Genomic DNA, 57671 nt, shown 5'->3' on the forward strand with positions numbered 1-57671 from the left:
AACGGACATGACGCGTGCGCTGACTGATGAGCAGCGTGCGGGTACTCTGGCGGCTGTGCCTGCGGGGCGCCTCGGCTCTCCGAATGAAATCGCTAACGCGGTTGCATTTTTGGCCTCCGATGAAGCAAGTTACATCACTGGTGAAACGTTGCACGTGAACGGCGGGATGTATATGGTCTGACCGTGTTTTGCACAAAGTGCTCAGACAACGGGCAATCTACGTATGTCTGAGTATGATTAGTGCAAAATGATTTGCGTTATGAGGGCAAAAACCCGCAAAATAGCGTAAAATCGTGGTATGACCTGCCGGGATTTAGTTGCAAATTTTTCAACATTTTATACACTACGAAAACCATCGCGAAAGCGAGTTTTGATAGGAAATTTAAGAGTATGAGCACTATCGAAGAACGCGTTAAGAAAATCATCGGCGAACAGCTGGGCGTTAAGCAGGAAGAAGTGACCAACAATGCTTCCTTCGTTGAAGACCTGGGCGCAGATTCTCTTGACACCGTTGAGCTGGTAATGGCTCTGGAAGAAGAGTTTGATACTGAGATTCCGGACGAAGAAGCTGAGAAAATTACTACTGTTCAGGCTGCCATTGATTACATCAACGGTCACCAGGCGTAAGTGAACATCTCCAGGCGGTCATTCGACCGCCTGAGTTTTATCTTTTTGTCCCACAAGTATCTATTTTATCCCTCCCTGGAGGACAAACGTGTCTAAGCGTCGTGTAGTTGTGACCGGACTGGGCATGTTGTCTCCTGTCGGCAATACCGTAGAGTCTACCTGGAAAGCTCTCCTTGCCGGTCAGAGTGGCATCAGCCTGATCGACCATTTCGATACTAGCGCCTATGCAACCAAATTTGCTGGCTTAGTAAAGGATTTTAACTGTGATGACATTATCTCGCGCAAAGAACAGCGCAAGATGGATGCCTTCATTCAATATGGAATTGTTGCAGGCTGGCAGGCCATGCAGGATTCTGGCCTCGAGATTACGGAAGAGAACGCTCACCGTATTGGCGCCGCTATCGGCTCCGGTATTGGCGGTCTCGGTCTTATCGAAGAAAACCATACCTCTTTGGTAAACGGTGGCCCGCGTAAGATTAGCCCGTTCTTCGTTCCATCAACGATTGTTAACATGGTGGCAGGTCACTTGACCATCATGTTCGGTTTGCGTGGTCCAAGCATCTCTATCGCAACCGCATGTACTTCCGGTGTGCACAACATCGGACAGGCTGCGCGTATTATCGCTTATGGTGATGCGGATGCCATGGTTGCCGGTGGTGCAGAAAAAGCCAGTACCCCGCTGGGCGTGGGTGGCTTTGGTGCCGCACGTGCGCTGTCTACGCGTAACGATAATCCTCAGGCGGCAAGCCGTCCGTGGGATAAAGAGCGTGATGGCTTCGTACTGGGCGACGGTGCAGGCATGGTTGTACTGGAAGAGTACGAACACGCGAAAAAACGCGGCGCGAAAATTTATGCAGAAGTCGTTGGCTTCGGCATGAGTAGCGATGCGTACCACATGACCTCACCACCGGAAAACGGTGCGGGTGCTGCGCTGGCGATGGTTAATGCCATTCGCGATGCTGGTATTGAAGCGGGCCAGATTGGCTACGTGAATGCCCACGGCACCTCAACGCCTGCTGGCGACAAAGCAGAAACACAGGCCGTTAAGTCTGTTTTCGGCGACGCCGCAAGCCGCGTGATGGTCAGTTCCACCAAGTCAATGACCGGCCACCTGCTGGGTGCTGCGGGTGCAGTAGAATCTATCTACTCTATCCTGGCCCTGCGCGATCAGGTCGTCCCGCCAACCATCAACCTGGATAACCCGGATGAAGGTTGTGATCTGGACTTTGTACCTCATGAAGCGCGTCAGGTTAGCGGCCTGGAGTACACCCTGTGTAACTCCTTCGGCTTTGGTGGTACCAACGGTTCACTGATCTTTAAAAAGATCTGAGCCTGATTATCTGGTCGCCTTGATGTGGTCAGATAACGAAAAGATTAAGGCCCGCTTGTCGGGCCTTTTTTTATTCGGCTTTCTCTGCTTGTTCAACGGGTTCCATCTTGCGAAACTACCCGACCATCGATAAGGAGCCGCTATGTTCTTAATTAATGGCCTTGAACAAAATACCCTCGCGGTCACTGACCGTGCAACGCAGTTTGGCGACGGCAGTTTTACCACCGCTCGCATTGTCGAGGGGAGGGTACAGCAACTGGCCGCGCATATCGGCCGTCTACAGCTGGCCTGCGAGCGCCTCTCTATTGCTTTTAGCGACTGGCAGATTCTGGCCCAGGAGATGTCTGCGCTGGCAAGTGAACAGCGCGACGGCGTGCTTAAAGTGATTATCAGCCGTGGACCCGGCGGGCGCGGCTATAGCGGCAGCGCCTGTGCTTCACCCACGCGAATTCTCTCTACCTCGGCGACACCAGCCCACTATACTCACTGGAAGGCTACCGGGGTTACGCTCGCGCTCAGCCCGGTAACGCTGGGGCGTAATCCGTACCTCGCAGGAATTAAGCATCTCAATCGCCTTGAACAGGTGCTAATTCGTACTCATCTTGAGCAGACGGATGCCGATGAGGCCCTTGTTCTTGACAGCGACGGGTGGCTTACGGAATGCTGTGCCGCTAATTTATTCTGGCGCTGTGGACAAGAAGTGTACACGCCGCGCCTCGATAGCGCCGGAGTGAACGGCATTATGCGCCAGTTTATTATGGCGACGCTGGCACGCTCGCCGTATCGCGTTGTCGAAGTCAACGCACCGCTGGCGGCGATAAGCCAGGCGGATGAAGTTCTGATGTGTAACGCGCTGATGCCGGTTATTCCAGTGCAGCGCTATGCGGAGCAGCAGTGGCCTGCCCGCGAACTCTACCAATTTTTAGCCCCACTTTGTGAGTCGTCTGATTAGCATGAAGAAAATGTTACGCTTTGTCCTGTTAGTGTTGGTTGTCCTCGGCGTTGCCGCCGGTGTGGGCATGTGGAAGGTTCGACAGCTGGCGGACAGTGCGCTGCTGATTAAAGACGAAACCATCTTTACGCTGAAGCCTGGCACCGGACGTCTGGCGCTAGGCGACCAGCTCTACGCGGAGAAGGTGCTGAACCGCCCGCGTGTTTTCCAGTGGTTACTGCGCCTTGAGCCTGAGCTTTCGCACTTTAAGGCCGGGACCTACCGTATCACGCCGCAAATGACCGTCCGCGAAATGCTACAACTGATGGCCAGCGGTAAAGAAGCACAGTTCCCGCTGCGTTTTGTCGAAGGGATGCGCTTGAGCGACTATCTCAAACAGCTGCGCGAATCACCGTACATTAAACACACACTGAGCGACGATACCTACGCCACGGTGGCGCAGGCGCTGAAGCTGGACAACCCTGAATGGGTAGAAGGCTGGTTCTGGCCTGACACCTGGATGTATACCGCGAACACCAGCGATGTGGCTATTCTCAAGCGTGCGCACCAGAAAATGGTCGCCCAGGTCGATAAAATCTGGGACGGGCGAGCAGATAATCTGCCGTACCACGATAAAAACCAGCTCGTTACCATGGCGTCGATTATCGAAAAAGAGACGGCGGTAGCCGAAGAGCGTGACCGTGTTGCCTCGGTATTTATCAACCGTCTGCGGATTGGCATGCGCCTGCAAACCGACCCGACCGTCATCTACGGGATGGGCGAAAGCTACAATGGCAAACTCTCGCGTAAAGACCTTGAGACGCCAACCGCGTATAATACCTACACTATTGCCGGCATGCCGCCGGGTGCCATTGCCAATCCGGGTGAAGCGTCGCTGAATGCTGCCGCGCATCCGGCGAAAACGCCGTATCTCTATTTTGTGGCGGACGGCAAAGGTGGACATACATTTAATACCAATCTTGCGAGCCATAACCGGTCGGTGCAGGATTACCTGAAAGTGCTAAAGGATAAAAATGCGCAGTAATTACATCGTCATTGAAGGACTGGAAGGAGCGGGTAAAACCACCGCGCGGGATGTTGTCGTCGAAACGCTGCGTGAGCTGGGCATCAACGACCTGCTGTTTACCCGTGAACCGGGCGGCACCGTGTTGGCTGAGAAGCTGCGTAGCCTGGTGCTGGATATTAAGTCGGTTGGCGATGAAGTGATTACCGATAAAGCGGAAGTCCTGATGTTTTACGCCGCACGCGTGCAGTTGGTGGATAGCGTTATCAAACCGGCGCTGGCCAAAGGCCAATGGGTTATCGGCGATCGCCACGATCTGTCGACTCAGGCGTATCAGGGCGGTGGACGTGGTATTGACCGCCAGATGCTGGCTACACTGCGTGATGCGGTGCTGGGTAATTTCCGTCCCAACCTGACGATTTATCTCGACGTGACGCCGGAAGTCGGTCTGAAACGCGCCCGTGCGCGCGGCGACCTGGACCGCATTGAACAAGAATCGCTGAACTTCTTCAATCGTACCCGTGCGCGTTATCTCGAACTGGCAGCGGCCGATGACAGCATTATCACCATCGATGCCACCCAGTCGCTGGAGAAAGTGATGAGCGATATCCGCGCGGCGGTGACTGCGTGGGTTGCGGAGCAGCAGGCATGAAATGGTATCCGTGGTTACGCCCACCGTTTGAACAGCTTACCGCAAGCTATCAGGCCGGACGGGGTCACCACGCGCTGCTGATTCAGGCGCGTGCGGGTATGGGCGCAGATTCGCTCGCTTACGCCATTACCCGCCTGTTGATGTGTCATTCCCCTGACGGTCAGAAAAGCTGCGGCAAGTGCCATAGCTGCCAACTAATGCAGGCGGGGACGCACCCCGATTACTACGCGCTGCAGCCGGAAAAAGGCAAAAGTACTCTGGGTATTGATGCGGTGCGCAGCGTCAGTGAAAAGCTGTACGAGCACGCCCGCCTGGGCGGCGCGAAGGTTGTATGGATTGCCGACGCGACGCAGCTCACCGAGGCCGCCGCGAATGCGTTATTAAAAACGCTGGAAGAGCCGCCAAAAAATACCTGGTTCATACTCGCCTGCGAAGAGCCTGCTCGTTTGCTGGCGACTATGCGCAGCCGCTGCCGTCTTTATCATCTGGCCCCGCCGAGCGAGCAGTATGCGCTGGCGTGGCTGGAGCGAGAAATCTCCGCTTCACGCGATACGCTGCTGACCGCGCTGCGCCTTTGCGATCATGCACCCGCGGCGGCGCTGGAACTGCTGGCGCAGGAGACCTGGTCTGCCCGCGACAAATTGTGCCAGGCCCTGAGCGGCAGCGTAAACAGCGGTGACTGGCTGGCGCTTTTACCAGCGTTGAACCATGATTCCGTGGTGCAACGCCTGCACTGGTTATCCTCGCTCCTGCTTGATGCCTTGAAACAGCAACAGCGCATTAGCCAACTGACCAATGCCGACAATCTGGCGCTGGTCAATCAACTGGCCCATTCGCTGTCGGCCTCGCGTCTACAGGCTATCGTCGCTGATGCTTGCGTCTGCCGCGAACAGTTGTTAAGCGTCACCGGGCTGAACCGCGAATTAATCCTCACCGAGCGCCTGCTGCGCTGGGAACAGTATTTGCAACCTGGCGCAATATTGCCAGTATCTCACTTCTAAGAGAGACACCATGTTTTTAGTCGACTCCCACTGCCATCTCGATGGCCTTGATTATCAATCCCTGCATAAAGACGTAGACGACGTGATGGCGAAAGCCGCCGCGCGCGACGTTCGTTTCGCGCTGGCGGTTGCCACCACTTTACCCGGCTATCGCCAGATGCGTGAGCTGGTAGGGGAGCGCCCGGAAGTGGTGTTCTCCTGCGGTGTTCATCCGCTCAATCAGGATGAAGCGTACGATGTGGAAGATCTGCGTCGTATGGCGGCGGAAGAGGGCGTCGTCGCGATGGGTGAGACCGGGCTGGATTACTTCTACACACCGGAAACCAAAACCCAGCAGCAGCTGTCGTTCCGTCAGCATATCCAGATTGGCCGCGAGCTGAATAAGCCGGTGATTGTGCATACTCGCGATGCGCGCGCCGATACGCTGGATATCCTGCGTGAAGAAGGAGTGATGGATTGCGGCGGTGTACTACACTGTTTCACTGAAGACACGGAGACTGCGGGTAAGCTGCTGGATATGGGCTTTTATATCTCATTTTCCGGGATTGTGACCTTCCGCAATGCGGAGCAACTGCGTGAGGCCGCGCGGTATGTCCCATTGGACAGACTGTTGGTTGAAACCGATTCTCCTTATCTGGCACCGGTGCCACATCGCGGCAAAGAGAACCAGCCGGCGATGGTGCGCGACGTTGCTGAATATATGGCGGTACTCAAGGGTGTGAGCGTTGAACAGCTGGCGCAGCAGACAACGGATAACTTCGCCAGACTCTTCCATATCGATCCCGCCCGCCTGCAATCTTGCTGATTTTATAGCTTATTTTAATGCTCGTAATTAATGGTTAAAGCGAGTACAGTTCACCGCCGTAAAAGTGGCGGTGAATGTTAATCCTGCAACATGAAGACATGCTTTATGTAAAGAAGATTAAATTTTTCAGCCATAGCTCTTTGAAACGTGATAGCCGTCAAACAAAAACGGAGTGAATTATTTTACTCTGTGTAATAAATAAAGGGCGCTTTAGATGCCCTGACCCCTGGTGAGTCTCTCCCCACTCACTAATGCGTGAAAACGTAGATAAAAGTACAAATACTCAGGAGCACTCCTAATTATGTTTAAGAATGCATTTGCTAACCTGCAGAAGGTCGGTAAATCGCTGATGCTGCCGGTTTCCGTGCTGCCTATCGCAGGTATCCTGCTGGGCGTCGGTTCCGCAAACTTCAGCTGGCTGCCAGCCGTCGTCTCTCATGTTATGGCTGAAGCAGGTGGTTCTGTTTTTGCTAACATGCCACTTATCTTCGCTATCGGTGTTGCATTAGGTTTCACCAATAACGACGGTGTATCCGCACTGGCTTCGGTCGTGGCTTACGGCATCATGGTGAAAACCATGGCTGTGGTTGCGCCGCTGGTACTGCATTTACCGGCTGAAGAGATCGCCGCAAAACACCTGGCTGATACCGGTGTTCTGGGTGGTATCATCGCGGGTGCGATTGCAGCGTACATGTTCAACCGTTTCTACCGCATCAAGCTGCCAGAATACCTAGGCTTCTTTGCCGGTAAACGTTTCGTTCCGATCATTTCTGGTCTGACTGCAATCTTCATGGGTATCGTGCTGTCCTTTATCTGGCCGCCAATCGGTACTGCTATTCAGACCTTCTCTCAGTGGGCCGCGTACCAGAACCCAGTTGTGGCGTTCGGTATCTACGGTTTCATTGAACGTTGCCTGGTACCATTTGGTCTGCACCACATCTGGAACGTTCCTTTCCAGATGCAGATCGGGGAATACACCAACGCAGCGGGTCAGGTCTTCCATGGCGACATCCCTCGCTACATGGCAGGCGACCCAACCGCGGGCAAACTGTCCGGCGGCTTCCTGTTCAAAATGTACGGTCTGCCAGCCGCAGCTATCGCTATCTGGCATTCTGCTAAACCAGAAAACCGCGCGAAAGTGGGCGGTATCATGATCTCCGCAGCGTTGACCTCGTTCCTGACCGGTATTACCGAGCCAATCGAGTTCTCCTTCATGTTCGTTGCGCCGATCCTGTACATCATCCACGCGATTCTGGCAGGTCTGGCATTCCCAATCTGTATTCTGTTGGGTATGCGTGACGGTACTTCGTTCTCTCACGGTCTGATCGACTTTATCGTTCTGTCCGGTAACAGCAGCAAACTGTGGCTGTTCCCGATTGTCGGTATCTGCTATGCGATCGTTTACTACGTTGTTTTCCGCGTGCTGATTAAAGCACTGGATCTGAAAACTCCGGGTCGTGAAGACAACACTGAAGATGCTAAAGCAACTGCAACCAGTGAAATGGCTCCGGCGCTGATTGCAGCCTTCGGTGGTAAAGAAAACATCACTAACCTCGACGCATGTATCACCCGTCTGCGCGTTAGCGTAGCCGATGTAGCGAAAGTGGATCAGGCTGGCCTGAAGAAACTGGGCGCTGCGGGTGTTGTGGTTGCAGGTTCCGGCGTTCAGGCAATTTTCGGTACCAAATCCGATAACCTGAAAACCGAGATGGACGACTATATTCGTAATAACTAAGTTATTCGAAGTCGTAGTATTGGGGAGACTAAGGCAGCCGAAAGGCTGCCTTTTTTATGCGAGGTACCGGGTCTATGCCTTCACTTTCTTCGACACCGAACTGCCGGCATCTCGCGTCAGGTGCAGCGTATCAAACATGCCGATAAGGCAAATCAGCGCGATAAACAGAAAAGCAAGACGGAAGCTGATACCCGGCATAGCGCTTAAATCAAATACTGAACTTATCTTCTCGCCGATACGAATCCCAATTGCTCCCAGCGTAATACCCAACCCGATAGCTAACTGGCTAGCGGTACTGAACAACGTGTTGGCGTAACTCATCTGCGGGGAAGGGACGTCGGCAAAGGCCAGCGTGCTCACCCCGGTAAACTGGATAGAGCGGAATACGCCGCCCAGATACAATATCAGCATAATGGCCCACACCGGCGTCTGTGGCGTCAGGAAGGCACAGGCAACAAGTGCCAGCACATTGAGTGCACCGTTAAGCAACAGCAGACGACGAAAACCGAGCCAACGTATCAGCGGCGTGGTGGCGGGTTTTATCGTCAAATTGCCGACGAAGACCGCCAGTACCAGCAGCCCGGAATGGAATGGGTCCATGCCAAACCCAATCTGGAAGAGCAGCGGTAGCAGGAAGGGGACGGCACTGATCGATGCACGGAAGAGTGAACCGCCGTACATTGTCACCCGGAAGGTAGGGACCTGCAGGGCGTCCATGCGGATCATTGGTGACGGACTACGGCGGAAATGGCGTAGCGCATAATAGAAGGTCGCACCGCCAAGCAACAGCAGCGCAACAACCAGACCTGCCTGCATTTTCTCAGCGCCAAGCAGTTCCATGGCGTAGACCAGACTGACCATCGAAACCGAGGTGGCCAAAAAGCCGGGCAGATCGAAAGGACGACGTTCGTCTTCGCGGATATTTGGAATAATTCGCAGCGCCAGAATGATGGCAATAATTCCCAGCGGGACGTTAATAAAGAAGATCCAACGCCAGTCGGCCACGCTGGTGATAAATCCCCCCAGCGGTGGCCCAATAATCGGGGCGATGAGCGCCGGCCAGGTAAGCGTGGCAATGGCGGTAATTAGCAGATGCTTAGGCGTGGTTCGCAGTACGGCGAGGCGACCAACTGGCACCATAAGTGCACCGCCAACGCCCTGAAGGATACGCATGGCGACAAAGCTGTCGGCGCTGGTGGCGAGCCCGCAAAACACCGAAGAGAGCGTAAAAATAGCCAGCGCGAGGCTGAAGATGGTGCGGGCGCCGAAGCGGTCGGCTATCCAGCCGCTGGCAGGGATCAATACTGCGAGGGTGATCAGGTAGGCGCTGATGCCGATATTCAGATCGACAGCTTCGACGCCGAAGGTCTTCGCCATGTCTGGCAAGGCGGTGGCAATCACCGTCCCATCAAGGAACTCCATAAAGAATGCACCGGCCACAAGCAGCGCCGCAGGGGATACCCCGCGACTCGCCTGGGCCTGGAGAGGCTCACTCATTTTTCTTACCCTATCAAAAAAATACGTAATATTTATAAGTTTTGTAGAGGCTGTAAGTGGTAGATTTCTATAGCAAAATTATCATAAATATAACAATCGCAAAGAAATCGATGTGATTTTCATCACAAATAGGTTGATTTATGTGATGTGTGTCATATTATGTGCCCATAGACAGTAACACCTGCATAACAAAAAACTGGAGTGTCACTATGAAACAGCGCATGCGTAAAATCCTCAAAAGCATGTTTGAAAACTACTGCAAAACTTTCAAAGACGTACCGCCTGGCGCTATGTTCTGATAAAAAAAACCTGCCACGGCAGGTTTTTTTATCTTCTGCAAAAGTAGGTTACTATTACGCTCCGCAAAATAGGAGCAAAAAATGTCCCAGAACCTCACCCCTGACGATGAACTGGTTTCCGATGTGGTTGCCTGTCAGCTCGTTATCAAGCAGATCCTCGACGTTATTGACGTGATCGCTCCGGTTGAAGTGCGCGATAAGATGGCATCACAACTGAAATCGATTAATTTCGCCACCCATCCGGCTGGTGCCGATCCGGTGACGCAGCGGGCGATTCAAAAAGCGATTGCTCTGATTGAGCTGAAGTTTACGCCGCAGGAAGCCGCGCACTAGTCGGTAGGCAGTCTTCAGTATCCTGAAGACTGAACGGTAAGGGCGCTCAAAACGCCCTTGCTGGGTAAATTAATGCTGCTGGTGGGTCATCACGTTCAGCAGGTGCTGGTCAGTTTGCTGGATACACAGACCGGCTTTACGCGCGCTACGGACTTCATCCAGAATCGTCTTCAGTAAGATACCATCCTGTTCCTGCTCTTCTTCCAGCGCGTTCAGGAAGCTCAGGGTACTATCGTCTTGAAGCACTTTCGCTTCCTGGGCGAGTTCCGACAGCGTTGATGTGCGTTGTTCATGATCTTCGATGGTTTTGATGAAAAGATCTTCAAGGGTTGCGCATTTATCTTCGCGGGCAACAAAGGCTTTTACCACCGGATAGGCGCCGGATTTCTTCATGTAATCGAACACACGCATCATTTGCGTTACGCTGGACTGTGCTTGAGCACGTAGAAACGTCGCCGTTCCGTTCAGCCGATGTTCTGAGCACCACTCGCTCAAACGCAAATAATGATTAGATGCATAAAACTCAAGATTCATCTGAGCATTAAGCTTTTGAACCATTCCCAAAACTGCCATATAAATGTCCTTATTACTGGGTAGGAACGATACGCGTGATATCGCATAGTTCTTAATAGCCGCTAACCATGCGCTATTTCCGCGTTTGAGTGTGACTACATATTATCTGCAGTCCTCATGCATGACCGAAATATAGAGTAACTCCGGCTCTAAAAAGAATACTCTTTGAGCGAATGTAAGAAAACTCTTATAGGCCGCTTTTTACGTTTCGTTACAACAGATATTGAAATTGGCTTATTATTCAGTATTTAATATTAATATCGACATAAATAATAGCAATTATAACTGTTCATTATCGCATCCATAAATTTTGTTAATGTATTGGATTGATATTACATCATGTGCACTGAAAAATGTGATCTGTGTCGATAATAATCATTCGACAAACCTATTTGATAGATGTGTTTAGTAATGTTTGATATGAATGATACATTAACAATAATAATTTTAATTTATGTATCGTGTTTTTTTATGAATCAGTAAAATATTGCAGTGACGTTAAATTTGTTTTAGATCATTTTTGATTGCGGCAGGCAAGAGGATTATGTTCACGCTATTTTAGCATGTGCAAAGTTCCCTCCGTTTTGTCATCCTGGGGGGACTATATTGATATGAATTTACAGGAGTTAAAATGAAACAGGTTGCAGTATTGCTAGCCCCTGGTTTTGAGGAAGGGGAAGCGATTGTCACTATCGATATTCTGCGCCGTCTGCATATCGGTGTCGAACTGGTTTCGTGCGCGGAATCTCGTGCGGTTGTGAGCTATCACGACATTCCGATGGTGGCGGACGCAACGCTGGCAGAACGTCTCGATACTCTGTACGACGCGATTGTGCTGCCGGGTGGCCCACAGGGAAGCGTCAATCTGGCGGCAAATCCTGATGTTATTAAATTTGTTGCGGCGCATGATGCGGCCAATAAACTTATTTGCCCAATCTGCTCTGCTGCCGCGCGCGTGTTGGCGGGGAATGATTTGCTTAAAGATCGCCGCTACGTCTGCTCAGGTGATTTATGGCAGGATGTGAAAAATGGCGAATACGTTGATGCACCGGTTGTTGAAGACGGCAATCTGATTAGCGGCAAAGGTTTTGGTCATGTTTTTGATTTTGCATTTACCATTGCGGCACGTTTGTTAGGTAACGAAGACCCGGTACGCGAACACGCCGATCATATTTATTACCGCTGGTAGTCCCTCGTTTGACCTGACGTCCAGGATATTTCAGCGATGAGTGGATATATCCTGGCAACACATTAGCGCGAATTGTCAGACAATTCGCGCTTCTCGATATGTAATTATCTGCTGAATCTATGTATCACTTTACTGTAATTCTGCGGTGTGATGCCGCTCTCTAATGGAAAATCAATTCCGGGCTATTAATGTTTCAACAACGTTAACGCTGTAAGTAAAACAGCTAATACTTTGTTTTATGTCTAATTAAATCGATTGTCTGATTTTCCCTACATAAAAGAACATTAAGGCTGGAGTTAACCATGCACAAATTTACCAAAGCGTTGGCGGCCATCGGGCTGGCGGCGGTTATGTCACAATCAGCTATGGCTGAAAATCTGAAACTAGGCTTTTTAGTGAAACAACCGGAAGAACCCTGGTTCCAGACAGAATGGAAATTTGCCGATAAGGCGGGGAAAGATCTCGGCTTTGATGTGGTTAAAATTGCCGTTCCCGATGGTGAAAAAACGCTGAATGCCATTGATAGCCTGGCAGCAAGCGGGGCGAAAGGTTTTGTTATCTGTACGCCTGACCCGAAACTGGGGCCGGCAATCGTGGCGAAGGCGCGTAGCTATGACATGAAGGTCATCACCGTCGATGATCAGTTCGTCAATGCCAAAGGCAAACCGATGGATACCGTGCCGCTGGTGATGATGGCGGCAAGTGAAATTGGGGCTCGTCAGGGACAGGAACTCTATAAAGAGATGCAAAAACGCGGCTGGGATGTGAAAACCACCGGCGTGATGGCGATTACCGCAGACGAACTGGATACCGCACGTCGTCGCACTACGGGCTCGATGGATGCGATTAAAGCCGCAGGCTTCCCGGAAAAACAAATCTACAAGATCCCGACCAAATCTAATGATATCCCCGGCGCATTCGATGCCGGTAACTCGCTGCTGGTTCAGCACCCTGAAGTGAAGCAGTGGCTGATTATCGGTATGAACGATAACACCGTCCTGGGTGGCGTGCGTGCTACGGAAGGTCAGGGCTTTAAAGCGGCCAACGTGATTGGTATTGGTATCAACGGCGTGGATGCAGTCAACGAACTGTCAAAAGCACAGGCGACCGGGTTCTTTGGCTCTCTGCTGCCAAGCCCGGATATTCACGGCTATAAAACCAGCGAACTGCTGTACAACTGGGTGCAAAAAGGCGTAGAACCGCCAAAATTCACCGCAGTCACTGACGTTGTGCTGATCACCCGTGACAACTTCAAAGAAGAACTGGCGAAAAAAGGCCTCTGAGTCCTGATGGTTCTCCTCCCGCCAGGCGGGGGGAGAAGGATAGTTGATTGTGGAGGTTGCCATGCAACAGTCTGCCCCTTATCTCTCTTTTCACGGTATTTGCAAAACGTTCCCCGGCGTCAAAGCGCTGTCCGATATTAGCTTCGATTGCTATAGCGGCCAGGTGCATGCGTTGATGGGCGAAAACGGTGCCGGTAAGTCGACGCTGCTGAAAATACTCAGCGGCAATTATTCCCCGACCTCGGGTACCCTCGCACTGCGTGGAGAAGAGATTTCTTTTGCTGATACCACCGCGGCGTTGAACGCGGGTGTCGCCATTATTTACCAGGAACTGCATCTTATTCCGGAGATGACCGTCGCCGAAAATATCTACCTCGGGCAGTTACCGAGCCGCGGCGGGATCGTTAACCGGTCACTATTGAACTATGAAGCACGCCTGCAGCTTGAACATCTGGGATTGGATATTGACCCAGATACCCCGCTGAAATATCTCTCCATCGGCCAATGGCAGATGGTGGAAATTGCAAAAGCGCTGGCGCGTAACGCGAAGGTTATCGCCTTTGATGAGCCTACCAGTTCGCTGTCTGCGCGCGAGATCGATAACCTTTTCCGGGTGATCCGCGAGCTGCGTAAAGAGGGGCGAGTGATCATCTATGTCTCGCACCGCATGGAAGAGATCTTCGCAATCAGCGATGCCATTACTGTGTTTAAAGATGGCCGCTATGTTTGCACCTTTGACGATATGCAGGAAGTCAGCCATGACCGCCTGGTTCAGGCGATGGTCGGGCGGAATATCGGCGATATTTATGGCTGGCAGCCGCGTGATTACGGCGAAGAGCGGCTGCGTCTGGAACAGGTGAAAGCGCCGGGAGTGCGCACGCCTATTTCACTGTCGGTGCGCAGCGGCGAAATCGTTGGCCTGTTTGGGCTGGTGGGCGCCGGGCGAAGCGAGCTGATGAAAGGGATCTTTGGCGGCACGAAGATAACCGGCGGCGATATTTATATCGACGGCCAGCGAGTCACGATTGATAAACCCGCGCAGGCCATCCGTGCGGGAATGATGCTGTGCCCGGAAGACCGTAAAGCCGAGGGCATCATTCCGGTGCATTCGGTGCGCGACAATATCAACATCAGCGCCAGGCGCAAACATATTCGTGCTGGGTGCGTTATCAATAACGAGTGGGAAGCGACCAACGCCGATCACCATATCCAATCGTTAAATATTAAAACGCCGGGAGCGCAGCAGTTGATCATGAATCTCTCCGGTGGAAATCAGCAAAAGGCTATTCTCGGGCGCTGGTTGTCGGAGGATATGAAGGTCATTTTGCTTGATGAGCCAACGCGCGGGATCGACGTAGGGGCGAAGCATGAAATTTATAACGTCATTTACGCGCTGGCGACCTCCGGTGTGGCCGTACTGTTTGCCTCAAGCGACCTGCCGGAAGTGTTGGGCGTTGCTGACCGCATCGTGGTGATGCGTGAAGGTGAAATATCCGGCGAACTGCAGCATGAGAGCGCTAATGAACAGCAGGCGCTGAGCCTGGCAATGCCTAAAGTTAGTCAGGCTGTCGCCTGAGTAAGGAGATTATGATGTCATCTGTTACTACACCTGGCGCTCGCAGCTCATCACTGAGCTTAAGCCGTATCTGGGATCAATACGGCATGCTGGTCGTCTTTGCCGTGCTGTTTATCTGCTGCGCCATTTTTGTGCCGAACTTTGCTTCTTTTATCAATATGAAAGGGCTTGGACTGGCGATTTCGATGTCGGGAATGGTCGCCTGCGGGATGCTATTTTGTCTGGCCTCCGGAGATTTTGACCTCTCGGTCGCGTCGGTTATCGCCTGTGCGGGGGTGACGACGGCGGTGGTGATTAATGCCACCGAAAGCCTGTGGATTGGCGTATTTGCCGGTCTGCTGCTCGGCGCAGTGAGTGGGCTTATTAATGGTTTCGTGATTGCGAGACTTAAAATCAATGCGCTGATTACGACGCTCGCCACCATGCAGATAGTACGCGGTCTCGCCTATATCATCTCCGATGGTAAAGCCGTTGGGATTGAAGATGAGCGCTTCTTTGCCCTCGGTTACGCCAACTGGCTGGGGCTGCCGGCGCCAATCTGGCTGACGGTAGGGTGCCTGATTATCTTCGGTCTGCTGCTGAATAAAACCACCTTTGGCCGCAATACGCTGGCGATTGGCGGTAATGAAGAAGCGGCACGACTGGCTGGTGTACCGGTGGTGCGGACCAAGATTATTATCTTTGTTCTCTCCGGTCTGGTCTCCGCAGCTGCCGGGATCATTCTGGCGTCGCGTATGACCAGCGGCCAGCCGATGACCTCGATTGGCTATGAACTGATTGTCATCTCTGCTTGCGTATTAGGGGGCGTGTCGCTGAAAGGGGGGATTGGTAAAATCTCTTATGTCGTGGCCGGGATTTTAATTCTGGGTACCGTCGAGAATGCGATGAACTTACTCAACATTTCGCCATTCTCCCAGTATGTGGTGCGTGGGTTGATTCTGCTGGCTGCGGTAATTTTCGACCGCTACAAACAGAAAGCGAAACAGAGTGTCTGAATAGCCTGCCAACGCCGGGGAGTTATCCCGGCGTCTTCGTGCCCGATGTCGGATAAGGTATGGGCGCACAACTAATGATGCCACCCGGTCAGGCCAGGACGCCGCCGGGAATTCCCTGCGACGCCTCAAACCAGCTGGTTTGTTACAGTGTCACTAATAATACGTCTACGCCACAATTGCCGACGATATTTTTCGCCGAACAGGTTGCGCGCGAAAAGAAGCTTTGGTTATGGTTGCCGCAGATAACCAGGTCGACTTGATGGTTCTGACAGAATGCTTTTACGTGATCGCACAATTCACCGGAGGCGATTTGGCTTTTCCAGATAGGGTAGTCGGCACCATCGGCCAGGGTTTGCAAAAACTGTAGAGTCTCTTCGTGCATCAATTCACGCAGGCTTTCCATCATCGGCGCGGCTAGTTGATTATACATCTCGGGATCGGTGGCAAGCGTAATCATGCTGACGCGAGCATTTTCCGGTCGCGCAATAGCAACGGCTTTCCTTAGCAACTCATGGCTTTCTGGTGTGGGCGCTACGGCCACTAAAAGATGTGAGTAAGACATCAGACCTCCTTGCTTGAAAAATACACACACTATCTTTCATCTCTTACTCTTTTTACGTCAGACTCGCAAGAGTTAGACGGAATATCGCTGCTTATAACTTAATCTAATACATAAGCAAATTTTATGCGAATGATTGTGCGAAATATAGACAGAATGCATAAGCATGTGTGGATATATGATGTAATCAAAATACCGCATAAACATTTAATTTATGCTGAATTGATGTTAATCAAAAGTAAATAACATGCAAATTAATTTGTGATGAATGTCGTGATGTTTCAATTTATTGAATTTGCGATGAATTTTGTATATCAGATGAAAGTATGATCTGTGATAATTTTTTCGCAAATGACGTCACTAAAGTCGCAAAATCGAAATGACAGTTTAATAATTTCAGTGAATGAATATCCGTTAGGGTGGAATAAAACGCCGCTTTAACTGCTCGTTTATTGGTCAAAATACAAAGGGGGCTGATAGATTGAGGCCAAAAATACGATTTGATTTTGTGACGGAGATCACATAAATTTCAAATTAACAGTGAAGTAACATTGTATGTGTCACATCTGGCGAGTAAAGTTGCGTCGAATTAGGAAAAATCTTAGTAAATTGTAAGAAATGGTTAGAGTTGTCGGGTCATAAGTTAAATCACAACCCGATAATGACGCAGAAAGATTTGCCTGATTGGCCATGCATTTCGACCGATTCATTTTTTTATCGGGCCTTGCCCGACGACATCACGGGGTATGCGGTTTGACCGCATAAAAGTACTAATTGGTTATTCGGGATGGGGAAAATGCATACATCCGAGTTGCTAAAGCACATCTATGACATTAATTTGTCTTATCTGCTTCTTGCACAGCGTTTGATTGGTCAGGATAAGGCTTCAGCTATGTTTCGCCTCGGTATCAACGAGGAGATGGCAAAAGTCCTCAGGGAGCTGACGCTTCCGCAGATGGTGAAGCTGGCGGAAACTAACCAATTGGTTTGTCAGTTCCGCTTTGATAACGCCCAAACCATTACCCGCCTCACGCAAGAGTCACGTGTTGATGATCTGCAGCAGATTCACACTGGCATTCTGCTCTCCACCAGATTGCTGAATGAAGCCAGCGGCTCAGGCGAACCTGCCCGTAAGAAAAGGGCCTGACGATGAGCGAAAAAAGCATTGTTCAGGAAGCCCGCGATATACAGCTTGCGATGGAGCTGATTACGCTGGGTGCTCGTTTGCAGATGCTGGAAAGTGAAACTCAGCTCAGTCGTGGTCGTCTGATTAAACTCTACAAAGAGCTGCGGGGCAGCCCGCCGCCGAAGGGAATGCTGCCATTTTCCACGGACTGGTTTATGACATGGGAACAGAATATCCACTCCTCCATGTTCTGCAATGCCTGGCAGTTCTTACTCAAAAGCGGTCAATGCTCTGGCGTTGATGCCGTGATTAAAGCTTACCGTCTCTATCTTGAACAGTGTCCTCAGCAGGACGAAGGGCCACTATTAGCCCTGACTCGCGCATGGACTCTGGTCCGTTTTGTTGAAAGCGGACTGCTTGAACTTTCTAGCTGCCATTCCTGTGGCGGCAATTTTGTGACTCATGCACACCAGCCTGCGGGTAGCTTTGTCTGCAGCCTGTGCCAGCCACCATCACGAGCAGTAAAAAGACGTAAACTTTCCAGCGATCTTGCCGATAGTAATCCACAACTGCTGGATGAACAGATAGGGCAAGCTGTTTAACCCCACGTAACGTGGATTAAACACTCCAGCAGCGGTCTTCAGGCCGCTGCTTTTTTTTACCCATAATCGGGTGAAATACCTCATCTGTCTCCTCTCTTAGTCAACAGTGGAAGGATGATAGCGTGCTTATCTTAATAGGTTACCTGGTTGTTTTGGGGACAGTTTTCGGCGGTTACATGATGACCGGCGGACACCTTGGGGCACTGTATCAACCGGCTGAGCTGATCATTATCGGCGGGGCGGGGGTCGGCGCATTTATCGTGGGTAACAACGGTAAAGCCATCAAGGGGACGATGAAGGCGCTGCCTTTGCTGTTCCGCCGCTCGAAGTACACCAAAAGCATGTATATGGACCTGCTGGCGCTGCTCTATCGCCTGATGGCCAAATCGCGCCAGCAAGGGATGTTTTCGCTGGAACGGGATATCGAAAATCCGAAAGAGAGTGAAATTTTTGCCAGCTACCCGCGTATCCTGGCCGATTCGGTGATGCTCGAATTTATTGTCGATTACCTGCGTCTGATTATCAGCGGCAACATGAACACCTTCGAGATTGAAGCGCTGATGGATGAAGAAATCGAAACCCATGAAAGCGAAAGTGAAGTCCCGGCTAATAGCCTGGCGCTGGTTGGTGACTCGCTGCCGGCGTTCGGTATCGTTGCGGCGGTCATGGGGGTAGTGCACGCGTTGGGGTCAGCGGATCGCCCTGCGGCGGAGCTCGGGGCGTTGATTGCCCACGCGATGGTGGGGACGTTCCTCGGTATTCTGCTGGCTTACGGCTTCGTTTCGCCTCTGGCCAGCGTTCTACGGCAGAAAAGCGCGGAAACGACCAAGATGATGCAGTGCGTCAAAATCACGCTGTTATCCAATCTTAACGGTTACGCTCCGCCGATTGCCGTTGAGTTTGGGCGTAAAACGCTCTACAGCAGCGAACGTCCTTCGTTTATCGAACTGGAAGAACACGTGCGCGCGGTACGTAACCCGGCAGGCCAGCAGCAAACGACCACCGAGGACGCATGAAAAACCAATCGCATCCCATTGTCGTCGTCAAACGGCGTAAGCATAAATCACACGGCAGCGCGCATGGGTCGTGGAAAATTGCTTATGCCGACTTTATGACCGCAATGATGGCGTTCTTTCTGGTGATGTGGCTTATCTCTATCTCCAGTCCGAAAGAGCTTATCCAGATTGCCGAATACTTCCGTACGCCGCTGGCGACCGCCATTACCGGCGGGCCGCGGATGGCGAACAGCGACAGCCCGATTCCCGGCGGCGGCGACGATGTGACCCAGCAGCAAGGCGAGGTGCGCAAGCAGCCGAACATCGATGAGCTGAAAAAACGGATGGAAGTGAACCGTTTAAAGCGTATTCGCGGTGAGCTGGATCAGCTGATTGAGGCCGATCCCAAACTGCGTGCGCTGCGTCCGCACCTGAAGATCGATCTGGTGCAGGAAGGACTGCGTATTCAGATTATCGATAGCCAGAACCGCCCGATGTTTAAAACCGGTAGCGCCGAGGTTGAACCGTATATGCGCGATATTCTGCGCGGTATTGCCCCGGTACTTAACGAGATCCCGAATAAAATCAGTCTTTCCGGCCATACTGATGATTACCCGTACGCGACGGGTGAGCGTGGCTACAGCAACTGGGAACTGTCGGCAGATCGCGCCAACGCCTCGCGTCGCGAGCTGGTGGCTGGCGGGCTGGATGACGGCAAAGTTTTACGCGTAATCGGGATGTCAAACTCGATGCGCCTATCGGCACGCGGCGGCGGCGATGCGATTAACCGTCGCATTAGCCTGCTGGTGCTGAATAACCAGGCTGAACAGGCCATTCTCCATGAGAATGCCGAGAGCCAGAATGAACCTTTAAGCGTATTACAGTCGCCGAATGCCTCTTCAGCAGCGGCTGGCACTACGCCGCCACAACCCGACTCGAGGTGATAGCGTGAGCATGGATATCAGCGATTTTTATCAAACATTTTTTGATGAGGCCGACGAACTGCTGGCCGATATGGAACAGCATCTGCTGAACCTGGTGGTGGATGACCCTGACGCTGAACAGCTGAACGCGATTTTCCGCGCGGCGCACTCGATTAAGGGCGGGGCCGGCACGTTTGGCTTCACTATTTTGCAGGAAACCACGCACCTGATGGAAAACCTGCTGGATGAAGCCCGGCGTGGCGAAATGCAGCTTAACACCGATATTATCAACCTGTTTTTGGAAACCAAAGATATTATGCAGGAACAGCTCGACGCCTATAAAAGCTCCACCGAACCGGATGCTGCCAGCTTCGAATATATCTGCAATGCCCTGCGCCAGCTGGCGCTGGAGGCAAAAGGCGAAAGCGTCCCACCCATCGCTGGCAACGCCCGACTGAGCGTGGTGGCAAATAGCCCGCAACAAGAAGCGGAAGACGTGCAGACTCCGATGGAGAGCGGTAAAACGCAGATTATGCTAACTCGCCTGAAGTCAGGTGAACCGGAGATGCTGGAAGAGGAGCTGGGCAATCTGGCGACCTTAAGCCAGGTCAGCAAAACGGCCGACTCGCTGACGGCAATTATCGATGGCGATGTGAATCAGGACGACATTGTTGCCGTGCTGTGTTTTGTCATTGAGGCCGATCAGATTGAATTCTCCACCGTTTCGGCGGTGGCTGAAGCCGAGCCGATGGTTGAAGAATTGGTTGCCGCACCGGTCGAATTACCGCTTGCGGTAGCGGTTAACAGTTCAGTACCCGTTGCGCGAGTTGAACGTGAAAAACCGGCGGCCCGCAGCAACGAATCGACAAGTATCCGCGTGGCGGTTGAAAAGGTCGATCAGCTGATTAACCTGGTCGGTGAACTGGTTATCACCCAGTCAATGCTGGCACAGCGCTCAAATGCACTCGACCCGGTTTCTCACGGTGATTTGATTACCAGCATGGGGCAGTTGCAACGCAATGCCCGCGACCTTCAGGAATCGGTGATGTCTATCCGCATGATGCCGATGGAATATGTGTTCAGCCGTTTCCCACGTCTGGTGCGTGACCTGGCGAGCAAGCTGGGCAAGCAGGTTGAGTTGACGCAAATTGGTAGCTCAACCGAGCTCGATAAGAGCCTCATCGAACGCATTATCGATCCGCTGACCCACCTGGTGCGTAACAGCCTTGATCACGGCATTGAACTGCCGGAAGCGCGTCTGGCTGCGGGCAAATCGGCCGTCGGCAATCTGATCCTCTCCGCAGAGCATCAGGGCGGCAATATCTGTATCGAAGTGACCGACGACGGTGCCGGGCTTAACCGTGAACGCATTCTGGCTAAGGCGTTGTCGCAGGGGATGTCGGTCAGCGAAAGCATGACCGATGAAGAGGTCGGGATGCTGATTTTTGCCCCTGGCTTCTCCACCGCTGAGCAGGTGACTGATGTCTCCGGGCGCGGCGTAGGTATGGACGTGGTGAAACGAAATATCCAGGAGATGGGCGGCCACGTTGAAATTAAATCCAAACAGGGTGCTGGCACCACCATCCGCATTCTGCTGCCGCTGACGCTGGCGATCCTCGATGGAATGTCGGTGAAGGTGAGTGAAGAAGTCTTTATTCTGCCGCTAAATGCGGTGATGGAATCCCTTCAGCCGCGTGAAGAGGATCTGCATCCTCTGGCGGGCGGCGAGCGCGTACTGGAAGTACGCGGTGAATACCTGCCGTTGGTCGAACTGTGGAAAGCATTCGAAGTGCAGGGGGCGAAAACTGAAGCGACGCAGGGCATTGTGGTTATTCTACAAAGCGCCGGTCGCCGCTATGCGCTGCTGGTCGATCAGTTAATTGGTCAGCATCAGGTCGTCGTGAAAAACCTGGAGAGCAACTACCGCAAGGTGCCGGGTATTTCGGCGGCAACCATCCTTGGCGACGGCAGCGTCGCGCTGATTGTCGATGTCTCCGCCCTGCAGGGATTGAATCGTGAAAAACGTCTGGCGAACACAGCCGCCTGAAACGCAGAGAAAAGGTAAAAACATGACCGGTATGACGAATGTAACAAAGCTGGCGGGTGAACCGACAGGACAAGAATTTCTGGTATTTACGCTGGGTAACGAAGAGTACGGTATTGATATCCTGAAGGTACAGGAGATCCGCGGCTACGATCAGGTCACGCGCATTGCCAACACCCCGGCGTTTATTAAAGGTGTAACCAATCTGCGCGGGGTGATTGTACCTATCGTCGATCTGCGGGTGAAATTCAGCCAGGAAGACGTTGAGTACAACGACAATACGGTGGTGATTGTACTTAATCTCGGCCAGCGTGTGGTTGGGATTGTGGTCGACGGCGTGTCGGATGTTCTGTCGCTGGCATCAGAACAAATTCGTCCGGCACCTGAATTTGCTGTCACTCTGTCGACGGAGTACCTGACCGGGCTCGGCGCCCTGGGCGACCGAATGCTGATTCTGGTCAATATAGAGAAATTGCTCAATAGCGAAGAGATGGCACTGCTCGATAGCGCTGCTAGCCACGCGGCCTGATAAACATCAAAATATAAGGTTCATCATGAGTACATGATGAACCTTAATTAAATACGAAATGCAGAAACAATTATCGTTTGAAAGTGATAATTCTAAATTTTGTGCGCTTGATACGGACCAAATCGGCAACTTTAATATCCTCTCGGCTAATCCTCTGCTCCTCCCAAAATAAATTATTAAAAAACATATTCATGATACGGATGGATGATTTTTAAATATTCATTTAAATGTATATTTCATTCGAAAGTTAATGATATGTGTTATCCTGAATTCACTATAAATAAACATATGTGAACCTAAATTAACGATAAATTAGTCTGCTATGAAATTTATTTGTTAATTCATTGTTTGCGTTAGGTTTATTTTGTTGATGCGCTGGTGTTTTCTTAATTTAATAAATATGTTTCATATTAATAATTAGCAATGGTTATAAATTAAAATAAGTAAACTTCGCTTCACTGTTAATTATTGATTCATCAAATCTGAAAATTATAATCATTTTGTGATTCATGGAAAGAAAATAATTCTTAGTGATCGTCCTCTTATTTCTTATTGATATGCATAGAAAATATAATGTTGGTGCAATTAATATTTCCAACGCGGGAAACAATGTCTTTCTCCAAACTTTAAATAAAAATGCTCTGAAAAATCTGAAATATTGATTAAGGGATTCCTATGCGCGTAAAAAAAGTAATGCTTAAACCTTCTGTTATTGCTCTGGCAATTACCGCCGCAGTAGGCGCACCGGCCTATGCGCTGGCTAGCAGCGGTGACCAGGCTGCGCCGGCCTATACCGCAACGCAGACTAAAGGTGAGATGGTTTACCAGAATGATGATACGGCTATTTCTATTATGGGTTCCGTACGTCTGATGGCGAAAGATGATTCTGCCCATAGCGTAGAACATAATATCCAGAATAACGACTCGCGTCTGGGCGTCGCGCTGCGGCAAAAAATTAATGATAAAGGTTATTACGCCGCAGGTTATTACGAAACGGGGATCCACGGGCTGGATTCTGCCACCGATGATCAAGGCAACGATGTTTATACGCGCCAGGCCTATGTCGGTTTAGGTAATGATCAATATGGTGTAGTGACCTTTGGTAAGCAATACGCACCGACCGACTGGGGATTGGGCATTGATACCACTTATGCTTACGGCGGCAAGGCAAAACACGATACCGCCGGTATGTCGACGGATATTGTTAACTCTGCGGCTATCTATTATTACAACACCAAAGAATTCACCGTGGGCGTTATGGGGCAGGGGAATGATGATGTCGATAAAATTGGTTTCGGCAGCGGCTATGGTGATGGGCCGGATATGCATGACGCTTACCATGATGGTTCGGCAACCGTTCACGGTGGTGCTGCACTTGCCGCACAATATCGCTTTGAAAACGGTTTCTCCATTTCCGGCGCGGCCGCCTATAACAATTATTCGGTGAATCAGGGTTCTGTGACCACCGACGTTCCGGTTGGCACCCATGGCGGTACCGTTCCGGTAACGACCGTTACCGGTCCATCCTACGACGGTAATACCTATTCGATGGGGATGAACGCCAAATATACCGCCAACTTCGACGGTTTCACCTGGTATAACGGCGCGCAGGCGACTTACTACATCAACACCGTCGACGATGTTCATGCGGCAACCAGCGGGGCCAGTAGCCAGACCAACGACCAGGAAACCATCCTGGGGCTGGAATATGCCTCACAGTTCAAAATTACGCCGGAGTGGAGCATCTATGCGAACTTTGACTGGACGGAAGGCGGCGATGCGATGGATGGTCAGCACTTCCAGTCCACTACGCTTGGTACCGATTACTGGTTAGGCAAAAATGCCGTGACCTATATCGAATACGGTTACGAGAAAGCCAGCGGTAATACCGATGAGTCTTATAACGTTTCCGATCACCTGGCCGCCGTGGGTCTGCGTATCTTTATCTAAAGCCGAGTTTGACCCCGACCTATGCCAGTGGGGCGGGAGGCCGTACTTTTCATATCATTGCTATTGTTATTATTGCGCTGTTTCGCCGATGAGTGTCAGGTGGGAATGGACGGTTGATGTTTGATTTAGCCAGACCGGTTGGTCTGGCTTTTCTTTTGCTGTTCTCCCGATATAGCGATGATATTCCGGGAGAGACATGGTGGGCTTACATATTTTGCTGCGCCATTTCCGGCTCTTCCTGGGCCAGTTGGCCTTCGTTCTGCGACAGCATCGCCGTCGCTACGCCATTACCCAATACGTTGATCGCCGAGCGACCCATATCAAGGAAGTGGTCAATCCCCATCAGCAGTAAAATCCCGGCAACCGGAATATTGAAGCTTGGGATAGTCGCCGCCAGCACCACCAGCGCAGAGCGCGGCACCCCGGCAATCCCTTTGGAAGCCAGCATCAGCGTCAGCATCAGCACGGCAATCTCTGAGAGGCTCAGATGAATGTTGTAGGCCTGGGCGATAAACATCGAGGCGAAGGAGCAGTACACCATCGAGCCGACCAGGTTAAAGGAGTAGCCAATTGGCAGCACGAAAGAGACGATATTGCGAGAACAGCCGAATTTGGTCAGTTGCTCGAGCGTTTTCGGGTAAGCCGCTTCGGAGCTGCTGGTGGTAAAGGCGACCAGTACCGGATCTTTAAGCATCGCGAGCAAGCGGAAAACATCTTTCTTCAGCACCATATAACCGATAGCCACCAGCACGCAGCAGGTCAGCACAATCGCGACATAGTAACCGCCGATAAACGAAGCGTAGTTCAGTAGAATGCCCAGACCTTCGGTCGCAATCACCGAAGAGATGGCGGCAAAAATCGCCAGCGGCGCAACGTACATCACGTAGCCGGTGACTTTAAGCATAATATGGGAAACCACATCCAGCGCGGCCACCAACGGCGCGTTGAACTTCTGGCCGAGCGATGCGCCGCCGATGCCGAAGAACATCGAGAAGACCACAATTTGCAGAATCTCGTTATCGGCCATGGCACCGACAATACTGGTCGGGATGGTGTGCGAAAGGAAGCCTTTGAGGCTCATTCCGCTGACCGCAAGACCGGTATCCACCGTATCTTTAGGAATAGATAAATTCAAGCCGCTGCCAGGATGTTGCAGCGTCACGATAAATAACCCTACCAGAATCGACAGCACCGAAGAGCTGATAAACCACACCATGGCTTTACCACCCACGCGGCCAATGGTAGAGGTTTCACCGAGCTTCATGATCCCCACGGTCAGGGTGCTAAAGACTAAAGGCGCGATCACCATTTTGATGAGTCGCAGGAAGATATCGGTCAACAGCGTGATGTTGCCGGACCAGAGTTCAATGGTGGTTGCTGATGCGTAAGAATGGATCATTGCGCCGGTGAGAATACCCGCCAGCATGAAAATCACGATGAAAATCGTGAGCTTGTTTGCGTTTGCCACAAAAATTACCCCGTCAGATTACGAAATTGCCCCGCGATGAAAAAATGATTTTTTATTATGTAATGCCATCAATTCATTCATCACATAAATTGTATGAAAGTGGGGGCATTTACAACTTTTTTTTATGTTTTATAAAAAACGTTGTTATTCAGTAACTCGCGCATCTCCCCTGGTTGACCCCTTCTCCCGCCTGCGATTTTTACTCTGAGGGCACGTAAAGTTTCTATTTAGGATGCCGATAACAGCGATAACTGAATATAGAGAAGGTGTTGTATGTTAAACCGTATCCGCGTTGTCACACTGCTGATGTTGGTGCTGGTCGTCTTCGCACTTCTGCAGTTAATTTCGGGGAGTTTCCTGTTCTCCTCGTTACATCAAAACCAACAAAGTTTTGCGCTATCAAACTCACTGCGAACTCAACAAACGGAACTCACTAAAGCGTGGGATCTGATGCTGCAAACCCGTATCAACCTGAGCCGCTCGTCGGCGCGGATGATGATGGACACCACTAACCAGCAGAGCAGTGCCAAAAATGAGCTGCTGAAGAATGCCAGAACCACGCTGTCTCAGGCGGCTAGCCACTTCGACCGCTTTAGCCAACTTCCGCCACAACCTGAGATGAATGAAACCAGCGCCCAGGTTGTAAAAAGCTATAAGAACTATTTTGCCGCGCTACAGGATCTGGTGGGTTTCCTTGAGAGCGGCAATATGGATGCCTATTTTGCCCAGCCTACGCAAGGGATGCAGAACGCATTAGGTGAGGCGATGACCCAATATTCCAATCAAAGTGAAACGCTCTATCAGCACGCGTTTACTACCAGCAGCAGCGATTACCAGATTGCCCGCTGGCAGTTGGCGGTTCTGGCCTTGGTGCTGGTGGCGGTGATGGTAGGCGCATGGTTTGGTATTCGCGCCATTCTGCTGAAGCCACTGGCGGCGGTAATGGGGCATATCCGACTTATTGCGGCGGGCGACCTGACTCAGCGTCTGGCGCTGCGTGGGCGCAACGAAATTACCGAGCTGGGTGATACCGTCACCCATATGCAGACTTCGTTAATCGACACCGTGACCCATGTCCGTGAAGGGGCGGAGGCTATCTATCATGGTACGAGCGAAATTGCCGCCGGTAATAACGACTTGTCTGCGCGGACTGAACAGCAATCCGCCTCGCTGGAAGAGACCGCAGCCAGCATGGAACAGCTGACCGCCACGGTGAAACAGAACGCCGAAAATGCGCGTCAGGCTTCACACCTTGCGTTAAGCGCGTCGGAGACCGCCCAGCGCGGTGGCAACGTGGTCAATGGCGTGGTGAACACTATGCACGAGATCGCGGCCAGTTCGCAGAAAATTTCTGATATTACCGGCGTTATCGACGGCATTGCCTTCCAGACCAATATCCTGGCGCTTAACGCCGCCGTCGAAGCGGCGCGTGCCGGTGAACAGGGCCGTGGATTCGCCGTGGTCGCCGGGGAAGTGCGTAATCTCGCCAGCCGCAGTGCGCAGGCGGCAAAAGAAATTAAAGCGTTAATTGAAGATTCCGTCTCACGTGTCGATACCGGTTCAGTACTGGTTGAAAGCGCGGGTGAAACCATGACCGATATTGTCAACGCGGTGACTCGCGTCACCGACATCATGGGCGAAATCGCCTCGGCTTCTGACGAACAGAGCCGGGGTATCGACCAGGTGGCGATCGCCGTGGCGGAAATGGATAGCGTGACGCAGCAAAACGCCTCGCTGGTGGAAGAGTCGGCAAGCGCCGCCGCTGCGCTGGAAGACCAGGCTGAACGTCTGAATCAGGCCGTCGCGGCGTTTCGTCTTAGCCCAGCCACGGTGAGCCGCAGCACGCCAACCGCTGCGCCATCGTTGACGACACCATCGCGCCTTGCTTCGACAGCAAACAGCCGAACCGATAACAACTGGGAAACCTTTTAATATTATCCGCGGCAGTTGCCGCTTTTAGGAGTGTGGTGATGCTTTATCGTATTCGAATCTCTACCACGTTGTTTCTGATTTTGATTATCTGCGGCATTTTGCAGATCGGCAGTAATGGACTCTCCTTTTGGGCCTTTCGCGATGGGCAAAACAACATTAACCAGGTTGACCAGAGTAGCCAGCAACTGAATACCTTAACGGAGTCGCGCGCCGCTATGCTGCAGGCGAGCAATATGCTGAATAAAGCGGGCACGCTCACGGCGCTAAGCTATCCGCCCACTGAAGTTCGTAGCATGATCGATGATGTTAAGCAGGAGCTTTCGCAGGCGGATGCCTTGTTTAAGGGATTTATGGCCTTACCGCTGATGGGCGAACATGACAAGGCGTTGCAAAGCCAGACGGCAAAAACCTTTACCGCATGGTATGAAATGCTGGCCCACCAAACTGCCTGGCTTGAGAACAATCAGCTGGCGGAATTCGTCGCGGCACCGGTGCAGAAATCTCAGGATCAGTTCGACAATGACTATGAGAGCTGGCGTAAAAATATTGAAAACTACGTCGCCGCAGCTGAACAGGAAAGCCAGAGCGACTATCAGCGCTCAACGATTACTTTTATCTCGATGGTGATTATCTCTGTGCTGATGACCGTCGGTGCGTTGTGGTGGGTTCGCCATATGATTGTCAAACCGCTGGCCATTATCAGCAGCCACTTTGACAGTATTGCGAAGGGCAATCTGGCCCGCCCCGTTTCGGTGTACGGCAAAAACGAAATCAGCGCCATTTTTGCCGGTCTTAAAGCGATGCAAAAATCGCTACGCGAAACCGTGGGACATGTCCGTCAGGGCAGCAATTCAATGCATACCGGTATTTCGGAAATTGCCGCAGGCAATAACGATCTTTCGGCGCGTACCGAACAGCAGGCAGCATCGCTGGCAGAAACTGCGGCCAGCATGGAGCAGTTGACGGCAACGGTCAGCCAGAACGCTGACAACGCCCGCCAGGCGTCCGATCTGGCGCATGGGGCGGCAGATACTGCGAAACGCGGCGGCGAACAGGCCAGCCACGTAGCGCAGACCATGCAAAACATCGCCACCAGTTCAAAGAAAATTAGCGACATTATCAGCGTTATCGACGGCATTGCTTTTCAGACCAACATTCTGGCACTCAACGCCGCGGTAGAAGCGGCGCGCGCCGGTGAACAGGGCCGTGGATTTGCCGTGGTCGCCGGGGAAGTCCGTAACCTCGCCAGCCGCAGTGCTCAGGCCGCCAAAGAGATCAAAGTTCTGATTGAAGAGTCCGTGGCTCGTGTCCAGCAAGGCTCCGCGCTGGTGGAGACTTCCGCTAATACGATGACGGAAATCGTCCAGTCGGTCACTCGGGTGAACGACATCATGGGCGAAATTGCCTCCGCATCCGATGAGCAGCGCCGTGGGATTGAACAAGTGGCGCTGGCGGTTAGCCAGATGGATCAGGTCACGCAGCAAAACGCCGCGTTGGTTGAGCAGGGGGCGGCGGCAACGCAGCAACTGGCGAGCCAGGCCGATCATCTGACGAGCGTAGTTTCCGTATTTGAGCTTGACGAAGTGAAGGCAGAAGCGCCGCGCGAAAGCGTCGTGCTGTCTGCGATACCCGCAGTTTCCTGAAATGATGTGATGTAAGAAGGCGCTATGACTGTATCTCTGCCAAATGGGCAATCGCAATTACTGAGCCAGCTGACGCAGCGCCTGACGCTCACCGACGCGCAGTTTCGTCGGATCTGTCAATTGATCTACCAGCGCGCCGGTATCGTGCTGGCGGATCATAAACGTGACATGGTTTATAACCGCCTCGTTCGGCGTCTGCGGACGCTGAACCTGGATGATTTTGGTCATTATCTCAGCCTGCTGGAAGCCAACGGCGACAGCGCAGAGTGGCAGGCGTTTATTAACTCGCTGACCACCAACCTGACGGCATTTTTCCGCGAGGCGCATCACTTCCCGACGCTGGCGGAACATGCCACGCGTCGGCAGGGGGAATACCGGGTGTGGAGCGCGGCGGCCTCGACGGGTGAGGAGCCTTATTCCATTGCCATTACGTTAGCCGACACGCTGGGCACGGCACCGGGGCGCTGGAAGGTGGTAGCCAGTGATATCGATACCGAAGTGTTAGAAAAGGCGCAGAGCGGGATTTACCGCCTGGATGAGCTGAAAACGCTCTCCCAGCAGCAGCTTCAGCGCTATTTCATGCGCGGTACCGGGCCGCACGATGGGCTGGTACGCGTACGTTCTGAGCTGGCGAACTACGTGGATTTCAGCTCACTGAATCTCCTGAGCGCTCACTACGCGATAGCCGGACCGTTCGATGCGATCTTCTGTCGTAACGTGATGATCTATTTCGATAAGGCGACGCAGCAGGAGATCTTAAAACGCTTCGTGCCGCTGCTGAAGCCGGATGGACTGCTGTTTGCCGGACATTCGGAGAACTTCAGCCATATCGCCCGTGAATTCAGCCTGCGTGGGCAAACGGTCTATGCGCTAAGTAAGGGAAGAGCATGAGTAAAATCAGGGTCTTGTCTGTCGATGATTCAGCACTGATGCGGCAAATCATGACGGAGATTATTAACGAACATGATGACATGGAGATGGTGGCGACGGCCCCAGATCCGCTGGTCGCCCGCGATCTTATCAAAAAATACAATCCGGACGTGCTGACGCTGGATGTTGAAATGCCGCGGATGGACGGTCTCGATTTTCTGGAAAAGCTGATGCGCCTGCGGCCCATGCCGGTGGTGATGGTGTCATCGCTGACCGGAAAAGGCTCAGAAGTGACCCTTCGGGCGCTGGAGCTGGGGGCAGTCGATTTTGTCACCAAACCGCAGTTGGGTATTCGTGAGGGGATGTTGGCCTACAGCGAGACGATTGCGGAAAAGGTCCGTGCGGCTTCCCGTGCGCAGATTAGTGCGCATAAATCCCTGGCCGCGCCGAAGGCGTTAAAAGCCGGGCCGATGCTGAGTTCGGAAAAATTGCTGGTGATTGGTGCATCAACGGGTGGAACGGAAGCTATTCGCCATGTTTTACAGCCATTGCCGTTAACCAGCCCGGCGATCCTCATCACTCAGCACATGCCGCCAGGCTTTACGCGGTCGTTTGCCGAACGGCTGAACAAGCTGTGCCAGATTACGGTGAAAGAGGCAGAGGACGGCGAGCGCGTGTTGCCGGGCCACGCCTACATTGCGCCGGGCGACAAACATATGGAGCTGGCGCGTAGCGGGGCTAACTATCAAATCAAAATTCACGACGGGCCGCCGGTTAATCGCCATCGCCCGTCGGTTGATGTGCTGTTTCATTCGGTCGCGAAGCACGCGGGGCGCAACGCCGTGGGGGTTATCCTCACCGGTATGGGCAATGACGGTGCGGCCGGGATGCATGCAATGTATCAGGCCGGTGCCTGGACCATTGCGCAGAATGAAGCCAGTTGTGTGGTGTTCGGCATGCCGCGTGAGGCCATCAATACCGGTGGCGTCAGCGAAGTGGTCGATCTTAGCCAGGTAAGCCAGCAGATGTTGGCAAAAATCAGTGCCGGACAGGCAATACGTATTTGAATCAGGAGAATTATTTTATGGCGGATAAAGAGCTTAAGTTTTTGGTTGTGGATGACTTTTCCACCATGCGTCGCATTGTGCGTAACCTGCTTAAAGAACTGGGTTTTAACAACGTTGAAGAGGCCGAGGATGGCGTCGATGCGCTGAATAAACTGAATTCTGGCGGGTTTGGTTTTGTTATCTCTGACTGGAACATGCCCAATATGGATGGGCTGGAGCTGCTGAAAACCATTCGTGCCGATGGCGCAATGGCGGCGATGCCGGTGCTGATGGTGACGGCGGAAGCGAAGAAAGAGAACATCATCGCCGCCGCTCAGGCTGGCGCCAGCGGCTATGTGGTTAAGCCGTTTACCGCGGCGACTCTGGAAGAGAAACTGAACAAAATCTTCGAGAAACTGGGCATGTAAGGTGACTATCATGATGCAATCTTTCATTAAGCCCGGCGAAGAACATTCTGCCGCGGACATTATTAGCCGTATTGGCAACCTGACCCGCATGCTGCGCGATAGTTTGCGCGAGCTGGGTTTGGATCAGGCCATTGCCGAAGCCGCTGAGGCTATCCCGGATGCGCGCGATCGTCTGGACTATGTCGTGCAGATGACCGCGCAGGCCGCCGAGCGCGCGCTTAACAGCGTGGAAGCATCTCAGCCGCATCAGGATGAAATGGAAAAAGGGGCGAAAGCGCTCAGCACGCGTTGGGATGCATGGTTTGAAAACCCGATTGAGCTGTCTGACGCACGCGAGCTGGTTAGCGACACGCGCAAATACCTCGGTGAGGTACCCGGGCACACTAGCTTTACCAACGCTCAACTGCTCGAAATCATGATGGCGCAGGATTTCCAGGACCTTACCGGTCAGGTTATCAAGCGTATGATGGATGTGATTCAGGAAATTGAGCGCCAGCTGTTAATGGTGCTGCTGGAAAATATGCCCGAGCAGGGCGCGCGTCAGAAGCGTGAGAACGACAGTCTGCTCAATGGCCCGCAGGTGGATACGTCCAAGGCGGGCGTAGTGGCCAGTCAGGATCAGGTTGACGATCTGCTCGATAGCCTGGGATTCTGAATAAAAAGGCCCGCTTGCGGGCCCTTTTTATTAGCCGGGCTACTTGATATCCATTTTTACCGTCACGTTACCTTCAAATTTTCCAGGTTCAGGCGGAGTACTGGTCGTGGCGACCGGCGCGGCTGACATCTGGATATGGCCGTCACCGTTACTATCCAGCGTAATTGGGAACTCTGCGCTGCCGTCGAGAGCGACGTTGAGGTTGTTGCTGTCGTACATCCGCACGCCAATATCATCCCGCCCCATCATTTTGGCAATATAGCCCGTTTCCGTATCGCTGACTCCTTGATCGGACGTGAGCGTCAGTTTGATTTTGTCTGTGTTGTCCGACGCTGGGTTATCACAGTGGAAGTTGATATCCACATCGCGTAGAGCGAAGCCCTTCGGTGGCTGGCCTTGAGCGACAAAGTTAGAGCTGGCCACAGAGTTGAAGTCGACGTTAATGACGCTACCGGCGTTGATAGTACAACTCAAAGGGGCACTTAAAGATCCTGAAATAGTCATTCGGGAGGCTAACTGTGCGTTGGCAAAAGAACAGGAACCGGTGCCGTAAAATATACACAGGCTGGTTTCCGCCAGCGTTTGAGTTGGGATCAGTTCCGTACCAAAAATGGGTCGGACAATATGGATAGAGGCGGTCAACTTATTCCAGTTGAACACCCGCTGGGGGACGCCAGGCGCTGGGCTTTTAGCGCAAACGCTTTGCGTAGATTCCAAATTTGTCCCTTCGGTGGTGCTCGTTGCCGGCGCGGTATTGGGGTAAGTCGTCAGCTTGGTCTGCGTTTCTCCTCCGGCTACGGTGTCAGTAAATAGGGTTAACTGGATATCCAGCTTATCGGTGAGTTTACCGTAGCCCGGGGTCATGCCTGCCATGAGCGGCGTCGCGCGGTAGGAGTACATGCTCTCCTTGTCCGTGCTTCTTAAGCCTGGGCAATTGCTGCACTGGGCCGGCAGCGGCTCTGCCGGGATTATGTAATTATTCAGCGGCGAAATGGTATTACCGGCATAGTTAATCGCTGAGCTGAGTTCATCATTCAGCGTAACTTTAACGTCCCCCTTAACCGGGAAGCAGCCGGTTAAGAAGGTTGCTGCGGCATTGACGTGTAGGGTGAAAGCCAGCGTTGCCAGTAGCAGAATGATTTTAAAACGGCGTTTAACCGTAAAGCGAAAGATAGGGTTGTGTGACACGTGATTATCCTCCCTGGTTGCACACGGTGCGGATGCGTTTAATCCCTGCGGCATCGTCTTTAAGGTTATTGTCACCCTCGGCGACAACAGCTGCTGTGCATCTCTGTTGCGGTTGATTTCCCCATTTGACGCGAAGCGTCACCGACTCGCCAAGGCCGGCAAGATAGACGGTACCCTGGTCATCGACGATACCGCTGTTAAGCCCATCAGATGAGGTGACGATAGCGCCAAAAGGTACGGTTTTCCCGGTGAGCTGCGTTAAGGTTATCAATGCTCTATAGCCGCGATGCGCATTGAAATGTGCGACGACGGCGGCGTTACGCGTTGGCACCACCGTGGTGGCCGTATTGCCGCTGTCGACATCTTCCGGCAATTCGTCGGTCTCTATACCAATGCGGTTTTCGCGATAGGCGGAAAGCGATGGAATGATGGCGTTGCCAAACCAGTCGGTGCGGATCCCGCGCTGATTCTCAAAGCCGATGCCCGGCGCGCCATCAGCATCAACGATGGCGAACTGATTGCCTAACGGCTGAGATAGCGTCACGCCATGAGGATGGGCGACTACCGCGCCGGTGGCCCCATAGCTAAGCTGCCGCGTTCCATCGGTTGCGCTGTAATAGCCCGCATTCAGCCTGCCGTATTGGGCATACCATGTCCCGTATAGGCTGCTGCTATTTTCCGGCGTTTGGGTGCTATGACTCTGCTGCAGGGAGTAGCTCAGGCTGTTGTCCGCCAGCAATGAGCCATTGAGGCCTACGTTTTGGGTCGTTGCGCCATGCTGGCTGTTGTTTAAGCTATAGCTAGCCCAGCTATTGGGCAACCAGCGGCTCAGTGGAACCGTCAGGCCAAAATAGAGTGAGCGATCGTCCGTGCCGCTGCTGGTGTTGCTCCAGGTGAGCGAGAAGTTATAGCTGATCCCCAGCAGGCTGTAGTTCATGCCTGCGGAAAGAGAACTGTCGCGATGATCATTGTTCCAGTAATTTTGCTGGTAACCGTTCAGATAGAGATTGCCATCACCGAACTGCTGGCTGAGGTTCATCTGCAGTCGAGCACGCTTGTGGTCTGTGCCATCATCATGTGCGTCATCATCAGAATTGCGCTGATTCACCTCCGAAAAGCTGTAGAACCCTTTACTTGAGTAGCGATAACCCGAAAGTGATAGATGGGTGTTGGTTGGGACGATATCCGTGGAATAAAGGACCCGCCATGACTGGCCTGTATCGGTTTCACCGGTGTCGAGCTCACTGTGCGCGAAAGTGACATCGGTGGAGATAGCTCCCCATGAGCCTAAGCCAATGCCGGCACCGGAGACGATAGCGTTGTAGTTTTCAGCCATCGTAAGACCGCCGAAGGCCGTCACCTGATTGTTCACGCCATAGATAGCGCTGCCCTGAACAAATTCAGGCTCTTTGTCGCCACTGCCGCTCGCGGCGCGATAGCGTCCGGCTGTCGCTTCAAAACGCAAGTGGGAAGGGCGCTGCATCAGCGCGATACTGGAAAAGGCTTGGGTTGTGGTGTGGACGGTGCCATCCGCTTCCTGCACGCTGATTTCCAGATCGTCACTGTTGGTGGATACCGTCAGGTCATCAATTTCAAATGCTCCCGGCGCCACGTTTTGCTGATAAAGGGTGTAGCCGTTTTGTTTGACGGTAACCACGGCATTGGTATAAGCGGTGCCGCGAACCACCGGGGCGAATCCGCGTTCGCTGCCGGGGAGCATATCGTCATCAGAGGCAACGTTAACGCCGCTAAATTGAATACTGTCGAAGACCTCACCCCGTGTGCTGGATTCACCGGCCAGAAGCTGGGCTTTGAGTACCTGAATATCGTGCTGCGCCCAGGTGGCAATATTTTGCCATCCTTCATCGCCGTCAGAGCCCGACCAGGTGCCGTAATTGCGAAGCCTCCAGCCGCCAAGGTTCACACCGCTACGTAAATTAAGATATTGGCTGTTTTGATTGTTGTGGCCCGAGGTTTCACTTTGCTGCCCGCTAAATGAATAATCGGCAAAGCCAACGGGCACGCCGGTGTCCCAGCGTGAAGGGTCAATATAGCCATTCCCTCTGTGGGAGAGTGCCGCTTGCGGAATGCTGAGGTTTAAATTTTGCCGCTGGAAGTCGAATTGGGCGCTGGCTAAGGGAATATAGTCTCCCAGCGGCTTTTTCAGGGGACTGTCGGTAGGTTCAGCAACCAGTTTCGGATAATCGTCAATTATCACCCCCCATTCTCGCAGCATTTTTGGCGTTAATAGCGGGATCAGCGAACCATCCTCCGCGTTGGTGTAGGTGAGCGTTCGATCCTGAATTTTGAGTTTATTGAGCAAAATATGCGAAGGGTAGCTCCCGGCAAGCTGGGCCTTCGGATTGGCAAAAATATTCAGGTCTGCTGCCTGCGGGGCGTTCTCTCCGCCTTCAAGCGACTGCGGTTGAAAATAGAAGTCACGCGCATACAGCGAGTTGGCGGTGAGAAGCAGCAGCCCGCCCACGCCGTACAGTACGGGCAGGGAGTTCAAATGATGAAAGCGTAGGTTCTGCATCATGGTGAGGTTCATGAAGACAGCGTGGCGGTGTATGTGGTGGTTGTACCGCCATAATCATTAATACAGCGCCATGAAACCGACGGGCTAGCGCCTCGGGTACTGAGCGGCAACGTGAGATTGCTTTGTGGGGCCACCATATCCGCCTGCACTTTGCTACTGCCGACATTAAGACTTGAGAATACAGTATGATAATTGCTGGTATTTTCAATTTTCAGCTGTTGACCAGACCGGCTGAATCGGAGATTCTTACAGGCATCTTCAGTGCGGCCGTCCATTCCTTCAGGGCGGTAAAACAACTTTATCTGCGTTTTATAAATAAGGTGCAGTACGTTATTTTTCTCATCCTGGCGGTCGTTGGCCGGAATCATTCGCACAATTAGATAATAAAGCGATTCAACATTTTTTTTGGTGATATTATCGCTTTTCATGATTCTTAGCGTTTGCTCCGATTTAGGATCCAGTCGAAATAATGGCGGGGTGATGATAAACGGTGCGCGAGTTTTATTATCGGAATTTATTACCCATGACTGAATAAGCCACGGGAGCTCTTTCTCCGTGTTGACGAGCGGTAGTGAGGCCTCCTTTTTACTGGCATCATAAATAACTCGCGTTCGTCCGAGTTGAATGCCCTGTGCATTGGCTGCAAAAGAAGGCGCAATCAGGGTCAATGTTAAAAGCGTGCTGAATAGCGAAGCTTTCATATTTATCCTTCAGGCAAAACCATAACCTGCGACAGAGCAGGTTATGGTGGGTCAATAAATGACTTTCCAAACTAGCGATATAGAATACCGACAGTGACTTTTGCATTCGCCGCGCCAGGCGTTACGCCTTGTTTGGTTCCGCTTAGGGAGACGTAGCGAGCAGACAGTGTTGTCGATATGACGCCATCAGGGGTTTCCGATAATGGGATATAGAGTTGATGCTCAGCCCCGGTGATATCAAGGTTAGTGGCACGATCCTCTTCGGTACTGATTGTGATACCGACCCCTTGCGCACCGTCGGCATCCAGCGCAAGCATGTCCGTTTTTTCACTCACCGGAGTACCGGTAAATGTTAATTGAACTTGTGATAACCCGTCGGTTGCCACGGGACAGTGGATGAGTGAAATCGGAACAGCAACATCATCCGATTTGCCGTTATTTTCAGTGAAGTAACTTGGAGCAGGGGAGCCGAGGTAAACATTGATGTTTTTCCCAGAATCTCCTGATATTTCACAGCTTGGGTTAATGATTTCACCTGTGAAGTGAATTTCACCAGCATTTGATTCATCAGCCCAGGAAGGTGATGAACCAAGGGTGAATAGCGATAACGCTAATAATGTTGTTTTCCAGTACATCGCAATCTCCATGATAATTAGCGATCTTTGTAACAATTAAATCAACATGTAAACGCCTGTCAGAACGTCAATCGGAGATAGCTGAGTAGCCGATTCAATATTCTGAAAACACAATGCGCGCTGGCATGATATCCTTTTATCATTCATGGGCAAGCGGATATTTTTCATTGAAAATGTTGATTGCTTTTTTATGGATATATCATCTTGTGATTATATATCTGGTGTGAATTGGTTGTGTCGGTGTATTTTTATTATCGACCGTACTGCAGGCTTAAATAAGCCATAACAGGTTTCATTTTTGTAATAATGATAATAATTATTTATTTTATGTTCGTGAAGTTAAGCTGAATTCAATGAATGTAGGGACTAAAGAGATTCCTAAAAGAACCTGAATAAATTCTGAAACTGCACTCTACCCGGCTAAAGCGTCCAAAAAGAGGGGATTCATCCCCTTGTTCCCGCCATTGCCACGCGCGTGAGAAGGCAAAATGAGCCATATCATAAATCACCTCGCAGATGCAGAACGTGGCGGACGAAAGCGACAACGAAGACAAAACGGAAGACCCCACACCCCAGCGGCTTGAAAAGGCACGTGAGGACGGGCAAATACCGCGATCCCGCGAGCTAACATCGTTGCTGATGCTGCTGGTGGGCGTGTGTATGCTTTGGCTGGGCGGGGAGTCGCTTGCCCGCCGTCTGGCCAACCTGCTGTCGGGTGGGCTGCGCTTTGATCACAGTATTGTCAGCGATCCTAACCTCATCCTCGGACAAATCATCCTGCTGTTAAAAGAAGCCATGCTGGGGCTGATGCCGCTGATTGTTGGCGTCGTCGTGGTAGCGCTGGTGGCGCCAATGATGCTCGGTGGCCTGGTCTTCAGCGGCAAATCTCTGGCCTTCAAGTTTGATAAATTAAACCCGCTGCCCGGAATTAAACGCATGTTCTCCGCGCAAACGGCGGCGGAGTTGACGAAGGCGATTATGAAGGCCGTGTTGATGGGCAGCGTGGCGGGTTTTTTCATGTGGTTTCACTGGCCGCAGATGATGCGTCTGGTCAGCGAATCGCCGCTCTCGGCGATGGGTAATGCGCTCAACATGGTGGGTCTGTGCGCGCTGCTGGTGGCGCTGGGGATCATTCCAATGGTGGGATTTGATGTCTTCTGGCAGATCCACAGCCATGTCAAAAAGCTGCGCATGTCGCGTCAGGATATCCGCGATGAATTCAAACAAAGCGAAGGCGACCCGCACGTTAAAGGGCGTATCCGTCAGATGCAACGTTCAGCGGCGCGGCGGCGGATGATGGCCGACGTCCCGAAGGCCGATGTTATCGTCAACAACCCAACCCACTACTCGGTGGCGCTGCAGTATGACGAAAACAAAATGAGCGCGCCAAAAGTGGTGGCCAAAGGTGCCGGGCTGGTTGCCCTGCGCATTCGCGAAATTGGCGAAGAGAACCGTATTCCGATGCTGGAAGCACCGCCGCTGGCGCGTGCGTTGTATCGCCATGCCGAAATTGGGCAACAGATCCCTGGCTCGCTGTACGCGGCGGTCGCGGAAGTCCTGGCCTGGGTGTGGCAGTTGAAGCGCTGGAAACTGGCAGGTGGCATCCAGCCGAAAAAACCGGATAACTTACCGGTGCCTGAGGCACTGGATTTTTTGAACGAGAAGGACTCTGATGGCTAATCTTGTCGCAATGTTGCGTCTTCCCAGCAACCTGAAATCAACCCAATGGCAGGTTCTCGCCGGTCCGGTGCTGATCCTGCTGATTCTGTCGATGATGGTGCTGCCGCTGCCGGCGTTCGTACTCGACCTGTTATTCACTTTTAACATCGCACTCTCGATAATGGTGCTGTTGGTGGCGATGTTCACCCAGCGCACGCTGGAATTTGCTGCTTTCCCGACCATTCTGCTGTTTACCACGTTACTGCGCCTGGCGCTGAACGTCGCCTCCACGCGTATTATCTTGATGGACGGTCATACCGGCGGAGCGGCAGCGGGTAAGGTGGTTGAAGCATTTGGCCACTTCCTGGTGGGTGGGAACTTTGCCATCGGCATCGTAGTGTTCATTATTCTCGTCATCATCAACTTTATGGTTATCACCAAGGGTGCGGGACGTATCGCTGAAGTTGGCGCTCGTTTCGTCCTGGATGGTATGCCGGGTAAACAGATGGCGATTGATGCCGATCTCAACGCCGGCATTATCGGTGAAGACGAAGCGAAGAAGCGCCGTTCGGAGGTCACGCAGGAAGCGGATTTCTACGGTTCAATGGACGGTGCCAGTAAGTTCGTTCGCGGTGATGCCATCGCCGGTATCCTTATCATGGTCATTAACGTCATCGGCGGCCTGCTGGTTGGCGTACTGCAACACGGACTGGAACTGGGCAAGGCGGCGGAATCGTATACCCTGCTGACTATCGGTGATGGCCTGGTCGCCCAGATTCCGGCGCTGGTTATCTCCACCGCGGCGGGCGTTATCGTGACCCGCGTGAGCACCGATCAGGACGTTGGCGAACAGATGGTTGGCCAGCTGTTTAGCAACCCTCGAGTGATGATGCTGAGCGCCGGGGTACTCGGCCTGCTGGGTCTGGTGCCAGGTATGCCAAACCTGGTGTTCTTACTGTTTACTGCCGCGTTGTTGGGGCTGGCGTGGTGGATCCGTGGGCGTGAAATCAAAGCGCCGGATCAGCCGCAGCCGGTCAAAGCGCCGGAGAGCAGCACTCAGGCGGTGGAAGCGACCTGGAGCGATGTTCAGCTTGAAGATACGCTGGGCATGGAGGTGGGCTATCGACTGATTCCGATGGTGGACTTCCAACAAGACGGCGAGCTTTTAGGGCGTATTCGCAGCATCCGTAAGAAATTCGCCCAGGAGATGGGCTTCCTGCCGCCGGTGGTGCATATCCGTGACAATATGGATATGCCGCCAGCCCGCTATCGCATCCTGCTAAAAGGAGTGGAGATTGGTAGCGGTGAAGCCTATCCAGGACGCTGGTTAGCGATTAACCCCGGTACCGCCGCAGGGACGTTACCCGGCGAGGTGACGACCGACCCGGCGTTTGGTCTGGCCGCCATCTGGATTGAAAGCGCGCTCAAAGAGCAGGCGCAGATTCAGGGCTTTACGGTGGTTGAAGCCAGTACCGTGGTCGCTACGCATCTCAACCATCTGATTAGCCAGCATTCGTCGGAACTGTTCGGGCGTCAGGAAGCACAGCAGCTGCTGGACCGCGTAACGCAGGATATGCCGAAGCTGACGGAAGATCTGGTCCCGGGCGTAGTGACGCTAACCACGCTGCACAAAGTGCTGCAAAACCTGCTCGACGAAAAAGTGCCGATTCGCGATATGCGCACTATTCTCGAAACGCTGGCGGAACATGCGCCGATTCAGACCGATCCGGGCGAGTTGACCGCGGTGGTACGCGTTGCGCTGGGACGCGCGATTACCCAGCGCTGGTTCCCGGGTAATGACGAAGTGCAGGTTATCGGTCTCGATACGCCGCTGGAGCGCTTGTTGCTGCAGGCGCTTCAGGGCGGTGGCGGGCTGGAGCCGGGGCTGGCTGACCGTCTGTTGGCCCAGTCGCAGGAGGCGCTGGCGCGTCAGGAGATGCTCGGCGCGCCGCCGGTGCTGCTGGTGAACCATGCGCTGCGTCCGCTGCTGTCGCGCTTCCTGCGCCGTAGCTTGCCGCAGCTGGTGGTGCTATCGAATCTGGAACTGTCCGACAATCGCAATATCCGTATGACGGCCACTATCGGAGGCAAATAATGCGCAAACTACTGCTGTTATTATGCCTGCCATTTTTGGCGCAGGCGGCGGGTGAGGGGGCCTGGCAGGATAGCCGAATGGGCATTACCCTGAACCATCGCGGCGAGGCGGCATCTTCCACTCAGCTGATTTCCTCGCAGCCGATACAAGGGGCGACCACGCGGGTCGCCTGGAATATCAAGCTTAACGGGCCTATTCCCGCTGGGCTGATTACTCGGTTGTGTTCACTTAGCCGCTGTACCGAGCTGGATGCGCTGAGCGGGTCAACGATGGCGTTTAGCCAGGTGTCGGCTGCTGAACCGTTTCGTTTTATTTGGGAAGTCCCCGGAGGTGGCAGATTAATTCCTGCACTTCGGGTTCAAAGTGTACAAATCATCGTTAATTACCGCTAGTCGCCGTACTTTTCACCAATCGCCACCGTATTCTGGTGGCGATCTCGCATTTTTGACCCTCTCTTTTGAAAGTAAAGAAACGTTGTTTGATAAATCAGTGACACTTGTGCCACGACTCTTTGCATTTTTGCCAAACCCACGTTCAGGCTGGCAGAAATAGGAAGGTATCCCTTACCGCATACTTTTACTGTAGCCGTGTCAGTACTCCTTTGGGTGAAGCCTTCACGGGCTGGAGGAGTTTCATAATAAAAGACACAGGATTGACGGCTAATGACTAGAACGCGAAAAATAGGACTGGCGAACTACTTCGCCTACGGTTCGGGAGATTTCCTCGGTGCAGGGACTACCGCGCTAACCGCAGCATGGCTTCTTTACTTCTACACCACTTTTTGTGGCTTATCCCCCATCGAAGCGACCTTCATCTTTGCCACCGCCAGGGTTCTGGATGCGGTGGTCAGCCCATTGATGGGCTTTTTAACCGATAACTTTGGCTCCACCTGGTTCGGTAAACGTTTCGGCCGACGTAAGTTCTTTATTCTGCTCGGCATTCCGTGCGTGTTCAGCTATTCATTTATGTGGGTAGGGGACATGAGCTTCTGGTACTACCTCATCACCTATCTGATTTTTGACGTGGTTTACACCATGATCCTGGTACCGTATGAAACGCTGGTGCCGGAAATGACCGACGATTTCAAACAGAAAACCAAATTCTCCGGTGCGCGTATCGGGATGGCACAGATGTCCGCCATTCTGGCCTCATTCCTGCCGGGTATTCTGTTAAGCCACTTCGGTAAAGACAACGCGGTCTCCTTCTTCTACGCCAGCCTGGTGTTCTCCGTGCTGTGCGCCATCATGCTGACCTTCGTCTGGTTCTTCACCTGGGAACGCCCACGTGAAGAGTGGACCGAAGCGGCGCTGAAGGCCGAAGAAGAGAAAAAACACCTGACTTTCGCTCAGAGTATGAGCCGTTTGTTCACCGAGCTGAGCTCGACGCTACGCATTAAGATTTTCCGCCAGCACCTGGGGATGTACCTCGGCGGTTATATCGCCCAGGACGTTTTCAACGCAGTCTTCACCTATTACGTGGTGTTTGTGTTGATGCAGGAAGCTTCAATGGCCTCTAACCTGCTCGGTACGATGGCTATCTTCCAGTTCATCGCCGTTATTGCCATGATCCCACTGTGTATCCGCTTCGGACCGGCACCGTCATACCGTATGGTCGTCGTCCTGTTTGGTCTGGGTTCGTTCTCTTATGCCGCGCTGTACTACGCGGGTATGAGCGATATCTACGCGCTGCTGCTGCTGATCTCTGCCATCGCCGGTCTGGGCCGCGGGGGTATCAACTATGTACCGTGGAACACCTACACCTATATTGCCGATGTCGATGAAGTCATTACCGGCCAGCGCCGGGAAGGGATCTTCGCGGGCATTATGACGCTGACCCGCAAAGCCTCTCAGGCGGGTGCCGTGATGCTGGTGGGTATCATCATGCAGATGTCCGGCTTCGTCTCCGGTCAGAAAACTCAGCCGCCGGAAGTGAGCCATACCATCCTGATGATCCTCAGCATGGGTACCATCGCGGTTCTGGTCTGTGGCTTCCTGGTCTCTCTGCGCTTTAAGCTGAATCTGGAAACCCACAGCGTGCTGCGCGATGAAACCGCCAAAATGCGTGCTTCCGGTCATGCGATGCCTGAATCCGTCACACCGCAGGCGCGTGCCACCGTCGAAATGCTGGCGGGGATGCCTTATGAATGCCTGTGGGGCAATAACAACATTGGCTACCTGAATCGTAACAAACCTGCTGCACCTTCCCTGAAGCAGGCTGCAACATTGAATTCGACTTACAACAGAGGTTAAAGATATGAAAGTTTGGCCCGTCAAACATAGCCCATTATTACGTCAACCGGAGCGTTTTATCTCCCGGGAAGAGCTGAAAGCCTTGATTCAGACGGTGACGAACAATCTGGTGAATATCAAGGATGAGACAGGCCAATTTTTGCTGCGTCTCGACGATGGCCGCGTCATTGATACCAAAGGGTGGGCTGGCTGGGAGTGGACTCACGGCGTCGGTCTGTACGGTATCTATCAGTATTATCAGCAGACCGGCGATGTGGCGATGCGCGACATTATCGATAGCTGGTTCGCCGACCGTTTTGCGGAAGGCGCGACCACCAAGAACGTCAATACCATGGCGCCGTTCCTGACGCTGGCCTATCGCTATGAAGAGACTGGCAATCCGGCATACCTGCCGTGGCTCGATAGCTGGGCGGAGTGGGCGATGCATGACATGCCGCGTACTGAACACGGCGGTATGCAGCACATTACGCTCGCCGAAGAGAACCATCAGCAGATGTGGGATGACACGCTGATGATGACCGTGCTGCCGCTGGCGAAAATTGGCAAGCTGCTTAACCGTCCGGAGTACGTGGAAGAAGCGGTGTATCAGTTTATGCTGCACGTGCAGAACCTGATGGACCGGGAGACCGGCCTGTGGTTCCACGGCTGGAGCTATGAAGGCAACCATAACTTTGCTAACGCTCGCTGGGCGCGCGGCAATAGCTGGCTGACCATCGTGATTCCTGACTTCCTCGAGCTGGTGGATCTGCCGGAGAACAACGCGGTGCGCCGTTATCTGGTTCAGGTGCTGAATGCACAGATTGCGGCGCTGGCGAAATGCCAGGATGAGAGCGGTTTGTGGCATACACTGCTGGACGATCCTAACTCCTATCTGGAAGCCTCAGCGACCGCCGGGTTTGCATACGGTATCCTGAAAGCAGTGCGTAAACGCTACGTTGGCGTGGAATATGCGGAAGTTGCCGAGAAAGCGATAAAGGGGATCGTCAAACACGTTTCTCCGCAAGGGGAGTTGATGCAGACCTCGTTTGGCACCGGGATGGGATCAAACCTCGATTTCTATCGTGAAATCCCGCTGACCTCTATGCCATATGGTCAGGCGATGGCGATTCTGTGTTTGACCGAGTATTTGCGTAAGTTCTTCTAAATACCTGGCGCTTGAGCAGGTGTTCTGCTGGATGTGAATTATTTGTAGGTCTGATAAGCGCAGCGCCATCAGACATATCGGCGCAAAACGTCGGATGGCGGCGTTGCCTTATCCGACCTACAGGCTGCGATATCAGGACGAAACCGTAGGTCTGATAAGCGCAGCGCCATCAGACATATCGGCGCAACACGTCGGATGGCGGCGTTGCCTTATCCGACCTACAGGCTGCGATATCAGGACGAAACTGTAGGTCTGATAAGCGCAGCGCCATCAGACATATCGGCGTAAAACGCCGGATGGCGGCGTTGCCTTATCCGACCTACAGGCTGCGATATCAGGGCGAAAGCGTAGGTCTGATAAGCGCAGCGCCATCAGACATATCGGCGCAACACGTCGGATGGCGGCGTTGTCTTATCCGACCTACAGGCTGCGATATCAGGACGAAACCGTAGGTCTGATAAGCGCAGCGCCATCAGACATATCGGCGCAAAACGCCGGATGGCGGCGTTGCCTTATCCGACCTACAGGTTGCGATATCAGGACGAAACCGTAGGTCTGATAAGCGCAGCGCCATCAGACATATCGGCGCAAAACGTCGGATGGCGGCGTTGTCTTATCCGCCCTACAGGTTGCGATATCAGGACGAAACCGTAGGTCTGATAAGCGTAGCGCCATCAGACATATCGGCGCAAAACGCTGGATGGCGGCGTTGCCTTATCCGACCTACAGGCTGCGATATCGGGCGAAACCGTAGGTCTGATAAGCGAAGCGCCATCAGACATATCGACGCAAAACGTCGGATGGCGGCGTTGTCTTATCCGACCTACAAGGCTGCCATCAAACGAATTTCACCGAGTGTACTTTGTTGATAACGAAACCCCGGCTGCTCTGCTAGCCGGGTTTTTTATTGCCATTCGCATCAAAAAAAGTTGAAATCTTTACTTTTGGTTATAAAAAAATTTTAACTTGATCGCATTCCCGGGCATTACTAATAGCCGTAACAACAATAGTGATTTGGCTCACATTTCAAACCCGCCCATAAGAATATAAAAACAGTGTTTCAAAATTATAAAACACGAGGTTTATTTTTATGGCAAGAAATGCGGCTTCAGCTCTTAACGGGCTGCAGGGAAGACCTGTCAATCTGCGCCATCAACTGGCATACGGAGGGGGAAACCTCTTAGGAAGCGGGGCGCTGGCGATTAGCGGCGCATGGCTGCTTTACTTCTATACCACATTCTGCGGCCTGACGCTGATCGAGGCCGCGTTTATTTTCTCCGTCGCCAGCGTCATTGACGCCATCAGTAACCCATTAATGGGTTACCTGACCGATAACTTCGGCAAAACCCGCCTCGGCAAACGCTTTGGTCGTCGCCGTTTCTTCCTGCTTATCGGCATTCCGCTGATGATGTTCTACCCGATGCTGTGGGTCGAAGGGCTAAGTTTCTGGTACTACCTGTGTACCTACGTAGTCTTTGAAATTATCTATACCTCGGTGATGGTGCCATACGAAACGTTGGCCACCGAGATGACAGATGATTTCTCTCTGCGCTCGAAGCTGACCGGCTACAAAGCGATTTTCGGCAAGCTTGCCAACTTCCTCGCCGCCTTTATCCCGGGGCAGTTTATCCTGCTGTACGGCAAAGAGTCTGCCACCCCGTTCTTCCTGACAGGCTTAACCTATGGCGCGATCCTTATCTGTGCCGTTGCCTGCCTGTGGTACAACAGCTGGGAGCGCCCACGTGAAGAGGAAGCCGAAGTAGAGACTAAGACTGGCCTGCTGAACACGCTGATCTCACTGGCGAAAGATATGCGTTCCACTTTCTATCTGCGCGTATTCCGTAAACATTTGGGGATGTATCTGTGCGGGTTTGGCGCGGAGTGGCTGTTTGCCTCGGTCTTTACCTACTTTGTGATTTTTGTCCTGCAGCACGATCCGGCGATGGTGGCGGGGCTAAATAGCCTGAACTCCATTTTACAGCTGGTTTCCACGGCATTCTTCATTGGCCTGTGTGTGAAAAAGGGCTTTAGTAAACCGTACATCATGGCCTTGAGCGTGGTTATCTTTGCGGTACTGCTCTATACCTCACTGTGGTTCTTCCACCTGCCAGCGCATCTGGCCACCATTTTGATGTTTGGCATTACGGTGCTATTTGGTCTTGGGACCGGCGGCGTGTACTACATTCCATGGACGGTTTATACCTTCCTGGCTGACGTTGATGAAATCTACACCGGCCGCCGCCGAGAAGGGATCTACGCCGGGGCGATGACCTTCTCCGGTAAAATCCTGCGCTCGATTATTGTGTTCGTAATGGGGGCGGTGCTGAGCTACTACGGATTCCAGTCGAAAGCGCATGTCCAACCGGAAAGCGCGGTCAATGCCATTGCGGTGGTATTCTGTGCAGGCGTCGCGCTGCTGGCGCTGGCGGCTATCGTCTTCAGCAAACAGATGAAACTTGACCGCAAAACCCACTTAATTGTCCTGCAGGAAGTGGCGCGCATCAAAGCGGGCGGCAAGCTGGAAGATATCACTCCGGAAGTCCGCGTGGTGATAGAAGATCTGGTTGGCCATCGTTATGAAGAGTGCTGGGGCAATAGCCCGCTGTTTAAAACCGATGAAACACCGGCTGTTGTCGAAGCGGTATCCGCCGGGCGCTAAGCACCCAGCGAGTCCCTTCACTTATCCCTGAGGCGGCAGCTGCGGCTGGCTGTCCTCAGGGGCAAAAAGGTGGTCAAGGATTTTACGCATCACCGGTGCCGCGACCACTCCATCACTTCCCCCGTTCTCCAGCACTAACGCCACCGCGACCTTAGGATCTTTATACGGTGCAAACGTGGTATAAAAAATGTGATCGCGCAGGCGCGTTGGGATCATCTTCGCATTATAAGTCTGGTTCTCTTTGAGGCTAAATACCTGCGAGGTGCCGCTTTTCGCCGCAATCCCGTAAGCGGCGGTATGGAAGAACTTATAGCCGGTACCGTTTTCCGCATTGGCCATACCAAACATCGCCTGGCGTACCAGGTTCCAGTACGGGGATTTCGGGTCGGCAATTTGTGTCTCATCAGCTGGTTGGCGATACGGAATCACCGCCTTGCCGGTCTCCTCATCTTTCAGCAGGTGAGGCGGGATGACCCGGCCATTATTGAGCAGCGCCACCAGTGCTTTGACCATCTGAATCGGTGTGGCAATCCAGTAGCCCTGGCCAATACCTACGGAGATGGTATCGCCCTGATACCAGGCTTTTTTGTGTACCCGCTGTTTCCAGTCGCGGCTTGGAAGCAGGCCGCTGTACTCTTCATCGAGATCGATACCGCTGGGCTTACCGTAACCAAACTGGCTCAGCATGGTATGAATACGGTCAATGCCCATCATATAGGCTACCTGATAGAAGAAGGTATCGGCTGATTCTTCGATTGCTTTGGTGACGTTTAGCATGCCGTGGCCGCTTTTTTTCCAGTCACGATAGTGACGCTCAGTGCCGGGCAGCGTCCAGGTTGGTGCGCCAAAAAAGCTGGATTGCGGGGTGATAACCCCTGTGAGCAGGGCCGACATCGCCATATAGGGTTTGACCGTCGAGGCGGGCGGATAAAGCCCCTGAGTCACGCGGTTAATCAGCGGCAGGTCTTTATCCTGCAATAATGTTTTGTAGTCCTGGTAGCCGATCCCTTTTACGAACGGATTCGGATCGTAGCTCGGGTTCGAGACCATCGCCAGCACCGAACCATCGTGCGGATCTTCCACCAGCACCGCCGCACGCTGGCCGACGAGCAAGCTCTCAATGTACTCCTGAAGGTGCAGATCTAACGTCAGATGGATGTCTTTTCCGGCAACTGGCGGGACATCTTTCAATAGGCGCACAATGCGCCCATGGTTATCGACCTCGACTTCCTGATAGCCGGTTTTACCGTGCAGATCGTTTTCGTAGTAGCGCTCGATCCCCTGTTTACCGATGTTATGGTCGGCGGCGTAGTTCTCTAATAAACCATTTTTATCGAGGGCTTTCAGGTCGCTGTCGTTAATTTTCGATACATAACCGAGCACGTGCGCGAGCTCCGCACCGTACGGATACTGACGGTCTTCATAGCTGTCTACCGTCACGCCGCTAAAGCGGAACTGATTAACCGAAAAACGGGCGATTTCGACGTCGGAAAGGGCATTCTTCAGCACCACCGGGCGGTAGCGACTGGTTGATTTTAGTTCCTTATGGAACTGGTCAATATCATCAGGCGTCAGGTCAACGAGCGGCGTCAACTGGCGCAGCAGCGCATCCATATCGCTGATTTTATAAGGCGTTACGGTAATATCATACCAGGTGACGTTCTTGACCAGCGGGATGCCGTTACGGTCGTAGATAATGCCGCGCGTGGGGGCGACCGGCAGCATTTTGATATCGTTGGCATCGGAACGTATAGCGTAGTAGTTATGCTCTTCCACCTGTAAATGGTAGAGGTTGAGGATCAGTACGGCAAAGCAGGTGACGACCAGGCCAAAGGCCACCAGTACGCGACGGACGAAGAGTTTTCTCTCCGCTTCATAATCTCTAAAAGTCATTAAGGCACCCAGTGTTTAAGCCGCCTAATCATACGGAGCGGTCACGGGCATGACAGACAAAAAATGTACCATCTCTTAGGGAAATGTGTCATTCCTTGTGCTTTGTAACAAATCAAAGGTATATGGCTGGAAAGCGGGGGATTACGGGCAAAAAAAAGCCCGCGACAGAGCGCGGGCTTTGATAAATCATTCAGAGATTACATACGTTCTACGGTTTCAATACCCAGCGTATCGAGACCCATTTTCAGGGTTTTAGCGGTCAGCAGCGCCAGCTTCAGACGGCTGTTACGTACCGCTTCGCTTTCGGCAGACAGGATCGGGCAATGTTCGTAGAAGCCGGAGAACAGACCTGCCAGATCGTACAGGTAAGAACACATCACGTGCGGCGTGCCGTCGCGGGCAACCACATTCAACGTTTCTTCGAACTGCAGCAGACGCGCGGCCAGCTGCGCTTCACGATCTTCGCTGATAGTCACAGCGGCATTGATGATAGCGCTTTCTTCCAGCTCCGCTTTACGGAATACGGACAGTACGCGGGTATAGGCATATTGCATATACGGCGCGGTATTGCCTTCGAAGGCCAGCATGTTGTCCCAATCGAACACGTAGTCGGTGGTGCGGTTTTTCGACAGATCGGCATATTTCACCGCGCCAATACCCACGACGTTTGCCAGTTTCTCCAGCTCGTCTGCCGGCATATCCGGGTTCTTTTCTGCAACCAGTTTACGTGCGCGTTCCAGTGCTTCATCCAGCAGGTCGGCCAGCTTCACGGTACCACCGGCGCGGGTTTTGAACGGCTTGCCGTCTTTACCCAGCATCATGCCGAACATGTGGTGTTCCAGCGGAACGGAATCAGGCACATAGCCCGCTTTACGCACGATGGTCCATGCCTGCATCAGGTGCTGGTGCTGACGGGAGTCGATGTAGTACAGCACGCGGTCGGCATGCAGAGTTTCGTAACGATATTTCGCGCAGGCGATATCGGTGGTGGTGTACAGGTAGCCGCCATCCTTTTTCTGGATGATGACGCCCATAGGCTCACCTTCTTTATTCTTGTATTCGTCGAGGAATACGACGGTAGCGCCTTCGCTCTCGGTCGCCAGACCTTTTTCTTTCAGGTCAGCAACAATGCCCGGCAGCATTGGGTTGTACAGGCTTTCACCCATCACGTCATCGCGGGTCAGAGTCACGTTCAGACGGTCGTAGGTCAGCTGGTTTTGTGACATGGTGATGTCGACCAGTTGACGCCACATTTTGCGGAAATACTCATCGCCGCCCTGCAGTTTCACCACGTAGCTACGTGCGCGCTCGGCGAAGACTTCATCTTCGTCGTAGTGTTTTTTGGCATCGCGGTAGAAACCTTCGAGGTCGGCCAGCGCCATTTCACCGGCGTTATCCTGCTGCTGTTTCTCAAGCCAGGCAATCAGCATCCCGAACTGAGTACCCCAGTCGCCGACGTGGTTTGCACGGATAACTTTGTGGCCCATCAGTTCCAGCGTACGTACTGCGGCATCGCCAATAATGGTGGAGCGCAGGTGACCGACGTGCATCTCTTTTGCCACGTTTGGCGCAGAGTAATCCACCACCACCGTTTGCGACTGCGGCTGTGCGATACCCAGACGTTCGCTTTTCAACGCCTGAGAAACATGTTCGGCCAGGAAGGCAGGGTCGAGGAAGATATTGATAAAACCTGGACCGGCGATTTCGACTTTATTGGCGATGCCGTTAAGGTCGAGATGAGACAGTACCTGTTCTGCCAGTTGTCGCGGTGCCATGCCCAGTTTCTTGGCTACTGCCATCATGCCGTTGGCCTGATAGTCGCCGAACTGTACTTTTGCTGACTGACGAACCTGTGGTTCGCAATCGGCAGGCGCGCCTGCCGCAATCATGGCCTGACTGACTTTTTCTGAGAGAAGAGCCTGAATATTCACCGGAATACCTTACGTTTTAGACGCTGACACCTATGTGGTTCAACGCCGGGTGTGGATAAATTAAGGCGGGAGTATACTGCATTTGCCCGATGCCGTCAGCACCAGGCCCGCCTCAACAGGGGCGAAAAACGCTGCCTGAGCAGGGATTAATCGCTCAATAACCTCTAAGGTTGGTTCGAAGCGGACAACAAGGTAGATTAGCCTTTTCATGTAATAAGAGTAGGGCTGAAATGGCAAACTGGCAGACTATCGAAGAACTGCAGGATATTTCTGCGGATCTTCCACGCTTCACCGACGCATTAGCGGCGCTTTCCCAGCGTCTGGGGTTGGACATCACCCCGCTGAATGCCGACCATATTTCCCTACGCTGCCACCAGAACACCACCGCGGAACGCTGGCGTCGTGGTTTTGAGCAGTGCGGCACGCTGTTGTCGGAAAATATCATCAATGGTCGTCCCATTTGTCTGTTTAAACTCGCCGAACCGGTGTGCGTGGCCCGCTGGCGCTTTACGGTGATTGAACTGCCGTGGCCGGGTGAAAAACGTTACCCGCACGAGGGCTGGGAACACATCGAGATCGTGCTGCCGGGCGCGCCGGAAACGCTGAACGCCAGGGCGCTGGCATTGTTGTCTGACGATGGGCTAAGCCAGCCGGGGATTTCGGTAAAAACCAGCTCGCCAAAAGGTGAACGTGAGCGACTGCCGAATCCAACGATGGCCGTAACCGACGGTAAGGTGGCGGTGAAGTTTCACCCGTGGTCGATAGAAGATATCGTTGCCAGCGAGCAGGCAGTGTAACAATGTGAAGTCACGCGGAGTCTACGCACGGGAACAGTGGCATGATTTGTCGCTGGATTTAAACGGAGAGAAAAATGGCATTGCTTGAGATCTGCTGTTACAGCACGGAGTGCGCGGTTATCGCGCAGCAGAACGGGGCCGAGCGCATTGAACTGTGCGCCGCGCCGCTGGAGGGAGGGTTGACGCCATCGTATGGTGTGCTCAAAGCAACGCGGCAGCGGGTTTCCATTCCCGTTCATCCGATTATCCGCCCGCGCGGCGGGGACTTCTGTTATACCGACGGTGAATTTGCCGCCATGCTGGAGGATGTTCGTCAGGTTCGCTCACTGGGTTATTCCGGTCTGGTTATTGGCGTCCTGAATCCAGAAGGGCAAGTGGATATGGCGCGGATGCGACAAATTATGGTGGCGGCTGGGCCGCTGGCGGTGACATTCCATCGCGCTTTTGATATGTGCGCAGATCCACATCAGGCCTTTGAACAGCTTGCGGAATTAGGCGTGGCGAGGGTGCTGACTTCCGGGCAACAGTCGTCGGCCGAAAAAGGTATTTTATTAATTCGGGAACTTATTGACCGGAGTGATACTCCAACCATTATGGCAGGTGCAGGGGTGAGAGCGAGCAATCTTCCTCTCTTCCTGAACGCTGGTGTCAAAGAAGTGCACAGTTCAGCCGGGCAATGGGTGCCCTCCGATATGCGTTATCGCAATCCCGGACTTTCAATGTCAACGGACCCTGAAGCTGATGAATATTTGCGTTATGCGGTCGATGGCGCGGCAGTTGCCGCCATGAGAGACATCATTGACCGTCATGAGTAGCTAACCGTTTTTACCGCGTGTCATATTCGCCCAATATGATGCTTGCTTGTACCAGGCCCCTGCCCATTAAACAGGGGCCTTTTTTTATCCGTAACTATTTAGGATAAAACGTTTTATAACCAGTCTGGACGTAAGATAGGTTACGGTTTACGTGCAATCAGCACCGCGCGCAGCGGGGCCGGATAACCTTCAATGGTTTTGGTCGGGTCGTTCGGGTCGAGGAAGTCGGCCAGCGACTCGGTTATCATCCACTCGGTACGACGCTGTTCTTCGGTAGAGGTGACGTTCATATCGACGATGCGCACATCCACAAAACCGCATTTTTCCAGCCAGTTTTTCAGCGCCGGTGCGGATGGAATAAAGTAGACGTTACGCATTTGCGCGTAGCGGTCTCCCGGCACCAGCACCGTATTTTCATCGCCTTCCACAACCAGCGTCTCCAGCACCAGTTCACCGTCGCTCACCAGCTGATCTTTCAACTGCCAGATATGCTCAAGAGGGGAACGACGATGATAGAGAACGCCCATGGAGAACACGGTATCAAAGGCTTTCAGCGCCGGAAGCTGTTCGATGCCAAGCGGCAGCAGATGCGCACGCTGGTCGTTACCTAAAAGCTTGCGCACCGCTTCAAACTGGCACAGGAACAGCTGAGTCGGGTCAATGCCCACCGCCAGATGCGCGCCCGCGCCAATCATGCGCCACATGTGATAGCCGCTGCCGCAGCCGACATCGAGGATCGTACGTCCGCTGAGGTCAGACAGATGTGGCAGAACGCGATCCCATTTCCAGTCGGAGCGCCATTCGGTATCGATATTCACGCCGTACAGCGAGAATGGCCCTTTGCGCCACGGCATCAGGTGGCGCATCAACGTATCAATGCGTTTTACCTGGCCTTCGCTCAGCGGTTCTTCGCTTTCGGCGGTGACGCTGTGCAGCAGATCCAGCTTCCACGGCTGGATTTCCGGTAGAAACTCAACCGCGTTTGACCACTGCTTAAACAGGCCATGCTGATCGCGCTGCCATGTGGCGATTTGCGCTGGCAGCGTTTCCAGCCAGTGGGAAAGGGGACTTTTCGCGATTTGCTGATAAAAATTGCCGAACTCGATCATGCGGGGATTCCTGCCTTGAGCGCCACCAGGGAGCCGAAGTTAAAACACTGGAACCACAGTTCGCTGTGTTCAAAGCCTGCTTCATGCAGGCGAGCCTTATGGACTTCTACTGAATCCGTCAGCATCACGTTTTCCAGCATGCTGCGCTTCTGGCTGATTTCCAGTTCGCTATAGCCGTTAGCCCGCTTAAAGTCGTGGTGCATATTAAACAGCAGCTCGCCGACGGTGGTGTCTTCAAAACTGAATTTCTCTGACAGTACCAGCGCACCGCCTGGATTTAATCCTTGATAGATTTTATTCAGCAATGCCTGACGTTCTGCGGGTTCGAGAAACTGCACCGTAAAGTTCAGTACCACCATGGAGGCGTTTTCGATCTCGATTTCGCGAATATCTCCTTCGATGACGTCAACCGGCGTCGGCGCTTTATAGGCGTCGATGTGGCGGCGGCAGCGTTCAATCATCGCCGGAGAGTTATCCACGGCAATGATGCGGCAATCGCTATGGGCGATATTCCGGCGGATGGAAAGCGTCGCGGCGCCCAGCGAACAACCGAGGTCGTAAACCTGCGTTGCGGGCTGGACGAAGCGTTCGGCCAACATGCCAATCATGGAGATAATATTCGAGTAGCCGGGTACCGAGCGTTGGATCATATCCGGGAAAACTTCAGCTACCCGTTCGTCGAAAGTCCAGTCGCCGAGGCGGGCGATAGGTGCAGAAAAAAGCGTGTCGCGGTCAGACATAAGGTGAAATCCGGAAAAATAAAAACGGCGTATTGTGCGCTAACGTAGCGAGAAAACCAACTCCCACGGCACATACCACAGGTTGGCGAGCACCATCAGCAACAAGGAAATGTAGGTCGCGCTCATGCCAGACCGCCGCCAGCGGAACAAACGGTGATGAAAACCGTAGTAGTGCATCAGGCGCCCGGCGAGCAGCAGCAGGCCGCAAAGGTGGACCATCCAGGTTTCTGCGCCATTCATTTCCATAAACAACAGCAGAAGAACGCCAATAGGAATGTATTCGACCGCATTCCCATGAATACGGATAGCACTTTGTAGTTCGCTGAAACCGCCGTCACCGTAGGCAACGCGGTAAAGCATACGCAGACGAACGACATCAAAGGAAAACTTTATCAGCAACAATGCCGCAAGTACGGCATACAGCGCGCTAACCATACAAACTCCCTTTTTGTTGGCAGATGGCACCCATTATCATAGGTATGAATGTCAGAAAAGAGAAGATTGTTGTGGAATAGAAGGTGCGTCACCTAACTCGGGCAGGGCGGTTTGCAGCGCCTGCCACAGGGAATGCACCAGCTCTGGCGCCTGGGCGATATCCGGGGTGTGCAAAAACAGGTAGGGGGTGGTGGTTTGCTGCCACTTTTGCAGTTTCTCAAGCCAGGGGGCGAACATCGCCTGATTTTGCGCCATCTCATCGCTGCCGATAAACCGCACCATCGGCTGACCTGCGGTGACGACCGCATGCACCGGCACTTTCGGTTTTTTACGCTGGGCGTCCATCACCGCCTCATTGCGGGCAATTGCCGCATGAACCGGTCGGCTATCGAGAATCACGCGGTTAACGCCGCGTTGATGCAGGCCGCGATTAAGCTGACGCTCATTATCGCCTTTGGCAAAAAACTGCGGGTGGCGCACTTCTACTCCGTAGTGGAACTCCTGCGGCAAACCATCGAGAAATGCCCAAAGGGCGGGGAGATCGCGTGGGCCAAAGGTCGCGGGAAGCTGTAGCCAATACTGGCCGATTCGTTCATCAAGCGGTGACATGCGCTGGAAAAATTCCTGCGTCAGCGCATCACACTGACGCAGGGCGGCCTGATGCGAAATGGTGGCCGGGAATTTAAAGCAGAAGCGAAAGTTATCATCGGTCTGCGCCAGCCAGCGGGAGACAATCTCCGCCTTTGGCAGCGCGTACAGCGTCGTGTTGCCCTCCACGCAGTTAACATGTCGGGCATCATCACTTAACTGACTGATTTTAATAATCCGCTACTGCTCGTTTTTGGCCTCTGGGGCATCAATGGGGCAAAATCGGCCAGCTTCTGATTTAGCATTGCGATCTGCTCTGCGCTACTGTCAGCCATCCACGCGCCGTAAACATTGAACACCATTTGGGCGCTTGAATGTCCCATCTGGTTAGCAATGAAGCTCGGGTTTGCTCCAGCAGACAATGACCAGCAAGCATAAGTGTGTCGTGACTGGTACGCTTTCCGATGCCTGAGCCCAGCGCGCTTCAGTGCGGCATCCCATGAGTCGCCAACCGAATCAACCTTGTAGATAAATCCGACCTGCTCACATCGCCTGACTATCTGTGGGTTAAAGACGAACGTGCATTCATGATTCACCGAACGGTTATACTCTCGTAGCTTCACATCGATGTGATGTTGCTTACCCAACTTTGTCATTTCAGCCTGATTTTTCAGGATGCTAAGCGCTGGCTGGATAAGATGCACCACCCGATCTGTACTGGCCTCGGTTTTCGGTAGAGTGAACTCGCCAAGTTTCGTATAATTGCGCCTGATGGTGATTGTACCCGCCTTCAGATCAATATCTTCCCAGGCCAGGGAGACCAGTTCTCCGTGACGCATACCTGTGTATACTGCTAATGACCACAGGTTTTTCGTCTGCTGATGCCGGCATGCATCTATCAAACGAATAAATTCGTCACGAGTTAGTGGATCTGGTTCTGCCCTGGCTTTCTTAAGCGGCTTAATGCCATCAAAAGGATTTGTTTCCAGGTAACCGTGATCTGCAGCAAACTGAAACATCCCGGCAATAGTCGTCATGTAATAGTTCACAGTAACAACGCTGCGTCCTTTTGCTGGTTTTTTACTACTTGTCGAACTCTGATAACCGGTCAGTAAATCTTTCCTGATGTACAGCAATTCCTCTTTAGTTACCGCTGAAACCAGGCGCCTTGCCCCAATTAATGGCACGACGTTTCTCGCTACTGACTCATACCGATTGAGTGCGTTTGCAGAAATTTCCATTTTCTTCAGATCCAGCCACTTTTTTTCAAGCTCTTTGACTGTGATTTCTTTCGAACCCACCCCAAAAACTTTAAGGTTAGGTGAGTCAGGAAACTGCGCTGCATAGTCAAAGTTTCCTGTGCGGACGGCAAAGCATACCGATGTACGTAGTTCCCCGGCGATCTTCCTGTTCTTAGCGGTGTCAGGGACACCGAGACTCTCCCTGACACGCTTACCTTTGTATCTAAACCAGATGCGTAATGTGCCACCGTGGTTTTCGACGCCTGTTGGATATGAGACTTTATCCATTGATTCCTCCAGACGCCCAAGAGCTATTTGAGCTTACCTTTTTCATGGTGTTAAATCACCCTGGTTGCTTGTTTCTCAGTGACGCGACCCATGAATCAACTGCGTGTCTGTTGTACATGCATTCGCTGGACGGCTTCGGGCTGCCGTCAGGCGACATGTGGATATATTCCCGGCCAACGAGCCAGCATTCTTTTCTGGCCCGGAGGATGGTTCCTGGCTTGAGCCCAGTGACAGCGATAAGAACGCTTTCGCAAACCCACTCATTCGGGGCGAGTTGGATAACATTGGTCATAATTTTTTCTCCAAATAAACCGGCTGCACCCGGTGGAATATTTAGCGTTTGCT

General features: G+C 52.7%; 53 protein-coding genes (2 of these 53 cut by a window edge). 36 read left to right on the top strand and 17 right to left on the bottom strand.

Features of this window, described 5'->3' with window-relative positions; translation table 11 throughout:
- The 9 genes from fabG to ptsG all read left to right on the top strand — a co-directional run.
- Positions 1–181 carry the final stretch of a 3-oxoacyl-ACP reductase FabG gene (gene fabG / locus ABOC97_RS13805; protein ID WP_052284451.1) on the top strand. Its footprint begins 554 nt before the window's first position, so only the last 181 of its 735 coding nucleotides appear in the window; the start codon falls outside the window, past its left edge; its stop codon occupies positions 179–181.
- A 209-nt stretch (positions 182–390) separates the two neighbouring features.
- A complete protein-coding gene (gene acpP, locus ABOC97_RS13810) occupies positions 391–627 on the top strand; it encodes an acyl carrier protein (protein ID WP_000103754.1) in 237 nt (78 codons plus the stop codon).
- An 88-nt stretch (positions 628–715) separates the two neighbouring features.
- Complete coding sequence (fabF, locus tag ABOC97_RS13815) at positions 716–1957, top strand: beta-ketoacyl-ACP synthase II (RefSeq protein WP_349598570.1); 1242 nt, start codon at positions 716–718, stop codon at positions 1955–1957.
- Positions 1958–2099: 142 nt separating this feature from the next.
- Positions 2100–2909, top strand: coding sequence for an aminodeoxychorismate lyase (gene pabC, locus ABOC97_RS13820; protein WP_349598573.1), 810 nt, complete (start codon positions 2100–2102; stop codon positions 2907–2909).
- A 1-nt stretch (position 2910) separates the two neighbouring features.
- Entirely contained in the window at positions 2911–3933 is a 1023-nt protein-coding gene (gene yceG, locus ABOC97_RS13825) for a cell division protein YceG (RefSeq protein ID WP_349598576.1), read from the top strand.
- Positions 3923–4564 (top strand): dTMP kinase, encoded by a 642-nt coding sequence (tmk, locus tag ABOC97_RS13830; protein WP_349598579.1) that lies wholly within the window; start codon positions 3923–3925, stop codon positions 4562–4564. Before yceG ends, tmk begins: the two co-directional genes overlap by 11 nt.
- Positions 4561–5565, top strand: coding sequence for a DNA polymerase III subunit delta' (gene holB, locus ABOC97_RS13835; protein ID WP_349598582.1), 1005 nt, complete (start codon positions 4561–4563; stop codon positions 5563–5565). The genes tmk and holB overlap by 4 nt, the downstream gene beginning before the upstream one ends.
- Positions 5566–5575: 10 nt before the next feature.
- Positions 5576–6370, top strand: a complete 795-nt coding sequence (locus ABOC97_RS13840) for a metal-dependent hydrolase (protein ID WP_349598584.1) — start codon at positions 5576–5578, stop codon at positions 6368–6370.
- 301 nt (positions 6371–6671) lie between these two features.
- Entirely contained in the window at positions 6672–8105 is a 1434-nt protein-coding gene (gene ptsG / locus ABOC97_RS13845) for a PTS glucose transporter subunit IIBC (protein WP_349598587.1), read from the top strand.
- A gap of 72 nt (positions 8106–8177) precedes the next feature.
- Here ptsG and ABOC97_RS13850 read toward each other — a convergent pair whose 3' ends face one another.
- Positions 8178–9602: an MFS transporter gene (locus ABOC97_RS13850; protein WP_349598590.1), complete on the bottom strand. Its 1425-nt coding sequence runs from the start codon at positions 9600–9602 to the stop codon at positions 8178–8180.
- 209 nt (positions 9603–9811) lie between these two features.
- Between ABOC97_RS13850 and azuC the strand changes: the two genes are divergently transcribed.
- Both azuC and ABOC97_RS13860 read left to right on the top strand, forming a co-directional pair.
- A complete protein-coding gene (azuC, locus tag ABOC97_RS13855) occupies positions 9812–9901 on the top strand; it encodes a stress response protein AzuC (protein WP_015963980.1) in 90 nt (29 codons plus the stop codon).
- Positions 9902–9982: 81 nt separating this feature from the next.
- Positions 9983–10234, top strand: coding sequence for a DUF2766 family protein (locus ABOC97_RS13860; protein WP_234508918.1), 252 nt, complete (start codon positions 9983–9985; stop codon positions 10232–10234).
- 69 nt (positions 10235–10303) lie between these two features.
- On the opposite strand, the gene ABOC97_RS13865 is transcribed toward ABOC97_RS13860, so the two are convergent.
- Positions 10304–10807 carry a non-heme ferritin-like protein gene (locus tag ABOC97_RS13865; RefSeq protein ID WP_349598594.1) on the bottom strand — a complete coding sequence of 168 codons (504 nt, stop codon included), beginning with the start codon at positions 10805–10807 and terminating at the stop codon, positions 10304–10306.
- A gap of 631 nt (positions 10808–11438) precedes the next feature.
- Here ABOC97_RS13865 and ABOC97_RS13870 point away from each other — a divergent pair.
- The 4 genes from ABOC97_RS13870 (at position 11439) to araH (ending at position 15850) form a co-directional block, all read left to right on the top strand.
- Positions 11439–11996 (top strand): DJ-1/PfpI family protein, encoded by a 558-nt coding sequence (locus tag ABOC97_RS13870; protein ID WP_349598597.1) that lies wholly within the window; start codon positions 11439–11441, stop codon positions 11994–11996.
- A gap of 302 nt (positions 11997–12298) precedes the next feature.
- Positions 12299–13279, top strand: coding sequence for an arabinose ABC transporter substrate-binding protein (locus ABOC97_RS13875; protein ID WP_349598600.1), 981 nt, complete (start codon positions 12299–12301; stop codon positions 13277–13279).
- Positions 13280–13340: 61 nt separating this feature from the next.
- Positions 13341–14855, top strand: a complete 1515-nt coding sequence (gene araG / locus ABOC97_RS13880) for an L-arabinose ABC transporter ATP-binding protein AraG (RefSeq protein WP_349598602.1) — start codon at positions 13341–13343, stop codon at positions 14853–14855.
- Positions 14856–14869: 14 nt separating this feature from the next.
- Positions 14870–15850, top strand: a complete 981-nt coding sequence (araH, locus tag ABOC97_RS13885) for an L-arabinose ABC transporter permease AraH (protein ID WP_234508853.1) — start codon at positions 14870–14872, stop codon at positions 15848–15850.
- A gap of 142 nt (positions 15851–15992) precedes the next feature.
- On the opposite strand, the gene uspC is transcribed toward araH, so the two are convergent.
- Complete coding sequence (gene uspC / locus ABOC97_RS13890; protein ID WP_349598605.1) at positions 15993–16412, bottom strand: universal stress protein UspC; 420 nt, start codon at positions 16410–16412, stop codon at positions 15993–15995.
- Between the two features lie 793 nt (positions 16413–17205).
- Here uspC and flhD point away from each other — a divergent pair.
- The 7 genes from flhD (at position 17206) to ABOC97_RS13925 (ending at position 24578) form a co-directional block, all read left to right on the top strand.
- Positions 17206–17556, top strand: coding sequence for a flagellar transcriptional regulator FlhD (flhD, locus tag ABOC97_RS13895; RefSeq protein WP_234508855.1), 351 nt, complete (start codon positions 17206–17208; stop codon positions 17554–17556).
- A complete protein-coding gene (flhC, locus tag ABOC97_RS13900; RefSeq protein WP_234508858.1) occupies positions 17553–18137 on the top strand; it encodes a flagellar transcriptional regulator FlhC in 585 nt (194 codons plus the stop codon). The genes flhD and flhC overlap by 4 nt, the downstream gene beginning before the upstream one ends.
- 122 nt (positions 18138–18259) lie before the next feature.
- A complete protein-coding gene (gene motA, locus ABOC97_RS13905; RefSeq protein ID WP_234508856.1) occupies positions 18260–19153 on the top strand; it encodes a flagellar motor stator protein MotA in 894 nt (297 codons plus the stop codon).
- Positions 19150–20076 carry a flagellar motor protein MotB gene (gene motB, locus ABOC97_RS13910; protein ID WP_349598610.1) on the top strand — a complete coding sequence of 309 codons (927 nt, stop codon included), beginning with the start codon at positions 19150–19152 and terminating at the stop codon, positions 20074–20076. Before motA ends, motB begins: the two co-directional genes overlap by 4 nt.
- Positions 20077–20086: 10 nt before the next feature.
- The gene (cheA, locus tag ABOC97_RS13915; protein WP_349598786.1) at positions 20087–22102 is read left to right on the top strand and encodes a chemotaxis protein CheA; all 2016 of its coding nucleotides are present in this window, start codon (positions 20087–20089) and stop codon (positions 22100–22102) included.
- Positions 22103–22124: 22 nt separating this feature from the next.
- Positions 22125–22628, top strand: a complete 504-nt coding sequence (cheW, locus tag ABOC97_RS13920) for a chemotaxis protein CheW (protein ID WP_052283483.1) — start codon at positions 22125–22127, stop codon at positions 22626–22628.
- A 675-nt stretch (positions 22629–23303) separates the two neighbouring features.
- A complete protein-coding gene (locus ABOC97_RS13925; RefSeq protein WP_349598612.1) occupies positions 23304–24578 on the top strand; it encodes a porin in 1275 nt (424 codons plus the stop codon).
- A 205-nt stretch (positions 24579–24783) separates the two neighbouring features.
- Here the strand turns inward: ABOC97_RS13925 and ABOC97_RS13930 are convergent, their stop codons facing one another.
- Complete coding sequence (locus ABOC97_RS13930) at positions 24784–26046, bottom strand: dicarboxylate/amino acid:cation symporter (RefSeq protein WP_349598615.1); 1263 nt, start codon at positions 26044–26046, stop codon at positions 24784–24786.
- Positions 26047–26319: 273 nt separating this feature from the next.
- Here ABOC97_RS13930 and tar point away from each other — a divergent pair, with 273 nt between their 5' ends.
- Genes tar through cheZ form a run of 6 tightly spaced genes read left to right on the top strand, consistent with a single transcriptional unit; the run spans position 26320 to position 32620 of the window.
- Positions 26320–27978, top strand: a complete 1659-nt coding sequence (gene tar, locus ABOC97_RS13935) for a methyl-accepting chemotaxis protein II (protein ID WP_349598618.1) — start codon at positions 26320–26322, stop codon at positions 27976–27978.
- 38 nt (positions 27979–28016) lie between these two features.
- Entirely contained in the window at positions 28017–29621 is a 1605-nt protein-coding gene (locus tag ABOC97_RS13940; RefSeq protein ID WP_349598621.1) for a methyl-accepting chemotaxis protein, read from the top strand.
- A 24-nt stretch (positions 29622–29645) separates the two neighbouring features.
- Positions 29646–30512, top strand: coding sequence for a protein-glutamate O-methyltransferase CheR (cheR, locus tag ABOC97_RS13945; protein ID WP_349598624.1), 867 nt, complete (start codon positions 29646–29648; stop codon positions 30510–30512).
- Positions 30509–31558, top strand: coding sequence for a protein-glutamate methylesterase/protein-glutamine glutaminase (locus ABOC97_RS13950; protein WP_349598627.1), 1050 nt, complete (start codon positions 30509–30511; stop codon positions 31556–31558). Before cheR ends, ABOC97_RS13950 begins: the two co-directional genes overlap by 4 nt.
- A 17-nt stretch (positions 31559–31575) precedes the next feature.
- A complete protein-coding gene (gene cheY, locus ABOC97_RS13955) occupies positions 31576–31965 on the top strand; it encodes a chemotaxis response regulator CheY (RefSeq protein WP_234502721.1) in 390 nt (129 codons plus the stop codon).
- A 10-nt stretch (positions 31966–31975) separates the two neighbouring features.
- A complete protein-coding gene (cheZ, locus tag ABOC97_RS13960; protein ID WP_349598631.1) occupies positions 31976–32620 on the top strand; it encodes a protein phosphatase CheZ in 645 nt (214 codons plus the stop codon).
- Positions 32621–32659: 39 nt separating this feature from the next.
- On the opposite strand, the gene ABOC97_RS13965 is transcribed toward cheZ, so the two are convergent.
- The 4 genes from ABOC97_RS13965 to ABOC97_RS13980 form a co-directional block, all read right to left on the bottom strand.
- Positions 32660–33808 (bottom strand): fimbrial protein, encoded by a 1149-nt coding sequence (locus ABOC97_RS13965; protein WP_349598634.1) that lies wholly within the window; start codon positions 33806–33808, stop codon positions 32660–32662.
- A 4-nt stretch (positions 33809–33812) separates the two neighbouring features.
- Positions 33813–36347 carry a fimbria/pilus outer membrane usher protein gene (locus ABOC97_RS13970; RefSeq protein ID WP_349598637.1) on the bottom strand — a complete coding sequence of 845 codons (2535 nt, stop codon included), beginning with the start codon at positions 36345–36347 and terminating at the stop codon, positions 33813–33815.
- A gap of 8 nt (positions 36348–36355) precedes the next feature.
- On the bottom strand, positions 36356–37048 hold the full coding sequence (locus ABOC97_RS13975) for a fimbrial biogenesis chaperone (RefSeq protein WP_349598640.1): 693 nt from the start codon (positions 37046–37048) through the stop codon (positions 36356–36358).
- A 71-nt stretch (positions 37049–37119) separates the two neighbouring features.
- Entirely contained in the window at positions 37120–37683 is a 564-nt protein-coding gene (locus ABOC97_RS13980; RefSeq protein ID WP_349598643.1) for a fimbrial protein, read from the bottom strand.
- Positions 37684–38208: 525 nt separating this feature from the next.
- On the opposite strand from ABOC97_RS13980, the gene flhB reads away from it, so the two are divergent.
- The 6 genes from flhB (at position 38209) to ABOC97_RS14010 (ending at position 47489) form a co-directional block, all read left to right on the top strand.
- Positions 38209–39363 carry a flagellar biosynthesis protein FlhB gene (gene flhB / locus ABOC97_RS13985; protein WP_349598646.1) on the top strand — a complete coding sequence of 385 codons (1155 nt, stop codon included), beginning with the start codon at positions 38209–38211 and terminating at the stop codon, positions 39361–39363.
- Entirely contained in the window at positions 39356–41437 is a 2082-nt protein-coding gene (flhA, locus tag ABOC97_RS13990; RefSeq protein ID WP_349598648.1) for a flagellar biosynthesis protein FlhA, read from the top strand. Before flhB ends, flhA begins: the two co-directional genes overlap by 8 nt.
- Entirely contained in the window at positions 41437–41829 is a 393-nt protein-coding gene (gene flhE, locus ABOC97_RS13995) for a flagellar protein FlhE (protein WP_349598651.1), read from the top strand. The genes flhA and flhE overlap by 1 nt, the downstream gene beginning before the upstream one ends.
- A gap of 270 nt (positions 41830–42099) precedes the next feature.
- Positions 42100–43686 (top strand): MFS transporter, encoded by a 1587-nt coding sequence (locus ABOC97_RS14000; RefSeq protein WP_349598654.1) that lies wholly within the window; start codon positions 42100–42102, stop codon positions 43684–43686.
- Positions 43687–43690: 4 nt separating this feature from the next.
- Positions 43691–44830: a beta-galactosidase BglB gene (gene bglB, locus ABOC97_RS14005; RefSeq protein WP_349598657.1), complete on the top strand. Its 1140-nt coding sequence runs from the start codon at positions 43691–43693 to the stop codon at positions 44828–44830.
- Between the two features lie 1090 nt (positions 44831–45920).
- Positions 45921–47489 carry an MFS transporter gene (locus tag ABOC97_RS14010; protein ID WP_349598660.1) on the top strand — a complete coding sequence of 523 codons (1569 nt, stop codon included), beginning with the start codon at positions 45921–45923 and terminating at the stop codon, positions 47487–47489.
- 21 nt (positions 47490–47510) lie between these two features.
- Here ABOC97_RS14010 and mrdA read toward each other — a convergent pair whose 3' ends face one another.
- Positions 47511–49382 carry a penicillin-binding protein 2 gene (gene mrdA, locus ABOC97_RS14015; RefSeq protein WP_349598663.1) on the bottom strand — a complete coding sequence of 624 codons (1872 nt, stop codon included), beginning with the start codon at positions 49380–49382 and terminating at the stop codon, positions 47511–47513.
- 197 nt (positions 49383–49579) lie between these two features.
- Positions 49580–51313, bottom strand: a complete 1734-nt coding sequence (gene argS / locus ABOC97_RS14020) for an arginine--tRNA ligase (protein WP_349598666.1) — start codon at positions 51311–51313, stop codon at positions 49580–49582.
- A gap of 230 nt (positions 51314–51543) precedes the next feature.
- Between argS and ABOC97_RS14025 the strand changes: the two genes are divergently transcribed.
- Positions 51544–52110: a VOC family protein gene (locus ABOC97_RS14025; RefSeq protein ID WP_349598669.1), complete on the top strand. Its 567-nt coding sequence runs from the start codon at positions 51544–51546 to the stop codon at positions 52108–52110.
- Between the two features lie 74 nt (positions 52111–52184).
- Positions 52185–52925 (top strand): copper homeostasis protein CutC, encoded by a 741-nt coding sequence (cutC, locus tag ABOC97_RS14030; protein WP_349598672.1) that lies wholly within the window; start codon positions 52185–52187, stop codon positions 52923–52925.
- Positions 52926–53065: 140 nt separating this feature from the next.
- On the opposite strand, the gene cmoB is transcribed toward cutC, so the two are convergent.
- The 7 genes in view from cmoB to ABOC97_RS14065 are tightly spaced (at most 55 nt apart) and all read right to left on the bottom strand, a layout consistent with a single transcriptional unit that may run on beyond the window.
- Entirely contained in the window at positions 53066–54034 is a 969-nt protein-coding gene (gene cmoB / locus ABOC97_RS14035) for a tRNA 5-methoxyuridine(34)/uridine 5-oxyacetic acid(34) synthase CmoB (RefSeq protein ID WP_349598675.1), read from the bottom strand.
- Positions 54031–54774: a carboxy-S-adenosyl-L-methionine synthase CmoA gene (cmoA, locus tag ABOC97_RS14040; protein WP_349598678.1), complete on the bottom strand. Its 744-nt coding sequence runs from the start codon at positions 54772–54774 to the stop codon at positions 54031–54033. Before cmoA ends, cmoB begins: the two co-directional genes overlap by 4 nt.
- A gap of 39 nt (positions 54775–54813) precedes the next feature.
- Positions 54814–55209, bottom strand: coding sequence for an MAPEG family protein (locus ABOC97_RS14045; RefSeq protein WP_349598680.1), 396 nt, complete (start codon positions 55207–55209; stop codon positions 54814–54816).
- A 51-nt stretch (positions 55210–55260) separates the two neighbouring features.
- On the bottom strand, positions 55261–56034 hold the full coding sequence (locus tag ABOC97_RS14050) for a DUF72 domain-containing protein (protein WP_349598789.1): 774 nt from the start codon (positions 56032–56034) through the stop codon (positions 55261–55263).
- The gene (locus tag ABOC97_RS14055) at positions 56013–57326 is read right to left on the bottom strand and encodes a tyrosine-type recombinase/integrase (protein WP_349598683.1); all 1314 of its coding nucleotides are present in this window, start codon (positions 57324–57326) and stop codon (positions 56013–56015) included. The genes ABOC97_RS14050 and ABOC97_RS14055 overlap by 22 nt, the downstream gene beginning before the upstream one ends.
- A gap of 55 nt (positions 57327–57381) precedes the next feature.
- Positions 57382–57618: an excisionase family protein gene (locus tag ABOC97_RS14060; protein WP_072277047.1), complete on the bottom strand. Its 237-nt coding sequence runs from the start codon at positions 57616–57618 to the stop codon at positions 57382–57384.
- 41 nt (positions 57619–57659) lie between these two features.
- Positions 57660–57671, bottom strand: partial view of a hypothetical protein gene (locus ABOC97_RS14065; protein WP_349598686.1) — the 3' portion only. The gene runs 330 nt beyond the window's last position; the window shows 12 of its 342 coding nt (coding positions 331–342); its start codon lies beyond the right edge, outside the window; its stop codon occupies positions 57660–57662.

Source organism: Kluyvera huaxiensis (assembly GCF_040149365.1).
Lineage (GTDB): Bacteria > Pseudomonadota > Gammaproteobacteria > Enterobacterales > Enterobacteriaceae > Kluyvera > Kluyvera intermedia_A.

Coding starts and splice junctions, on each gene's coding strand:
- acpP (WP_000103754.1), top strand. CDS start 391: ATGAGCACTATCGAAGAACGCGTTAAGAAAATCATCGGCGAACAGCTG.
- pabC (WP_349598573.1), top strand. CDS start 2,100: ATGTTCTTAATTAATGGCCTTGAACAAAATACCCTCGCGGTCACTGAC.
- yceG (WP_349598576.1), top strand. CDS start 2,911: ATGAAGAAAATGTTACGCTTTGTCCTGTTAGTGTTGGTTGTCCTCGGC.
- tmk (WP_349598579.1), top strand. CDS start 3,923: ATGCGCAGTAATTACATCGTCATTGAAGGACTGGAAGGAGCGGGTAAA.
- holB (WP_349598582.1), top strand. CDS start 4,561: ATGAAATGGTATCCGTGGTTACGCCCACCGTTTGAACAGCTTACCGCA.
- ABOC97_RS13840 (WP_349598584.1), top strand. CDS start 5,576: ATGTTTTTAGTCGACTCCCACTGCCATCTCGATGGCCTTGATTATCAA.
- ptsG (WP_349598587.1), top strand. CDS start 6,672: ATGTTTAAGAATGCATTTGCTAACCTGCAGAAGGTCGGTAAATCGCTG.
- ABOC97_RS13850 (WP_349598590.1), bottom strand. CDS start 9,602: ATGAGTGAGCCTCTCCAGGCCCAGGCGAGTCGCGGGGTATCCCCTGCG.
- azuC (WP_015963980.1), top strand. CDS start 9,812: ATGAAACAGCGCATGCGTAAAATCCTCAAAAGCATGTTTGAAAACTAC.
- ABOC97_RS13860 (WP_234508918.1), top strand. CDS start 9,983: ATGTCCCAGAACCTCACCCCTGACGATGAACTGGTTTCCGATGTGGTT.
- ABOC97_RS13865 (WP_349598594.1), bottom strand. CDS start 10,807: ATGGCAGTTTTGGGAATGGTTCAAAAGCTTAATGCTCAGATGAATCTT.
- ABOC97_RS13870 (WP_349598597.1), top strand. CDS start 11,439: ATGAAACAGGTTGCAGTATTGCTAGCCCCTGGTTTTGAGGAAGGGGAA.
- ABOC97_RS13875 (WP_349598600.1), top strand. CDS start 12,299: ATGCACAAATTTACCAAAGCGTTGGCGGCCATCGGGCTGGCGGCGGTT.
- araG (WP_349598602.1), top strand. CDS start 13,341: ATGCAACAGTCTGCCCCTTATCTCTCTTTTCACGGTATTTGCAAAACG.
- araH (WP_234508853.1), top strand. CDS start 14,870: ATGTCATCTGTTACTACACCTGGCGCTCGCAGCTCATCACTGAGCTTA.
- uspC (WP_349598605.1), bottom strand. CDS start 16,412: ATGTCTTACTCACATCTTTTAGTGGCCGTAGCGCCCACACCAGAAAGC.
- flhD (WP_234508855.1), top strand. CDS start 17,206: ATGCATACATCCGAGTTGCTAAAGCACATCTATGACATTAATTTGTCT.
- motB (WP_349598610.1), top strand. CDS start 19,150: ATGAAAAACCAATCGCATCCCATTGTCGTCGTCAAACGGCGTAAGCAT.
- cheA (WP_349598786.1), top strand. CDS start 20,087: ATGGATATCAGCGATTTTTATCAAACATTTTTTGATGAGGCCGACGAA.
- cheW (WP_052283483.1), top strand. CDS start 22,125: ATGACCGGTATGACGAATGTAACAAAGCTGGCGGGTGAACCGACAGGA.
- ABOC97_RS13925 (WP_349598612.1), top strand. CDS start 23,304: ATGCGCGTAAAAAAAGTAATGCTTAAACCTTCTGTTATTGCTCTGGCA.
- tar (WP_349598618.1), top strand. CDS start 26,320: ATGTTAAACCGTATCCGCGTTGTCACACTGCTGATGTTGGTGCTGGTC.
- ABOC97_RS13940 (WP_349598621.1), top strand. CDS start 28,017: ATGCTTTATCGTATTCGAATCTCTACCACGTTGTTTCTGATTTTGATT.
- cheR (WP_349598624.1), top strand. CDS start 29,646: ATGACTGTATCTCTGCCAAATGGGCAATCGCAATTACTGAGCCAGCTG.
- ABOC97_RS13950 (WP_349598627.1), top strand. CDS start 30,509: ATGAGTAAAATCAGGGTCTTGTCTGTCGATGATTCAGCACTGATGCGG.
- cheY (WP_234502721.1), top strand. CDS start 31,576: ATGGCGGATAAAGAGCTTAAGTTTTTGGTTGTGGATGACTTTTCCACC.
- cheZ (WP_349598631.1), top strand. CDS start 31,976: ATGATGCAATCTTTCATTAAGCCCGGCGAAGAACATTCTGCCGCGGAC.
- ABOC97_RS13970 (WP_349598637.1), bottom strand. CDS start 36,347: ATGATGCAGAACCTACGCTTTCATCATTTGAACTCCCTGCCCGTACTG.
- ABOC97_RS13975 (WP_349598640.1), bottom strand. CDS start 37,048: ATGAAAGCTTCGCTATTCAGCACGCTTTTAACATTGACCCTGATTGCG.
- ABOC97_RS13980 (WP_349598643.1), bottom strand. CDS start 37,683: ATGTACTGGAAAACAACATTATTAGCGTTATCGCTATTCACCCTTGGT.
- flhA (WP_349598648.1), top strand. CDS start 39,356: ATGGCTAATCTTGTCGCAATGTTGCGTCTTCCCAGCAACCTGAAATCA.
- flhE (WP_349598651.1), top strand. CDS start 41,437: ATGCGCAAACTACTGCTGTTATTATGCCTGCCATTTTTGGCGCAGGCG.
- ABOC97_RS14000 (WP_349598654.1), top strand. CDS start 42,100: ATGACTAGAACGCGAAAAATAGGACTGGCGAACTACTTCGCCTACGGT.
- bglB (WP_349598657.1), top strand. CDS start 43,691: ATGAAAGTTTGGCCCGTCAAACATAGCCCATTATTACGTCAACCGGAG.
- ABOC97_RS14010 (WP_349598660.1), top strand. CDS start 45,921: ATGGCAAGAAATGCGGCTTCAGCTCTTAACGGGCTGCAGGGAAGACCT.
- mrdA (WP_349598663.1), bottom strand. CDS start 49,382: ATGACTTTTAGAGATTATGAAGCGGAGAGAAAACTCTTCGTCCGTCGC.
- ABOC97_RS14025 (WP_349598669.1), top strand. CDS start 51,544: ATGGCAAACTGGCAGACTATCGAAGAACTGCAGGATATTTCTGCGGAT.
- cutC (WP_349598672.1), top strand. CDS start 52,185: ATGGCATTGCTTGAGATCTGCTGTTACAGCACGGAGTGCGCGGTTATC.
- cmoB (WP_349598675.1), bottom strand. CDS start 54,034: ATGATCGAGTTCGGCAATTTTTATCAGCAAATCGCGAAAAGTCCCCTT.
- cmoA (WP_349598678.1), bottom strand. CDS start 54,774: ATGTCTGACCGCGACACGCTTTTTTCTGCACCTATCGCCCGCCTCGGC.
- ABOC97_RS14045 (WP_349598680.1), bottom strand. CDS start 55,209: ATGGTTAGCGCGCTGTATGCCGTACTTGCGGCATTGTTGCTGATAAAG.
- ABOC97_RS14055 (WP_349598683.1), bottom strand. CDS start 57,326: ATGGATAAAGTCTCATATCCAACAGGCGTCGAAAACCACGGTGGCACA.
- ABOC97_RS14060 (WP_072277047.1), bottom strand. CDS start 57,618: ATGACCAATGTTATCCAACTCGCCCCGAATGAGTGGGTTTGCGAAAGC.